The organism is bacterium (assembly GCA_018812485.1).
Classification (GTDB): Bacteria; JAHJDO01; JAHJDO01; order JAHJDO01; family JAHJDO01; genus JAHJDO01.
In genome coordinates, this window is record JAHJDO010000033.1 from 57,672 (window position 1) to 103,969 (window position 46,298).

Below are 46,298 nucleotides of genomic sequence, written 5' to 3' on the forward strand. Positions count from 1 at the left end.
GAAAGAAAAGAAGCTACCCCTATTCAGCATCTTGGATAAGATTGCTAACGTTTCTGATTTAACTTCAGGAACAAAGAACAAGATAAAATTTTTTGCGAATATTATTAAAAAATATCAGACTTTTAAAGGAAGTATCACTAAAATGGCAAAAGATCTAATAGCAGAGATAAATTATACAGGTTATCTTCATAGTACAGACCCAGGCACTGCACATGAAAGAGAGGAGAACGTCTTTGGAGTTGTTTCTGCAATTGCAGAATATGAGGAAAAAGCACAGAATCCACTGCTTAGAGATTTTTTAGATCAGGTTGCACTTTTCTCTAATGTTGATAACTGGGATTCTGAAAGTAATGCAATTACATTAATGACTGTTCATGGCGCTAAAGGATTGGAATTTCCAGTTTGTTTTATGGCAGGTATGGAAGAGGATATTTTCCCGCACATAAATTCCTCTATTGAGATAAGTGACCTTGAAGAAGAAAGACGTCTTTGCTATGTAGGTATGACAAGAGCAAAGGAAAAGCTGTATCTCTCGTCAGCTTTAAGAAGAAGGCTTCATGGCACATGGAGAAATACCATAACGTCAAGATTTATAGATGAAATTCCCGATAGTTTATTGTTTAAGACGTATAAAAGAACTGAGTTAAATAATTCCATAGACAATAGTCTAAGATATGAAAGCTTAGAGGATGATGCGTGTGCATACAAGGTTGGACAGAGAATTATACATCCAAAATGGGGACAGGGGACAGTTGTCAGTAAAACAGGGCATGGAGATAGGACAAAGCTTACAGTTCATTTCTGGAAGGAAAATATTAGAAAAACCTTATTAGTTAAATATGCGAATTTGAGGAATATGTAGTTTTATTCTTCAAACTCCAGGATGTTATAATCTTCGTAAAGATTGAACGCCTGTCTGGAAAGTTTTGCACTGCTCGATAATTCTTTATCTTCCAGATATACTGAATAGTCATATCTGCATAATGCAAAAAGCCACTTATCACCAGCTTTTGGATTTTTATCTATAGTTTCTCTAAATGCGTCGAAAGGAATTGCCACCTCAGCTGTCCAGCCTGCATCTTTATCCTTCCAGGTATTCAATGTCCCATAGACTCGAACCGCACTCTTTAGTCCTGACTCATAAGATTTTGTCCCATCACAAAAAGGTCTGCCCCTGCTCGGATAAAATATATCCAATAAGATATTCTTAGGACTCAGTTCAAACTCGTACAGATGACGCTTGTCTTTACTTGGCTTGAGAAATATTTCTAACACATCTTCACTCCATAGATTACCGTCATGTTCTTCTATCGTTGCCCAGATATCTTTATCCTTTGCTTCTAATGCAACATACAGGTTGTTTTTGTCCCATAATAGCATGCCGCTTGTTGGGAAAAACGGCTTATTATAAGTCTGCTTCTCATCTCCTTTGTTTAAATGATAAAATCTGATTTTTTTTGCTTTTTCCCAGCAGAGCTCATTAAAAACTCCATCCAGTTTTATTGTCTCATCGGTATAATGACATATATACTTTCGGACATATTTCTCGGCCTCAGGTTCCGAATCCTGCTTAAAGAAACTCCATCCTGTAAGAAAACAAGACAAGGTAAGGATTAATGACGTTATTAACATTTTTCTTTTCATCTGACAAACCTCCTTATATTTTCCCTTGCATTTTAGTAGTTACTTTCTATTTTTGCAATTTATTTTCTCATAAATCTCCAAGATACGCTTTGCATTGTGTTTCCAGGTATAGTAATTTACTATTTTTCGTCTTGCATTAGAACCTAATTTTCCCCTAAGAATAGTATTTTTAGCAAGTTTTATAATATTGGTCAGGAGTTCTTCTTTATCCTCAGGCTTGATTAATAATATTTCTTTTTCATTTTCAAAGAATCTATTCATTTGGCCTTGTGCCGGGGCAATAGTAGGTTTAGCCATTGCCATATATTCAAAAATTTTAACGGGAGAGCTGTAAATACTCATATTGGGAAGAACTGTTATATCCATTGCTGCAATATATGTGGGTATATCGTTATGTGAAACAGCGCCAGTAAAAGTAACAATATTCTCTAATTTGTTACTTTTAACAAATTTTTTTAATTTGTGTTCTTCGAATCCCTCTCCGACTATAAGGAAGTGAATATCTGGTATTTGCTGTTTGCATTTTGCTGCTACATCAAGAAGTAGAGAGAGACCCTGCCTTTTGCTGAGACTTCCAACAAATCCCACAATTTGTTTTTTCTCAAGTTTGTATTTTTTTCTAATGGGAATCCCGGATATCTTCGGATTGAATTTTTCGGAATCTACACCATCAGGGACTTCAAAAACCTTGTTTTTATCTACCCCTTTTCTGATAACATAGTCTCTAAGATTATCTGTCGTTATAATTATTGCCCCAGCGCTTCTGAATATATTATTTTCTACGTATCTGGCTAAAGGTCTGAAATTCAATCTCCGCTTAGGACCCCGCAAAAGCGCTGCATTAACCTCTAACATAAATGGTATGTTAAATTTTTGAGCTAACTTCATGCCTGCGCTTCCATAAAGCTCATATCGTTCATAGATTAAATCTGGCTTTGCATTGTTAAATAGGATCATGGCTTTTTTGTAGAGCTTGCCGCTCGTAATTGCCATTCTTAGATCAGAACCCAATTTCTTTGATGTAAATGGGGATACTTCGTGAATCGCATATTGCCCATTTTCATGGTTTTCTGCGCCCTTATTTGTTGCGATTACAGATACTTCGTGATTTAATTTAATTAGCGCATTAATAACTTCGCGTATATGAATAGAAGCCCCCTTTACTCCCATTATTGGAATTTGGCTGTCTTCACAGAGGTATGCTATTTTCATATAATCAGAACCTGTTTATTTGAAACCTGCCTTCATCTATCATTCGAGCAAGTTTTTTCTTCACTAAATACTTTATCCATTTTCTCGTAACAGGGATTATGGCTACTAATCCAATAAAGTCTGTAATTAAGCCGGGGGTGAGCAAGAGAAGTCCTCCTGCTAGTATCATTATTCCATCCAGAATTTCTTCCTTTGGCATAATACCAACAGAAAGCTGATTTTGAACCTCTCTAATTACTGCTAATCCCTGCCATCTTGCAAGTGAAGCGCCAAAAATACCCGTTGTAACAACAATTAAAATTGTATTTAAGAGGCCAATGTGACGGCCGATTTTTATTAGCAGAACCAGCTCTGTCATTGGAAGAAGCGTAAAGAGCAAAAGCAGGTAAAAGAACATAGCTAGTTAGAACAGCAATTCATTTTTTATAGCTTTTAAAGTATTCATCTCTGACATAGTTGCGGATTTTCAGGCGGTCTTCATACAGAACAGATATAAATTCTATTCCGCATACATCTCTTTTTAAGTCTATCCACACAACTCTGCCAACAGTGTTAATCTCTTCCTTATTTTCGCCATGAATTGAAATTATTAGTTTCAACTCCGTTCCTTCTTTTATGTTTGCCTTTAAAAGTTCTTTTAAATCCTCGTCTTCCAGGCATAGTCCTCCTTCACAGATATCTTTTGTATGCCCATTATATTCTAATTCAACAGAATCTAACAGGCCATATTGAACAGGAAGTTCTTTATCAAGCTTGACAATCCCGTATTTTACACTAAACGCTTTCTCAAGCCTGACATACCTTCTTTTGTCTTCATGTCTCCGTTTCCTGAAAAACATATCACTACTCCCTTTTATTTGGATTACCACTATTAAGTGTAAAAATCATACAAATTCTCTGTTTTTTCAACCATTCTGTCAATACTAAAGTTTAACACTCTTTTCTCTGCTTCTTCTCCCATCTTTTTTGCCAGTTCTTGATTATTAATCAGATTGAGACTATATAAAGCCAGGTCTTCAGGAGATTGAGGCGGGATGATAAATCCTGTTTCTCCATGTTTTACAACTTCACTATTACCTCCAACGTCTGTTACAACAACAGGTTTTCCAGCAGCCATGGATTCTAGAATTGTTATTGAGAATCCCTCTCTTAAAGAAGTCAGAACAGATATATCTGACATTGCAAGAATTTGTGGAATGTCCTCTCTCAAACCTGCAAATATTACATTTTTGCTAATCTCCAAATCCTCTGACATACTTCTTAACTGCTTCTTCAGTGGGCCATCACCTACAATTAAAAATTTTACATTTAGGTTTTTCTTTCCTATTATTTGGGCTGCTTTTAAAAAGCAAACGTGTCCTTTCTGTTGATGCAAGCGTCCTATTGTAGTTATAACTTTATCATCTGATTTTATCCCAAATTCTTCCCTTTTTTTGTTTATATTCACATAAGTTTGAAATTTTGGAATATCAACTCCATTATAAATTGTAATAATTTTATCTTCAGATATTCCTATTTTTTTAACATAAAAATCTTTGACTGCCTCAGACACAGCAATAATTTTATTTGTAATTCCTGCTAATACTCTGTCACTCAATCTCTGAGGAAATTTCTTCCATGAATCAATATTGTGTTCATTAGCTATTATTACTGGTACTACTGCTAATTTGGCAGCTATTCTTCCTGCAAGGTTTGCTCTATATAGATGAGTATGTACAATATCTATTTTCATCCTTCTGATAAGAGCAGCAAGTCTTACTATTCCTCCTATATATCTTCCATCAAAATCTAGTCGTGCTCTCATTCTAAATTTTATAATAGGGATACCTAAAGATTCTATATCATTTGCCAATTTATCTCGTCTAAAAAGACAACATACATAAACTTTATATTTTGTTTTATCTAATCTTGGAAGTACGGATGTCAGTGTTCTTTCAACGCCACCCATTTCAAGAGAAGGGACTATGCGGAGAATTCTAACTAGCTTTTTCATAGCAGCGTTATTGTATAGACAAGTACTAATTTGGTCAAGCTAAGTGACAAACTGAAGCGAAAATGGGTATCGATAAAAGAATGCAGTGCGAAATTTAAGAAGAGGTTTTTATTTCATCAATAAATCGAGAAAGAGCGGTTTCTGTTTCCTTATCGTTTGAGATAAATTGTATCCCAATATTGTAATCTTCTTTTTTCTGTAAGCGCCAGACTGTCTGTCCATTTATTTCTAAATATTTTTTGACATCCAACAAAGGAATTCTCACTTTAAGTTTTATATCTTCTTTTATTCTGGAGTCGTTTGTATCCTTATGCTTTGGTAGCGTTATACAGATCCCGCCAAGACTTATATCTTTTGTATAGCCATAGTATACAATCAGATGTTTTTCTGAATCTTTTTGCAATCTTAACTCAACGGCTTCACCAACAGCATATCGCGGATATTTCCTTCGCTCTTGTTCTATGTGTTTATTCATATCGCTTCTTTCCGCAGGAGGTTTTTCCTCCATAGCAATTAGTTTTATTATGTCTTCTGAAGACGTAGCATTCATCAAAGCATCCCTGAAAGCTTTATTTCTAAGAAGGCGGGATATTCTGGCTAGAGTTTTCAAGTGCGGACAAATTTCTCTGCTTGGAGAAATGATCATAAAGAAAAGATTTACAGGCTCATTATCGATTGCATCAAAACTTATGCCTTTTTTTGATCTTCCAAAAACGATAATTTTTTCTTTAATAGAAGATGTTTCTGCATGCGGAATAGCAACCCCATTTCCTATTGCAGTGCTGCCGCGCGCTTCTCTCTCTAAAACGGCTTTATGCAGTGCATTTTCTGAATTGGCAAGCCCCTTTTTTATGATTGGAGATATTAACTCTTTGATTACGTCTTCTTTTTTATCAGACAAGAGATCAAGAAGAACTAACTCTTTTCGCATGAAATCAGAAAGACTCATCCGTTCTCCAGCTTTCTTGTGTCACGTATGTATTCTAATTTTATAAGAAGATATAAACAATGGGGATTCTGCGGGTGGATAATGGGTATATAAAATACCCGCTAAATGGTTTGGAGGAAGGAAGTTAAGTTGATATCTTTTTTGTGTATTCCCATTTTGCGTCTGATATTTTTGCGGTGTTTTTCAACTGTCTGGTAAGAAATATTTAAAAGCCCGGAAATCTCTTTACTTGTGAGCTTGCCCTTTATCATATTGCAGATTTCAATTTCCCTGGGAGTTAGATTAAGTCTTTTCCCTCTTATTTTACGGCCAAACGAAGACACCAATTCCCCTAAATGGTTTTTTAATAAATCAACATATTTACCGGCAGTCTTCTCTAATTCAAGCTTTTCTAAAATTGGAAACAATAATTCACTTACATTAGCCGCTATATTATCTTTCATCTTTTTCTTTTCCACTTCAATCTGCGCTATGATTTCGCTGAGCGCAATGTTTTTTTGCTCCAAAGCCGATTTTTGTCTCTGCAATTTTGCTGCCGTCTCTTTCAACATCTTCTCTGTCCTCTTACGCTCGGTGATGTCCCAAGAAATACCCAATAGCCCAACGATGTTGTCCCGTTCATCCCTAGCAGGACACTTGACTGTGTATTCAATGAATTCTTTTTCATTTATGACACGTTTATCTTCTATTTCTTCTGTTTTTCCGGATTTGATAATCCTTTCATCATCTGCTCTATATTTCTCAGCCAGTTCCTTTGGAAAGAAATCATAATCTGTTTTTCCTGCGATTTCTTCACGCCTGATTTTTTTGTCTCGTACAAAGCTTTCGTTACAAGAGACAAAAACCAAATTGCTGTCCAATAAAAATACCTTCTGAGGAAGATTCTCAAGAAGTGTTTTGTACTTGTTTTTACTATTACGCAGCTCCTCCTCTGTGAGTTTGCGTTCAGTGATTTCCTTTTCAAGTTCTGCTGTACGACTATCGACCATGTCTTCCAGATGATCGCGGTACTTTTTTAATTCCTTCTCTATCCTCTTGCGCCCTGTAATATCTCTGACTGTCGCCTGCAGGAAAGTTTTTTCTCCGATACTTATTCTTGTCAGCAAAACGGTGGAAAAGAAGTCCTCGCCATTCAGCTTTTTGTGCGTCCACTCAAAAAAGTTTGATCCTTTTTCCATTGCTATGTTAATCATTTTTTTTGCTTTACTTATGGAGGATTGTCCGTCCGGCTGAAACTCTGGAGAGTACTTCCACGGAGGCGCAGAAACAAACGTTTCTTCATCTTTCACGCCGAACAGTTCAAGCGTGGCAGCATTTCCTGAAGTAAAATTCCAGGACGGCGGAGCAAGTGTCATTATTGCGTCACGTGAAGTTTCAAATAAGAGCCGATATCTTTCCTCACTTTCATCCAATTGCTTTCTCGTCTTCCTTTGCTTGCTAATATCCCAGAAGATACCCAATATTCCTACGATATTGCCTCCTTTATCATCCCTAACAGGTGTTTTGATTGTATGAACAAATACTTTTCGTCCATCCAGAAGATACTCTTCTTCAATATCTTCTGCTATTCCGGATTTTATAATTCTTTTATCGTCTATCCTGTATTTTTCGGCTAATTTCTTAGAGTAAAAATCGTGATCCGTCTTTCCGACGATTTCTGAAACTTTAATCTTTAAGTCCCTGGCATAATTCTCGTTGCAGTAGATATAAACTGAGTTTTTATCTTTAAGAAATATTTTTTGCGGAAGATTCTCAAGGAGCGTTCTATACATGTTTTCGCTTTCCTGCAGAGCTTTCTCCGCACTTTTTAATTTGGATATATTCGTCATCGATACACCTTCGCTGTCAGCTGTGCAAGTCTGGTTTCTGAAAATTCATTTATGATAACTTGTTTTCCTTTTCTTGCCATTTCTAAGAATTTGTGTCTATTATTTATCACATCAAGAATAGCATTGGCTAAAGCTTCTGGATTATGAGGCGAAACTAAAATGCCTGTAACTCCATCCTGGATTATCTCGGGAATTCCGCCTACATTAGTTGAAACAACAGGTTTTTCCATAATAAGTGCTTCCTTGATTACAGCAGGAGATCCTTCAACAGAAGAAGAAAGCACAAATATATCAATTTCTGAGAGGATTCGGGGGATATCTTCTCTTTTACCTGCGAATATAACGTAATTACTTAATTCCATTTTTTGAACCATGCTTTTAAGTTCCGATTCCAGAATTCCATCTCCAACAATCAGTAATTTAATATTCCTAACTCTTTTAATAATAATCTTTAGTGCCTCAAACATATTCGGATAGTCTTTATGTTCCCTCAATCTGCCTATCATGCCTAGAACTACTGTATCAGAAGCAATACTAAACTCCTTGCGTATAGCTTCTCCACTAAAGTTGTCATTGAATTTTTTTACATCTATAGAACTATGAATAGTAATGATTTTATTCTTGAAAATGTTATTTTCATCAATTAGCTGTCTTTTTATTACTTCAGCCACTGCTATTATTCTATCTGTCCATTCTTTATAAAGTTTATTGTTTATCCAGTTGTTTTTTATTCTTGTGAAATTATGGCGTGTGCGGATAATTTTGCATTGACCGGACAAACCAAATAATCTAACAGCCAAGACACCAATCCAGTGGTCTGATGAACGGTGTGTGTGCAAGATATCAACTTTATGAGTTTTTAGAAACCTTGACAGTTTCCATATAACTACCGGGTTAAATTTCCATTTGCCTATTTTAAGAGACAATAACGGGATATTATACGAACCTGCTTTTTTACATAATGGGCTTGACGGAGACACAGCTAGAATTATTTTAAACTGATCACTGTTAAGCAATCTGCTGATTGAGAATATTCTCTGCTCTATCCCGCTCCAAACCTCACCTGCGTTTATGTGTAAGATAGTTCGCACTATATCTCAAGTTCCTTCTTAAATGCCTTCTTAATGTATTCAAAATATAACTCTTTATTCTCACTATTCTCTGGCAGGGTCTCGTTTGTAATAGCTTCAAGTATCTTATGTTTCATTTTCCCTATTAAAGGAGATGGGGAAAGATTAAATTTATCCATTAACTCATCTCCGGTGATTGGAAATTTGGATTCTTTTGCTGAAATCAGCTCCTCACATCTCCCCTCAAGCTCAGATAATTCTTCCAGCTTTTTTCGAACCCTCTCCTTCTTGTATGATGTTATATCTGCCTTAGAAATACTGAGAATATCTGAGAGCTTATCCCCCATCTTGGTTGCAAACCGTCTCACTGCGGTGTCTGTCCATAGAGAAGTATAAAGATTTGCTCTCATATGTTTCCTGATTAAAAAGCATATGTGCTTGCGATCCTGATTGGAGAATCTGAGTCTTGTAAGGATTCCCCATGCCATCTTAGCGCCTAAATCTTCATGCCTATAAAAATGCACATTTTTCTCATCTATTGTTCTTACGTATGGTTTCGCTATGTCGTGAAGCAGTGCAGTCCATCTGATTTTCTCATCTAAAGGGCAATTTTTAACAACTTTTACTGTATGCATCCATACGTCCTTATGATGAAGCTGGCTATCTTCATGCAGGTTCTTCAGAGGAACAAGTTCTGGTATGAAGTAGTTAATCACTTCGTTTTTCATCAAATTTTCCAGCGCTAGTTCCAAATGATTTCCAAGTAATAGCTTAGTCATTTCATCTCTTATTCTTTCACTCGAGAGGTTCAGCAGTCTGTAAGCGTTCTTTTTTAAGGATGAGCGAGTCTTCTCTTCAATCTCAAATCCTAATTGAGATTGGAACCTTAATGCTCTTAGAATTCTCAGAGAATCATCTGCAAATGCAGTGTCTGGATTCTTAGGTGTTCTGATTAATTTTTGCTCTAAATCTTCCCTTCCTTTAAAAGGATCAATTATTTTTGAGTCAGCAGCGCCTATCGCTATCGTATTTATTGTAAAATCCCTGCGCTCTAAGTCCTCCATTATATTGCTTCCAAAATCCACATCCGGTTTTCTGCTAATACCTCTGTATATCTCTTTTTTCCTGAATGTTGTAATATGCAATTCAACTTTGTCTATGAATGCGCCGACTGTTCCAAAATTTATGCCGACAGGATATGTTTTTATCCTGCTATTTCGTAGAATTTTGATAATTTCAGAAGGTGTTGCAGAGGTAGCAAAATCGTAATCATTGAGAGGCTTTTCCATTAACAGATCGCGCACTGAGCCCCCAACAAGATATACGGATTTCCCTGCCTGGCTGAAGATTCTAAAAATACTCTGTATTATTCTATTTTCTATTTTTAGCATTACTTTGTCTTTATATATTCCATAATAGGAGTCATCATCTTTAACGGCAAATTTAACAACCGCTGAAACAATCCTAATGTCATGTCTTCCAGTAATTCATGCTGAACCACTGTTGCCTTTAAATGTCCGCCTTTACTCCTTTTTAATCTGACATAGAAAGCAAGTAAGTTCCCATCCTCTCCTGTTATAATATAACCCAAAATTGGTATTTTATTCAACACCTCATCAACAATCTGCATCAGCTCAATTCCAAAAATCATATCTGTTGACTCTTTAACCATATCAATATCGCCTTTGCCTGAAATTCTCATTCTCTCGCCGTCAATATATAGACTTTCTACATTAATTACTCCAGAATTTATTACTGCTTTAGCCGTGGCTGTACTATATTTTATTCCCTCCTCATCCATTTTAGGCAGTCTTAATTTTATTACATCATACATATTAATAAGAGTGAACATTCTAACGAATATATGTTGTTTAGTTAAATATCCATTATTTAATATTATATCTAAATTTCCGTTCAGGTTCTTTTTTATTTCATCAATAGACTTGCCACGGCTTCTTATATTTCCCTCGCAGTTCAGCACTCCACTAAATGTAAGATTTTTAATGCCAAACTTTGGAGCCAGTTTTTGGATATCAACATTTTTTATTTTGTATATTGAATCAAATTCAATGCCATATGGGGAAGAAAAATTAAGTTTACCTGAAAGCTCAGCTTCCCCCTCTGCTAGTTTTAATTTTATCCTATGGATATGCAGTATCCTGTCTTTTATATAGAGTGGCAGATGTGGCGTAACGATTTTTATGTCATCATATATGCCCTTTTCTATTTCAAAGCTTGTCATGTTATTCTCCAAGATAACTTTACCTGTAAAATCAATAGGAATGGCAGGGGTTGAATTTTTGATTGAGACATTTGCAGAGTGAAGATCAAATCCTATCTGTACTCTCTCAACATGAACTCTATTCTGCGAAATTTTATTAACAACTCTCTTAATATACAAGCTTCCGATCACTCCAATCAGTCTGTAACATATAAATAGGATAATGAAGATAAAAAATACAATATAAAGAGCTTTCTTAAATTTGGGCATTTCGATTCTTTCTTGCGGTTTATTTATTTATATACTTAAGGGTAATGGAGAAAACAAATTTCAACATGTTTGTATTATTCTTTACAGGTATTCTTCGCAGCTCAAATATGGTTTCAGTTGTATGATTCATACCTCTTTTTGTTGTGCATGCTCCTTTGTACCCGGCTTGAGCAAGAAAATTCTTTGTATTTTCATTGTAATCTCCGTATGGATAGCAAAAGTATTTTACCGGCTGGGACAGATTTTCTTCAATAATTTGTTTTGATTTTGTTATTTCGTCCCATGCATCCTCATCTGTTAATCCAGTCATACGTTTGTGTGTACATGAATGAGACCCGAAACTAAATCCAAATGCCATCATCTTCTTTGCATTTTCCCATGACATAAATTTCTCTGGAACCTTTTCTTTGCTTTCATCAAAAGCCATAGTTTTGCCAACTGCATCTGTTGTTAAGAAAACCGTACCTGTAAAGCCCAGATTTTTCATAATGGGAAATGCGTATGTATAATTGTCAAGATAGCCATCATCAAAGGTTATTACGACAGGTTTTTGAGGAAACTCTTTATTTCTTTTAGTGCTCGCAATGACCTCATCAAGTGAAACAGTCATATAGTTCCATTTTTTAAGAAGATTCATCTGTTTTTCAAAATCCTCCGGTCTTACGTACAGGCATTGTTCTGTGGCTTTAGGATTGGGATAATTAATTTTATGATAGAAAAGGATTGGTATCCTACTCATAGGTCATTCCTCCATGCTATTATTATTCCAGAATTTGTTTTTTAATATTTCTGCAAGTTTTTCTCCAGCAACACGTATGGAGTATTTTTCTTCAACAGTTTTTCTTCCGTTTATAGCTATTTGTTCCTTAAGTTGGTTGTTCTCAATTAAACTCCTGAGTTTAGTTTCCCATTCATCAGGGGTTCTTGCCAGAAGTCCATCTTTTCCGTCTTTTATAAAATACTTATTTTCACCTATATTACTGCATACAGCAGCAATACCTGTAGACATATACTCCAGGGCTTTAAGGCCGCATTTCCCCTTATTCCATTCATTATCCAGTAAAGGATACACCCCTACATCGAATGTTATCAATTCAGAGGGTATCTCATCAGGTTCCATCCAATCGATCATCTCAACTTTTAAATGTTCACATTCTCCATAAGCTTCCTTTAGTTTATGGCAGTCTTTAGTGCCTATTATCTCAAACATTATATTATGGGTTCTTGCAAGAGATATTAAAGGCTTCTTCAGCATTATGAGGTCATCCTGATATGTCTTTCCATCCCCAACCCAGCCTATTTTAAATTCAGCTTTTTTCTCCAGGTATGCAGGCTTAAATTTATCCGTATCAATAGCTGTTGACATAATGTAAACATTATCATTGCATTTTTGAGCATACTCAGCCAGAAAGTGGCTCCCAACAATAACAACATCTGCAATCTTTAACATGCGGTTTGTGCGCTTCTTACGCCTTAAGAATATTGCATCATCAAAATCAAAGACCACACTTATATTAAATAGTTTTTTATATACCCATAGAAATCTTATAAAGTCTGACTGATAGACAGTTCTTTGAGCGTAAATAATAGTATTTTTGCGACTTTGGTTTAATTCTCTTATCGACTTTATTGCTTCTCTGTATCGTTCAATGCATATATTCTTTTTGAGTATCAGGCGTGGAGACATTATAGAAGTAGAAAATCCGTACTTTTTCAATTCCCTAGCAAAAAGCATACATCTGTATCTTGTGCTTGGTATGCTATAATCGCCCTTTGGGAAAAATACAATTCTGCTAGGCGTGTTTTTCTTTTTCATTAGTTCCTATACCTATGGATATAGCCATGTATAACCAAAACATAAGTCCTATTCTATCTTCATAAAAATATCCGGAAATACTGCAAGCTAAAAAACCAATAATTGTCAGAAGAATTGTGAATAATATGTCCTTTTTAAAATAGTCTTCTGTATGCATGTATGACTTATAAGCACATTTTATATGTCTTGCTAAGAGATACATAAAAACTACAATGCCCACTATCCCTGTCTCTATAGGGATCTGCAAATAGAGATTGTGTGCATCTGACTGCTGGAAATTGCCATGAGGATCAGTAATATAGAATTTATATTCCGGATGTAGATACATTTTTCTAAAGATATTCGGCCCATATCCCACACCTAGCACGGGATGTTTTTTTATAATCTGAAGACTATTATGCCATAATGTTAAGCGTCCGGATAAAGCTCGGTTAATACCTTCTTTAACCTCAAATGTAAATTTTACTCTTTCAGTAACCGGGGCATAAAAAAGGCCCAAAAGTAGCAATACTGCTAAGAAGGCTATTAACATCTTCTTACTTTTTTTGAACAGTAATATTAAGAGAATAACAAATAGTATTACCCATGGCCCGCGAGTGAAAGTTAGCACTAATAATATACCTGTTAAGAGGGCAGATAAAACTAGACCAAGTTTTATATATTTGTTTTTGGTATGAAAAAACACTATTAGAATTAAAGGGATAACAAGTATACAATACATTGCTGAACGGCTATAGCTGTCAAAGGCGCCTATAGCTCTTCCATACTCTGTCAATGTGTTATTAAAATAGCCAGATATGCCATATATGGAAAAAGCACATGCCGAAATAGCTAATATGTATACTATTTTCAGTATCTGTTTTTTGGTCCTTATATTATTTATTACAATAAAAAATAGAATAATTTGTTTCAAAAACTGTGACCTGAATTCATAAAAGCTATACGTCTGAGCTATGGAACCAATGGAGGCTAACACAACAACAATTCCCCAATACATAATAGGGAAATTTAGAGGTGTTTTTATAAAATGCGCATCAGGAACATATTTCAGTTTTACTATCCATGCAATGAGAGGGATAAGAAGAGCCGCTGATTCAATAGATGCAGTATGCTTAAACGGCATAATAAAAACTAAAAGGAGCATGCTGTACTCAATAATTATGTTACATATAATGGATATTTTTGAGCTGTTCATTTTTATTTCGTCACGAGTAGTTTCATGCATGCTTCAAAAACCTCATCAACGGATATATTTTTCATGCAATCAATTTTACCACATTCTCTCTTCCAACACGAGGCACATGGTATATCTTTCTGAATAATAATATTCTTTGTTCCATACGGGCCATTTCTTTTAGGGTCTGACGGACCATACAGGCCAACAACAGGAACTTCTAATGCAGCTGCAAGATGTGTAGGACCTGTGTCAGAGCCAACAAAAAGATCACAGCTCTTAATTATTGCTGCAAGTTGTTTTATAGTAGATTGAGGCATTATTGCAATTCTGTCGTTCATGTTGCTTCTAATATTTTCTATTAACTCTTTTTCTTGGGGCCCCCATGACATAATTACCTTTGCATTAGCATTGCTATTAGCACTGCTACATTTTGTTAATTTATCTGCAAGACGCGGAAAGTTTTCAGCTGGCCAGCGCTTTGTCGGCCATCCAGCGCCGGGGTTTAGCATGATGATTTTATCTTTTTTTGGAACTAGTTTTCTTGATGCAAAAAAATCCTTTGCAAATCTTAAATCCTGTGCGGATATAGGAATTTTAAAATTATATATATATTCAGATATGCCCAGCGGTTCAAGCAGGCTCATGTTTTTATCCACTACATGGACAGCTTTTTGAGGCGGAGTTACTTTATGATTGTAGAATATATGACTCAATTCGCGACTGTTAATCTTACTGAAGCCGATCCTATGGCTTGCCTTGCTGAAATAAGCTAAAATTCCGCTTCTGAATAATCCCTGAAGGTCCAGCGCTACATCAAACTTCTTTTTGCGCAGTATTTTGATTAATTGCAAAAAACCACTATTATCAAATGGAATGACATCTGTTAGATCAGGATTCCCTGCTAATAAATCAGAAAATTTGTTTTTAACAATCCATGTGATTTCTGCTTCAGGATAGTGTTTTCTCAATGTTGCAAGTACTGGCAGAGCGTGAATAATATCGCCCATTGAGGAGGGTTTGATGATTAGAAATTTTCTCCTCAATTTTTACGGCCCCTGCAAATATATATTCCCAGTATTATCGTCATTTCCTGCAGAGTATTCGTTCTGAAGGACGCCAGCATCCACAAAATCGCTATAAACTGTACCATTAGGGACTTTATCTGGACCAACACTAAAAAGCACCCATGCTGTCGCTGTATCATCGGTGTCCTCCACTTCATCATTACAATAATATCTGTAGTAAGCATACCCATCATTCGCAGGGAAAGGATCTGTTGGAACGCTGCTCATATAGGCTTTTGTATCCTCTACTAATTTGTTTAATCCTTTAGTATCTGTAACTCTGTAGTTTGTCGGATAGGTGGAGTAATCTGCATAGTATTGTTCCAGAGACACCCTGATATTTATCATTTCTGCCTTAGCTTTTGCAACCCTTGCCCTTATCCGCGCTTTTGATAAAGCCGGAAGCAGCATGCCTGCAAGCAGAGCTATTATTGCAACTACAGCAAGCATCTCAACAAGCGTAAACCCCGTTCTTTTGCCAAAAAACTTTATCATATCAATTATCCTCCCTTAATTACATTTAATATACCAAATAGTTAGGTTGAATTTCAAGGCAAATCAATTTGAGAACATCCCCTAATTTCGTCTCAAGCGAGACCGTCCCCCTTTGAAGGGGGATTCAGGGGGATGTAAAAGCTATTTCGGAATGCGATAAATAGAAATGGTGGTATTTTTCCCTGATTCAACAACAATTCCTCCAAGCTGAGAGGCAAATGCTCTTTTTATATCCTGATTTGGCTTGCTTTTATCTATTGCTTCTCTTAAGACAAAATCTGCATTCTTGATCGGTTTCCAATCCTCATCAAAATTCTTGAACGTATAAATGTCAAATCTCCTGAACGCAAAATTCTTCCCCATGGAAGTTTTTCTATCCCTGTGTTTTTCTACAAGCACTTTTGCAGTATAGATATTTCCCTGAAACATTATCACTTTTTTTGAATCGAAAAAGTCTTTTTCCTCTTCTATTTTCTTACTGATTGCTCTTTTCTCAAGTAAGCTCAAAGGGACTCCATTTCCCTCCACCCTAAGATTTACTCCCTCAATGGCTAGATCATGTGTTATTACAGAAATATCATATGTTCCGGAAGGGATGTTTTCTATGGAGAATCCGCCTGTAGTTTTGTTGAAATCGGCTTTGTATCTATTTCCCTTGCCATCTTTGTTAAAAGGTCCCGTTGCTCTAACCAATGCGTGTATACTGACTACTTTTTCTTTTGGCTCTATTGTACCTGATATTGAGCCGGTAGTTTGTGCGAAACTAGTTCTAATTAACAATAAGGACAGCAAAATAGAAACTGGAATTATTTTAAATGGATTATTGCTTTTTGAAATGGTCATATCCAAACTTCGTAAGTTTTGTTAGTCTATTGTCTTTTTTCAGATAAATACCCTTACCCTTAGTAATTTCGCCGACACAGTAGCCGTATGCTTTTTTGCTTCTTTCTTTTGAAACAGTATAAACAAGCTCAAAATCCTCTCCTCCATAAAGAGCAAAATCCAAAGCATCTTCTCCACAAGCCTGAGCAGCCATATGAGTTTGGTCATTTATGGGAACCTTATCTGCATATATAATAACTCCACATTTGCTCTGCTCGGAGATATTTCTGAGCTCAGAGGCAAGCCCGTCACTTATATCCTCCATTGCATTGGCATAGCCTGCAATCTCCCATGATACATCCAGCCTTGATTGAGGGGTAGTGTGGCATCTTTTAGTCACTTCAAATCCTTTTATTTCTTTTCTGAAAAGATGCAAGCCTGCTGTTGATGCGCCGAGAAGCCCTGTTACAAATATAAGGTCTCCCGCCTTTGCATCTTTTCTCATACAAAGATGTTTTTTATCTGTTTCGCCTATCAAAGTTATAGTAATAACATTCGCATTTCCGTGTGTAGTGTCGCCTCCTATTATATCGACATTATGCTTTTTGCACCTATTTCTCATCCCTTTGTATATTTCCTCAACCATATGCATTGTTGAATCAGATTTTAATACAAGAGAAACCAATACATACAAAGGCACACCTCCCATTGCAGCAATATCGGAAAAATTACTTTCAATGGCTTTTATGCCAATCTGCTCAGGTGTAAAATAGGAAAAAGAAAAATGATCATGTTCAACAATAGTGTCCGTTGTTAATAAAAGAAACTTGTTACCATATTTTATTACAGCAGCATCATCTCCTATGCCGCAGATTACTTCCTTTCTTACTGCGCGAGCAGCAATATGTTTTATTAACTCAAACTCTCCGCTAAGCTTTGTCACGTTGCCAGTCCTTCATTACACAAAACTCTCCACACATTGTGCACTCTTCATCTTTACCTATTCTGCTGTGTTTTCTATATTCCCTTGCTTTTTCAGGATCTATTGAAAGAGCTATCATGCCTTCCCAATCCAGTTTCTTCCTGCTTACAGACATTCTCCTATCCCAGTCCAAAGCTTTTTTATGTCCCCTTGCCACATCCGCTGCATGCGCAGCTATCTTTGTGGCAATTACACCTTCTTTTACATCGGCTTCTGTCGGCAGGCTCAAGTGTTCTGCAGGAGTAACATAACATAGAAAAGATGCTCCATAATATGCAGCAAGGGTTCCTCCTATTGCGCATGTTATATGATCGTATCCCGGCGCAATATCTGTTACAAGCGGGCCAAGAACATAAAACGGCGCATTCTTGCAATATTTTTTCTGAAGCTTTATGTTCTTCTCAATCTGATTCAATGGAATATGTCCGGGCCCTTCTATCATTGCCTGAACCCCTCTATTCCGAGCTCTTTCAGCTAATATACCGAGATTCTTAAGTTCTTTTATCTGTGCTTTATCTGTTGCATCTGCAATGCATCCAGGCCTCAGGCCATCCCCAAGACTCAGAGTCATATCATATTCTTTTGCTATGTCCATGACCTCATCATAATACTCAAATAACGGATTTTCCCTGCCGTGATACTGCATCCATCTCATTATAAAAGTTCCTCCTCTGGACACAACACCGGTTATTCTGTTTTTCAACAGAGGAATGCAATCTCTTGTGAATCCGCAGTGAACAGTTATAAAATCAACCCCCTGCTCACCGTGTATTCGAATTGTATTTAATATATCTTCTTTGCTTATCCTAGCAATATGCTTTTTTTCTACCATTACCTGATAAACAGGGACAGTTCCCACTGGTACGCTTGATTCTTTAATAATTGTCCTGCGTATCTTATTCAGATCGCCTCCTGTGCTTAAATCCATGACTGCATCAGCGCCAGACTTAATTGCAACACGGAGTTTTTTCAACTCCTTTTTAATATCTGCATCCTTTGGAGACGTACCTATATTTGCGTTTATCTTTACCATTAAACCAGACCCAATACCTATTGGAGAGAATTTATGCTTTTTGCTTTTAGGAATAACTATTTCTCCTGCAGCGATTCTTTGAACTAACTTATTTGTGTCTATCCCTTCTTTTTTAGCTACTATTTTTATATCATTTGTAATGATATGCTTCTTTGCCGCCTCAAGTAATGTCATACGTTTCCCCTTAGTTTCTTTATTATCATCTCTGATGCTTTTTTACCAGATAGCAGCATTCCTCCAAAAATGGGCCCCATTCTGGGTCCTCCAAATGCCGCATTTGCTGCCATGCCAACCACAAATAATCCGGGATATATCTCCTTTGTATTCTTTATTGTATCCTTTTCTGCTTTATCTGCATTCATGGGCATTTCTCCCATTATTTTACCTGTCTTTGTTCCTAACTTTACACGGGCCTTTTTCTCAAGCACGGTCAATACTTCAAGAGGATGCCCTGTTGCCTCTATGGCGTATTTGCTTTTAACAGTTAAAGGATCAACATGCAGGTTGGCAATCCCTACTGAAGACCAGTTAATAACAAATCCTTTTACGGTATTGTCAATAATTACAGTATCCTCTACAGATATGCAGTTGAATATTTTTACACCTGCAGACATTGCTTTTGCCAGAAGCTTTGACATTGCCTCAACTGAATCAGCTACGTAATAATTTTTTTGATATTCTTTATATGAAATGTCAAACTCATCAAGGATACCTAAAGCGTTTGCCTGCACAACGATCTGGTTGAACATCATGCCTCCTCCCCACATACCTCCGCCAGGCGAGAGTTTTCTTTCGAATATTGCAACATGTAATCCTTTTCTTGCCATATAATAGGAAGCTACTATGCCTGCAGGCCCTGCGCCTGCAATTGCTACATCAAGGTTCAGACAATTTATAAGCTTCTTGTTATATGTTTCCAGTATAGCTTTTGAGATTATTGTTTCATCCAACATTTTTCACCTCCATAAAAAAATCTGCTCCATTCAGGAACAGATTAAAACCAATTCTAATTTATTTTCCGTTCCCTACGCGGGTATTATCCCAACAGGTTCAAGGGGTCTTCCGAATACTTTCGGAACTCTCAGCTCTACGCTCCCCCAGATTTTTATTATAATTCTTTTATGACTAAATTACAATATTAACTAATTTTCCAGGAACTACAAATATCTTCCGAATTGTTTTATTGGCTATAATTTCTTTTATACACTGATTATCCAGAGCAAGTTTTTTGATTTCTTCTTCGCTGAGATTCGTGCTTATTTGCATTCTGCTTTTTATCTTCCCATTAATCTGCACAACGATCTCAATTTCATCAACTTTTATCGCGTCCTCATTATACTCAGGCCACACCTGCTTGTGGATACTATGCTGATGCCCCGTAACATGCCACAGTTCCTCTGATAGAAAAGGAGTAACAGGGGACAATAATCTTATCAATGTTTCCAAAGCCTCTATCCACAGTTTAGAGGATGTAACTTCTTTATCCTTCTTAATCTCATATAAATAGTTGATATACTCCATTAAAGCAGCAACAGCAGTATTAAACTGAAGACGCTCAATATCAGCGGTAAACCTCTTAATCGTCTTGTGTATCCACATGTTTAATATTTTATCTTTCTTGTTATCCCTTCTTTGTGCCTCTGTCCCTTTGTGCCTCTGTGCCTCAAGCACGATATCCCATACTCTGTTAAGAAAACGAGATACTCCCTTTATTCCTTTTTGTTCCCATTTTACTTCCTGGTCGAATGGACCCATGAACAGAATATACGCTCTGAGAGCGTCTGTTCCAAATTCTTCTGCCACACTGTCCGGGGTTATAACATTGCCCTTTGACTTTGACATCTTCTGATTATCATGGGAAAGCATCATTCCCTGATTTTTCAAAACTTTAAATGGCTCATCGAATTCTATTAATCCCTCGTCATACATCACTTTTGTCCAGAAGCGCGCATATAGAAGGTGCATAACTGCATGCTCTGCGCCGCCAACATATAAATCTACAGGCAGCCAATACTTGACCTTTTCTTTATCAAAAGGAGCTCTTGAAGAATCCGGATTTGGAAATCGCAGAAAATACCATGAAGAACATGCAAAGCCGTCCATTGTATCAGTTTCTCTTTGTGCAGGCCCCCCGCATTTTGGGCATTTAGTATTTACAAAATCATCTACCTTTGCCAGAGGAGAACGGCCTGTCCCTGTTGGCTGAAAATCCTCAATGTCCGGCAGCAATACCGGGAGTTCATTCTCTGGCACAGGAACTATGCCGCATTTTTTACACTGAATTATGGGAATAGGCGCTCCCCAATATCTTTGACGGGATATGAGCCAGTCTCTGAATCTGTACGAAATTTTTTTACCGCCAAATCCGTGTTCTTTAGCAAATTCACTAAGCTTCTCAATCCCCTCTTCTGATGATAAACCATTAAACTGATCTGAATTTATCATTATTCCATATTCAACATATGCATCCCCTAACACATGTTCTTTCCCATCAGGGCTTATAACCTCTTTAATGGGAATATTATATTTTTTAGCAAAAGCAAAATCTCTTTTGTCATGCGCAGGTACTGCCATCACTGCGCCAGTCCCATAGGAAAGAAGAACATAATCCCCAATCCAGATTGGCACTTTATCACCATTAAATGGATTTTCTGCATAGGAGCCTGTAAAAACGCCTGTCTTTTCTTTCTCTGTAGATAGACGTTCTATTTCACTCTCTCTGCGCGATTCTTCAACATACGCTTCTACCTTGTTTTTTTGTTCGGATGTAGTTAGCTTTTCTACAAGAGGATGTTCCGGAGCAAGTGTCATAAACGTAATGCCGTATATAGTATCAACCCTTGTTGTAAAAACAGGAATATTATGTTTGTTTCCACCAGTATCAACAGTCTTGAATATTATTTCCGTCCCTTCACTGCGGCCAATCCAGTTGCGTTGCATCATTTTTATAGATTCAGGCCAGTCAACCTTATCCAGGTCATTGATAAGCCGGTCTGCATAATCTGTTATTTTAAAATACCACTGCTTTAGGGCCTTTCTTGTAACATCCGAGTTGCAGCGCCAGCATTTTCCTGCTTCTACCTGTTCATTTGCCAGAATTGTTTTGCATGAAGGGCACCACCACTGGGAACCCATAGCCTGATATGCAAGCCCTCTTTTGAAAAGCAGTAAGAAAAACCACTGTGTCCAGCGATAATAAGCAGGATCCGTAGAATTGATTTCCTTTGTCCAATCATAACTTGCTTCAATTAGATTAAACTGGCGTTTATAGTTTGCTGCATTTTGAGCAGTAGTTTTTGCCGGATGCATTTTCATCTTTAACGCATAGTTTTCTGCCGGAAGGCCAAAACCATCCCATCCCATTGGATGCAGCACATTATATCCCTGCATTCTTTTTAGTCTGGTTACAACATCTGACGGGATGTAATTACGGCAATGCCCGACACTCAGACCATCGCCAGAAGGGTAGGGGAAAAAGTCCAGACAGTAAAACTTTGGTTTGTTTTTGTCTTTACCTGTGGCATACAGATCCATCTTCTGCCATACTGGCCGCCACTTTTTTTCTATTTCTTTAAATGGATACATGTTAACAGCTAATTTTTAATTTTCAATTATTAATTGATATCAGAGCAGAATTAAGTATATTGCGAGAGGATGAAAAGTCAAGCGGATTTATATCAAGAGTCGCCCCAATTTTTTCAGAGATGGAAGAGCAGATTCTTATGATCTGCTCTGGGGAGAAATAACTTATGGGTTATAACGTGCTCTTCACCGGCCGAGTTTATGAGGTCCGGTGCAAGAGACGTGTTCTGTAATTATTCATGTGTACTTGGTTCATTTTTTTTGAGCCAATCTTTTGGTAAATCATCCACCGAAGTTATGAAATATGTGTCTTTCCATTTCTTCTGATTCAGAGTGGACATCTCGGAAACTTTCAGAATAGCCTTGTCATCTTTCACTGCAACGAACTTTGTACAACGCATGGATTCTGGATTTCTGGCTAGCATTTCCATGAATTCTTGACCAGTAATTTGCTTTGGTTCATTGCATCCAGTCAAAAAAAGCAGACTGCTGGCTATAAGCATTGTAAAAATTACGTTTTTCATTTCATACCTCCTTGTACATAACAATTAATATACAAACTTCTTTTTTGCATTATCTTTCTCTATTTTGTTTAGAATATCACACTTTTCTGAACAAAAAAAGCACAAAACTAAAGAATTACAGCGTTTTTGTCATTGCGGGCGTTAGCAAAGCGAATATTTGCCTCCATTAAGAGATAGGCATTGTTAGAAGTTTATAATATGTTGCCTTGCCTTTGCCCAATTTTTCGATAATTCTCAAATCTATCAATTTTCTAAAATCAAGATTTCTGGTTGGCTTGGCTCTATCGGTTAATTTAGCATAATCGCGACCAGTGATGTAACCATGCTCTTTAATGTAATAAATTATTTTTTTGTGGTAATCTTTCAGCTCTGTCTTTGGAGATATCGTCTCCCGAGTTAATTCTTTGATGACTCTAAGTAATTCATCAATAAGTCCGTCAGTAAAATATTCCAGCCAGAAAGTAAAATCAATTTGATCTTTGATGTCGTAATAATTGCCAAAAGCTCCGACTTCTTGAAAATATTTGCTGACATTTTGATTGTAATAATTTTCAAAGCTAAAAAGGTTAAAAGTATCCAATCCCATTTTGGCGAGTAGTATTTTAGTAGCTAAACGAGTCGTACGTCCATTACCGTCTGTAAAAGGATGAATGATAACAAATTGTTTATGGAAGATGCCTGCCAAGATTAGGGGATCGACTTTATTTTGATTCCTATTAATGTAATTGAGCAGATCATTGAGCAGCGCTAATACTTCTTCTTGGTCAGGCGGCCAGTAAACAGTCTGTCGGGTTTGTGGATTATTCACAAAAACTGGTTCTTGTCTTATCTTGCCTGAGTTATAGTTAGCGATTAAATCTTGAGTAATGATTTTTTGGATATGTAAAATTAAAGGCAAGTCAAAGACCGCCTTTTTTGTTGCAGTTAATTCATTCAATTCAACGAGGGCGCTATTATAATTCAAAACTTCTTTTTCACTATCACGGATATGTTCGGGCCTGTTTTTTAAAATCCTTTTGACATCAGTGAGCGGCAAGGGATTGCCTTCTATGCTGGTAGATGAAAATGCCGACATTTCTCTGGCTTTTCTTTCCATTCTGGCTAAAACAACCTTTGGAAAACTGCGGCTATTGAGATCAAAAATAATTTCGCTTATTCTTTTGATATTTGAAAGAAGTCTGTCTGTAATTGTATATTTAGGCTGAAACATAATAGACGTATTATAGACGATTCATAGACAATTATCAACTTCTATTTCTCGCCAAGAGATTGCTTCATCTGGAGATGTGATTTTGGTTTTTCTTGTATTTTAAATTTAATTTATATAAAGTATCGGCATGGATAATTGTACAGCGCTTATAATTTTGAATTTACTCCCCGGCTTGGGGCCAATTGGCATACAAAACTTGATAGATAAACTTGGAGAGCCAGGAGCAATATTAGAAACGTCAGAGAGTGAGTTAAAGAAAATCAGCGGTCTAAGAAAAAACCTTTTAGAGAGCATAATACATTGGGAAAGAATTGTTGATATAGAGCGGGAATTAGCTTTAATCAAAGAGAAAGGAATAAGAATTATTACAATTCTGGATGATGAGTATCCTTTTTATCTAAAGAATATTCATTCTCCGCCAGCAGTGCTCTATATTAAAACCAGTTCTCCTCTTGAGTTTATTCCGTCAATAGCTATAGTTGGGACAAGAAAAGCCTCTCCCTACGGCGAAAAGATCACAAAAGAACTGAGTGCAGAGCTTTCCGCGCGGGGTTTTATAATTGTGAGCGGAATGGCAAGAGGAATAGACTCCATTGCTCACAGGGCAGCTCTCAGCGCAGGAGGCAGGACCATTGCTGTTTTAGGCTGCGGGGTTGACATTGTATATCCAAAAGAGAATGAGGAACTTGCTGAGCAAATTCAGAAACAGGGAGCTCTGATTTCAGAGTTTGGCATGGGAACCTCTCCGTCAAGAGAGAACTTTCCAAGAAGAAACAGGATAATTAGCGGACTGTGTCTGGGAGTAATTGTTACTGAGGCCTCAGCCCGCAGTGGATCACTTATTACAACCAGATTTGCTTTAGAACAAGGCAGGGAGATTTTCTCTGTACCGGGAAAAATCAACGCGCAGAATTCAGAAGGCGTGAATGGATTAATAAAGCATGGAGCGAAACTTGTTCAGAGTGTTGAGGACATACTTTCGGAACTCCAGCCAGCAATGTACACGAACAAAATAACGCGTAAAAAAATCAGAGAGAATATACCTCTAAAGCCGGCAAATCTATCTCCGGAGGAAAAGAAGATATATGATACTCTGTCCGATGAACCTGTTCATATAGATGGGATTATGGATAAGACGCAATTCTCAATAGGTACTCTATCGCAGATTCTCTTGACCTTGGAGCTTAAAAAGATTATAAAGCAAGTTCCGGGTAAAATGTTCATAAGGATATAAGGCATGTCTAAATCACTTGTCATTGTTGAATCGCCTGCAAAGGCAAAAACGATCAACCGATATTTAGGTTCCAATTTTGTCGTAAAAGCATCCATGGGACATATTATAGACTTGCCTGCAAAAGAATTCGGAGTAGATATCGAGCATGATTTTAATCCTAAGTATGTTGTCATAAAGGGCAAACAAAAAATCCTTAAGGAACTAGCCGCGCAAGCGCAGAAATCTGATGTAGTCTATCTTGCAACTGACCCGGACAGAGAGGGCGAAGCAATATCATGGCATTTAAAAAACTCAATATGCAAGAATAAAAAGGGGTTGCGTGTCCTGCTCCATGAAATTACCTCATCTTCAGTAAAGGCTGCTTTTAATAATCCCTCAGATATTAAAATGGATAAAGTAAATGCTCAGCAGGCAAGAAGAATTCTGGACAGGGTTGTAGGATATAAAATCAGTCCTGTTTTATGGAAAAAAGTGGGAAGAAACTTAAGTGCCGGAAGAGTTCAGTCTGTTGCAGTAAGAATTATAATTGACAGGGAGAGAGAGATTCAGAAATTCAAGTCCGAAGAGTATTGGGCAATAATAGTAGATCTTAAAACTTCTGCCAGCGAAAATTTGAGAGCAAAGTTATCTAAGCTTAAGGTTACAAATAAAGCACAGGCAGACAAGATAGCTGAAAATGTTAAAAATGCGGAATTTGTTGTATCTAAGGTAGATACAAAAACTCAGAAAAAACCTGCTTCTCCTCCATTCATAACAAGCAGACTTCAGCAGGAGGCAAGTTCAAAATTGCACTTTTCATCTACAAGAACCATGAGAATCGCGCAGCAACTCTATGAAGGGCTGGAAACGGGTGAAGGTACAGCAGGACTGATTACTTATATGCGTACGGATTCTGTGCGTGTATCAGGGGAGGCTATTAATGAGGTAAGAAATTACATAAAAAATAAATATGGAGAGAAGTATCTGCCATCTAAACCTAATTTTTACAAAAGCAAAAAAACAGCGCAAGACGCACATGAAGCAATTCGTCCAACAAGCGCTTCAAGAGATCCTGAAAAAATCAAAAAATTCCTTACAGATGATCAGTTCAAGCTGTACAAGCTTATATGGAATAAATTTATTGCAAGCCAGATGGCGCCTGCAGTCGTTCAGTCCACAACAGCAGAAATTAAAGCAGGCGACTATATATTCACTGCTTCAGGATCAACTGTCTTATTTCATGGATATATGGCAATTCACGGAAATGACACTAAAGAAGACGAGACAAAACTCCCTTTGCTAAAAGAAGGTGATATATTGAAATTGATAAAGCTATTACCTGAACAACATTTCACAAAGCCGCCTTCCCGATATACAGAAGGCACCTTGATACGCGTATTGGATGAGAAAGGAATAGGAAGACCTTCCACTTATGCGCCGACAATTAATACTATACAGAACAGAAAATACGTAACAAAGATAAAAGGATTCTTTCATCCTACAAATACCGGAGTACTTACAAATAATTTTTTAATTGAAAAATTCTCTGACATCCTTGATATAAAGTTTACCGCAGATATGGAATCGCTTCTAGACCTGATTGAAAGCGGCAAAAAAGACTGGCTTGATGTGCTTAAGCAGTTTTATGTGCATTTTGAAAAGAACCTTACACAAGCTGAAACTCCGGAAAAGACCAATGTGAAATGTGAAAAGTGCGGGAGTCCCATGGTTATTAGATGGAGATTTGGCAGAAAATTCTACGCATGTAGCGCGTTTCCAAAGTGCAAAGAAACAAAATCTTTTGGAAATGATGATCCATTGATAAAAGACATGCCTACGCAGGAAACCGAATATAAGTGCGAGAAATGCGGGAGCTCTATGCTGATAAGAACATCCAGAGGCGGGCAATTTCTGGCATGCAGCAGCTATCCTAAATGCAGGAACACAAAGAGTCTTGATAAGGACGGAAAGATCGTAGAAAGAAAGCCTCCTGAAGAATCGGATCAGGTTTGCGAAAAGTGCGGAAGCAAAATGCTGATAAAAACAAACCGGCGAGGACAAAAATTCTTAGCGTGCAGTGGCTATCCTAAATGCAAAAACGCAAAACCTCTGCCAAAATCAAATAAGTAAGGTTTTATTTCTCCGTTTTTTCTTCCATATATTGCTTACAACGTTGGAAGTGAGGGGCTGACAGCGCGTCATCAGTGCTGGTATAGTCCCTCTCCACTGACTTGTTGGGAAAATCAGATACTATTCCTTGGTTTCTAATTTGTTTTCATAAGTGCGAAACTCTTGGGATTCCAATATGTCCCAAATATATGAAATAGGGACGACCAAAGAAAATTTACCGCCTGTTTTGTCGGAGAGTGCACTGCTCTGTAAACCCAGCAAGTGTAATTTTTCACCACCCTTCATCTGTTGATTACCAATCGATATTCCAGACATAATATCTTCTATATAAAATACGGGCGCTCCGCTGTATCCTTGAGAAAGTGCTTGGTCAAGGAGGATGAAATGAAGATCAGGTGAGATGCTAGGGTTGTCTATAGATGTTAATTTGCTAGCCACCTTAGCCTCCTTTGCAACAGGGCTTAGTTTTTCTAGAACGCCCAAACCCAATGGGAACCCCACAATATATGCCGAGTTAAGCAATATTATCTCTGTGGCTTGCTTCGGATAAAGATCTTCGCTTATGGCTAAAATGTCGAAACTATTATTATAAGCTACAGGGTGAACAGATATATCAGCTTTTGGGTGGTGAAACCAATGTGCTCCCTTTATTATGTTTTCTTGCAATAGCCACTGAAACGTGATGCTCGCACTTTTTCCTTCAGGCAGATTCATAACAATTTCACCTGTTGGTGAAAGTGATTCTGCAACGTGTTTAGCCGTTACGAGGTAATCTCTTTTTTTATATCTAAGAATAAAACCCGATCCTCCATTAGATTTTATCATCGGTTTAAAATCTTCAGTGCCAGGGTAACGGAACCACACCTCGGCAAGCTTCCCATCTACCTCCACTTTTTGCTGTGATTGTTGCCGAAGAAAAACAACAGTTTTGCTCAAATCATCTATCGATATAGCAAAAGAAACAGAGTGAAATAAAAAAACAAAAATACAAGCACTCAATAAACTTCTCATTTTATATTTCCTCTCTTTAATTTTATGCTTCCTAACATATATCATTGAATAGTTACCTTTATTGTATTCAAGGTAGTGAATAATTTTATATATGTCAAAGGATTTTTATGTGAAAATACTGGATTCCTCCGCCAAGTCGGAAAACGCCGAACTTTTCAAACCAGAACCCTTTCTTTAGATTCTATCGATTTCAGTTCAGCAGTTACTATTTTTATTGTATCTCGAGCACTTTTGGGAGTAACTATTTCAGGATTTCTGCCTTTTTCTATACAGTCTGCAAAATACGATAGCTCTTTTTCGTATGCGTCTTTTGTTCCAGGTTCAGGAATGAAAGGATCTTTGCCTTTTGGATATACTGTAACTTTGGGATTGTTCTTGGAAGAGAAAATAATAGTGCCTTCTTCAAAACATGCTCTGTAACTCATCTCGAATCCAAATCCTCCAGAGACAACCCAGTTGCAATCCACTGTTACAACAATATCTTTATCGTATAAGTACTGTGTTGACAATATATCAATTCCGCCGCCCTCTATTGCATTTGCTCCAACACTATAGACAGCTTCTGGCATACCTAATAGATAATTCACCATATCCACGTCATGAACGTGCAGATCCAGTATTGCTCCACCGCTTTTACTTCCCTGTGCCAGCCAATTATTCCATGACCATGAAGGGGTTTGGCATGCTCGAAGCAGATATAATGACAGAAGCCTGCCAAACTTATTCTTAGAAACATAATCCTTAAGTATTTCATATTCCGGCCAGAATCTGAGGCATTGTGCAATCATGAGAAATTTATTGCTTTTTTTCTGGGCTTCAATCATTGCGTCACATTCCTCAACATTCATAGCCATAGGTTTTTCACAAATTACATGCTTGCCTGCATCAAGTGCTTTAATTGTATATTCCTTGTGAAGAAATGTGGGCAAGCATATGTCAACAAAGTCTATGTCTTTATCATTCAGCAGATTCTCAAATTTTTCGTATGTTTTAATCCCTTCAAGATCAAACTTCTTTTTTAATTCATTAATCCGCACATCATTAACTGCCCCAACCTCCACATTATCTATATTCTTATAGCTATTAATGTGTCTCTCTCCCATATGTCCCATACCAACTATTCCGGCTTTAAGCATTTTTATCTCTCCTCAAATTTTTTAATTCCAAATCCTGATTCTACCATAACTTGACAGGGAATAGAACTATTTGCTATAAAAAACTATGCTTGCAACCCCTAAAATTAAAATTTGCGGTATTACAAATCTTAAGGATATAGAACTAGTTTCATCCTCGGGTGCTGACTATGCAGGGATTTTGCTCAATGTTGCTGCTTCTCCACGTAGCGTTGACGGGAAAAAAGCGGAAAGTTTATGTCTAAGAGCAAGAATCCCCGTTGTTGTCCTTTTATGGCAACCTACATTCAAAGAAATTAAAATTGCATATAATAGATTGAAGCCGTATGCGTTTCAACTGCTCAGTCAGGAAAAACAGGAGCTGGTGGCAGAGATAAAATCAAAAATCCCGGATGTAATGGTATGGAAATCCCTGCATCTGCCGTCTTCAGAACAGGGCATTGATACCAATATCAAGGATATGAGAATAAGAATAAATGCCTATATGAATAAAGGAGCTGATGCAATTCTCATTGATACGGTTTATAAATCTGGAAGCAGTGTTCAACATGGTGGAACAGGCAAGATTTCTAATTGGAACACAGTAGTTGAGCTCTTTAAAAATCTGGATGTACCTCTGTTCCTTGCAGGAGGAATAACGCCTTCTAATGTCAAGGATGCTATAAACCAAGTCAATCCCTATGGTATTGATGTTGCAAGCGGTGTGGAAAAAGAAAAAGGAATAAAAGATCCTGTAAAAGTCAGGGAGTTAGTAAAAATAGTGAGGAGGATTGAAGAACATGGCTAAACAATACGCAGTTGAACTCAGGATTGATGATAGGATTGACAGTGTATTTATTGTGCGAAATAAGCACATGAGGATAACAAAAAACAATAAATCCTATCTTGCATTTGAACTTGTAGATAAATCAGGAGAGATCGTGGGAAGAATTTGGGATAAGGCAGAAGAAATGTCCCAGTTATTTAAGGATAATGATTTTGTAAGGGTTATTGGCATAGCGGAAAGTTTTCAGAATATGTTACAGATAAATATTAAACAGATTCAGAAGGTTAATGAAAATGAAATAGATATTGATGATTTTCTGCCAAAGACTGATAAGGACATAGACATAATGTTTAACCAAATTGTCAGCATAATTGATAGTATCAAAAATAAGTGGCTTAAGAATTTGCTGCATGCAGTCTTTGCAGTGGAGGAATATAGCGAGTTATTCAAAAAGGCACCAGCATCGATAAAAATGCATAATTACTATATTGGCGGATTGCTGGAACATACTTTGTCAGTGGCCAGTATGTGCATGGAAATAGATAAGTATTATAAAAACATTAATAAAGACCTTCTCATGGCAGGTGCCATTTTACACGATATTGGCAAGATATATGAGTATGAATATTCACATGCCTTTGATTATACGGATAGGGGCAGATTGATAGGCCATATTGTAATAGGAACACAAATGGTAAAGTCGAAGATAGCTGAGATTTCCCAGTTTCCAGCGGAATTGGAAATGCTGCTTGAACATATGCTTCTCAGTCATCATGGGCAGTATGAATGGGGATCACCCAAGAAGCCGAAGGTACTAGAAGCAGTTATACTTCATTATCTGGATGATATGGATGCAAAGATATCGGGCTTTCAAGGAATGGTAGAAAAGTCTCAGGAGCCGGATAAAAAGTGGACAAGCCGCAGTTTTATGTTTGATAATAAAATGCTCTATAAGGACAGTAATATTGGCTGACAGAGAGCTCAATCTCAGGATTCTCCTTGACTTTAAAACCCTCCAAATATAGAATCAATCCAAGTGTAGTTTAATAAAAATATTTATTTAACTAACCGTAGGGAAAGCTATAAAGATTATCGGATTTTTCTAAGCATTTAATAGAAAAAGTAATATAGATTAAGGAGATTTAAGAGATTAAAAAGAGGAAAGCAGAGAGACATTAAAATGCAAGAAGGATCTGATGCATGTAGCTCCTATGTGTTTATTATAAGGGGGTAAGAGCATTATGATTAGCCTGTTAAGTAGTTATATTTTTTGGCTTGTAAGTGCAGGAGTTGGGCTTGGCTTTGGAGCAGCAGGATATGTATATAGAAAATATGCAGCTGAATCAAAGATAAGGAGAGCAGAAGAGTGTGTTGAGAGAATACTTAAAGATGCAGAAAAAGAGATTGAGACAAAGCGGAAGGAGTTGGATCTAGAAGCAAAAGGTGAGCTGTATAAGTTAAGATCTTCATTTGAGCAAGAGACAAGTGCAAAAACAAAGGAACTTCATGCTCTTGAGAGTAAGATAGGCCAAAAGGAATCAAATTTAGATAGAAAGGTTGACCTGTGGGAGAGAAGAGAACGGGAGATTGCAGAGAAAGAAAACGGCATAAGACGAAAAACAGAAGACCTAAGTAGAAGACAAATAGAACTTACTCGAACCTTAGAAGAAGAAAAAAGCAGCCTTCAAAGAATTTCCGGACTCACCCCAGAAAAAGCTAGAGAAGTATTTCTTGCCAAAATAGCTGAAGAAGCTAAATATGACGCAGCGCTTTTAGCAAAGAAAATAGAAGACGAGTCTCTGGAGAATGCCCAAAAAAAGGCCAAGGAAATCATAGCTACAGCAATTCAGAGATGCGCCGCAGAATACACCACTGAATCTACAGTATCTGTTGTATCTTTGCCAAACGAGGAGATGAAAGGACGTATCATTGGTCGTGAAGGGAGAAATATCCGGGCGTTTGAGACTGCAACAGGTATAAATATTATTGTTGATGACACTCCAGAAGCGGTTATACTTTCGGGTTTTGATCCTATAAGAAGAGAGATTGCAAAAGTTGCTTTAGAAAAACTTATTGCGGACGGAAGGATTCACCCTGGTAGAATAGAAGAAGTTGTAGAAAAAGCCGATAAAGAAGTTCAATTTTCTATTAAGGAAGCCGGAGAACAGGCTGCCTTGGAAGTTGGAGTTCAAGGACTTAACTCAGAAGAAATAAAACTGATTGGGCGTCTGAAGTATAGGACAAGTTATGGACAGAATGTATTGCAGCATTCAAAGGAAGCAGCTTATCTGGCAGGGGCAATGGCTGCAGAATTAGGTCAGGATATAAAGACAGCAAAACGTGCAGGTCTCTTGCATGATATAGGTAAGTCTGTGGACCATGAAGTGGAAGGTACGCACGCACAGATAGGTGCAGATTTGGCAAGGAAATGTGGTGAGTCAGATAAGATAGTTTATGCAATTGCTTCACATCATGAGGAAAAGCCAACAAATACCATTCTTTCTGTGCTTATTCAGGCAGCTGATGCAATCTCTGCATCACGGCCTGGTGTGAGACGCGAAACATTCGAAAAATATGTAAAGCGGTTGGAAGAATTAGAAAGTATTGCAACATCATTTCCAGGTGTTAATAAAACATATGCGATCAACGCTGGTAGAGAGATTAGAGTCATGGTTGAACCTGATAAGATAAGTGATAAAGAAAGTGTTAAACTTTTGCAGGATATAAGTAAGAAAATAGAAAAAAACTTGAATTATCCAGGGCAGATCAAGATTACTTTAATTCGCGAGACTAGAGTAGTTGATTATGCAAAATAGGTAGAAAATTGGCTAAGATTAGAATTCTTTTCATCGGGGATGTGGTTGGCAAGGCTGGACGTTGTGCGATAGAGAAACTTGTTCCAGCCTTATTGAATACAAATAGCATAGATGTATGTATCGCAAATGGAGAGAACGCTGCAGGAGGCACTGGCATTACACAGAAAATCTCCAATCAACTTTTTTCCTCTGGAATAGATATTATAACATCAGGTAATCACATATGGAGCAATAAGGATATACTAAGTGCTTTGGACACTGATAAGAGAATACTGCGGCCAGCGAACTATCCTGATGGAGTCAAAGGGATTGGTTCTACAACATTTAAAAGTAAAAAAGGGTATATAATTGGAATCACAAATCTTATGGGACGTGTTTTTATGAAGCCTTTGGACTGCCCTTTTAAGGTAGCGGAGAGAGAAATAAGAGAATTAAAAAAGAAAACAACGGTAAATATTATAGATTTTCATGCTGAAGCAACATCTGAAAAGATGGCTTTAGGTAGATACTTAGATGGTAAAGTTACTGCAGTAATAGGAACCCATACACATGTTCAAACCGCTGATGAAAAGATTTTTCCTAAGGGCACAGCCTATATTACAGATGCTGGAATGACTGGTCCTCACGATTCAATAATAGGAGCAAAAAAAGATTCTGTTTTTCAGCGTTTTCTAACACAAGTTCCGGTAAAAATTGAAGCCGCTTCAGAGGATATCTGGCTGAATGGGGTAATTATTGAAGCGGATTATGATTCTGGGAAAGCGCTATCTATTAAGAGAATAAGCAAGAAGCTGTAAACAATTATTAATTCAAAATTCAAAATTCAAAATTCAAAATTTCCCCTCATTCTTTTGTTCTCTGTCTTCTTAGTTACAGACTGTTCTCCCCGAGTCATCCGTTATGAAGAAACAAAATTCTTAATGGGCACAGAAGTAAATATAATTGTTGTTGGCAATAGCAGAACAATGATACGCTCAGCAGCACAGGCTGGATTTAGAGAAATATCGAGAATAGAAGATATTATGAGTGCCTATAAACCAGATAGTGAACTGTCCTTGCTGAACAAGGCAGGGGAACAAGAAGCCAGCAGAGAACTTCTGTATGTGATAAACAAAGCTCGTTATACTTCAGAGTTATCAAACGGCGCGTTTGACATTACATGTAAGCCATTAATTGATCTATGGCTTAATGCCAGAGAAACAAAGGAATTTCCGAATACACAGAATATTCTAAATACTTTATCTCTTGTTGGATATAGAAATATTTTAATAAAAAACAATAATGTGAAGTTCGATAAAGCAGGCATGAAAATTGACTTGGGTGGATTAGCTAAGGGATATGCAGTAGATATGGCTATGGATCTTATTAAAAACTATGATATTAAAGGGGCTCTTGTTGATGCAGGAGGCGATATCAGAGCTATTGGCAAGCGGGAAGATGGGAAGCTGTGGAAAATAGGGATAAAGCATCCCAGGGTAAAGGATAAAATTATAGGACTTATAGACTTAGAAAATAGCGCAGTTGCAACCTCCGGGGATTATGAAAGATTTTTTATGCTGAATGGCAAGAGATATTCCCACATAATTGACCCAAGGACCGGCTATCCAGTAGATAATCAAATAGTGAGTGTTTCTGTGTTATCCTCGGATTGTCTGACTTGCGATAGCTTGGCAACAGCCCTAACAGTGCTTGGAGAGGAAAGGGGCATTGAACTAATAGAAAAATTAAAAGGAATAGAAGCATTAATCATTACTATAAAAGACGGGAATTTAAATCTAATAAAATCGTCTGGGATGAAGGAGTTTGTCCTTAATTATTAGAAGGATTCTTAATTTCCAACTCCAAACCAGTTTTTGGCTTGTAAACAGTATTCGTTTTCGTTATACTAGCGCAGCTTTTCCAAGGGCGGTTAGCTCAGTTGGTTAGAGTACCTGCTTGACGTGCAGGGGGTCACTGGTTCGAGCCCAGTACCGCCCACCATTAGGCAGTTTTTGACTGCAATTATTAATTTTTAATTAAGATTTGGTTATGAATTCAAAATTCAAAATTCAAAATTGGCGATTTATCGCCATAGTACTGCACATATAATGGCTTTAGCTGTCCAGCAATTGTATCCGAACACAAAGATAGGCATAGGGCCAGCTATTGAAGACGGGTTTTATTACGATTTTGATAAAAAAACTCCATTTGTCCCAGAAGATTTTGAAAAGATTGAGAACAAGATGCAGGAGATAATAGATAAGCAAACATGTTTTGAACGGATTGAGGTGTCTAAGGATGAGGCTAAGGAGATATTTGAAAAAAGAGATGAATTATATAAATTAGAACTGCTTGATGAGATTACTGATGAGAAAGTGAGTTTGTATAAGACAGGTGATTTTATTGACCTCTGTCGTGGACCACATGTTAAGAGTGCTGCTGACATAAAGGCATTTAAATTGCTTAGTGTTGCTGGCGCGTATTGGCGTGGAGATGAAAAAAATAAAATGCTTCAGAGGATATATGGGACAGCCTGGTATACAAAAGAGGAACTTGATAAGTATGTAAATAAACTCATAGAGGCTAAAAAGCGTGATCATAGGAAACTTGGAAAAGAGCTTGATTTATACAGCATACATGAAGAAGCAGGCGCAGGGCTTATCTTCTGGCATCCAAAGGGAGCTATGATTCGCAGAGTAATCGAAGACTTCTGGTATGAGGAGCATATGCAGCGCGGGTATCAGTTTGTTAATATACCTCATATCTCAAATATCAATTTGTGGAAGACCAGCGGACATCTGGATTTTTACAAGGACAATATGTATTCTCCAATGGAAATAGATTCTCAGGATTATATAATCAAGCCTATGAACTGTCCCGGACATATATTGATTTACAAAACAAAACTGCATAGTTATAAAGAACTGCCAATACGCTATGCAGAGCTCGGCACAGTCTATAGATACGAGAAATCAGGCGTGCTTCACGGTATGCTGAGGGTTCGTGGTTTTACTCAGGATGATGCCCATATATTTTGCACTCCCAACCAGCTTAAAAATGAGATAAAAGAAGTAATAGAACTTATGGACTATATGATGAAAATATTTGGATTTGAATATGAAGTATTTTTGAGCACAAGAGATAAAAGCAATAAATTTGCAGGAAGCATTGAAGACTGGGAGAAAGCTACAGGTACTCTTGAAGATGTATTAAAAGGAAAGAATATAACATACATGGTTGAAGAAGGAGAGGCAGTTTTTTATGGTCCAAAGATTGATGTAAAAATGAAAGACTCTCTTGGCAGATTGTGGCAGGGGCCAACTGTGCAGTTTGACTTTAATCTGCCGCATCGTTTTAATGTTACCTACATTGGAGAAGATGGAAAAGAACATTATGCAATGATGGTTCACCGTACTGTTCTTGGTTCCATGGAAAGGTTTGTGGGAACTCTTATTGAGCATTATGGGGGAGCTTTTCCAGTATGGCTTTCACCTGTTCAGGTTAAAATATTGACGATAGGAGAGGATAATGTCCCTTATGCAAAAGAAATGCAGAGCCTGTTGAAAGCGGAACAAATAAGAGCAGAACTTGATCCTAGAGATGAAAAAATAGGATTAAAAATAAGGGAATCAGAACTGGATAAAATTCCTTACATGCTTATAATAGGAGACAGGGAAGTTAAAGAGAAGACAGTGTCTATTCGAAAACACGGAAATAGGGATTGTACGGGAATGGATATTAAGCAATTTATAAACCAAATTAGGAAACAAATAGAGATTAGAAAATGACAATAAAAAAAGAAAGAGGAAGATATGAATGAGAAAGTAGAAATAAAAGTAGGCGAAAGAGACTTAATTATAGAGACAGGCAAGCTTGCAAAACAGGCGGATGGAGCTGTTACAGTTAGATGTGGTGATACCGTTATTCTTGCAACAGTTGTTTGCTCTAAAACAACTAGAGAAGGCATGGATTATTTTCCGTTATCTGTTGATTATCGGGAAAAGACATATGCTGCAGGAAAGATTCCCGGAGGATTTTTTAAACGGGAAGGAAGACCGACGGAAAAAGAAATCTTGACTTCAAGACTGATAGATAGACCGATAAGGCCTCTTTTTCCGGATATGTTCAGGAACGAGCTGCAGATTATGGTAGCCGTCTTGTCTGCTGATGAATTTACAGATCCTGATATTCTTGCAATAGTTGGCGCTTCAGCAGCGCTTGGAATATCTGATATACCTTTTTTTAAACCGGTTGGCGCAGTAAGAGTAAGCAGAATCAACGATGAATTTATTATTAATCCGTCATATGAACAGATTGAACAGAGCGAGTTATCTTTCGTTGTTGCAGGCACGAAGGATGCAATAACAATGGTAGAAGGGGACGGGAAAGGAGTATCGGAGGAGGTCTCTTTAGATGCTTTAAAAGTAGCGCATACCCATATCGTAAAGATTGCCGAAGTAATTGAAGAACTAATAGCTAAGTGCGGCAAAACTAAGCGTACAATTGAGATCATGAATATACCACAGGAATTGGAGAATGCTATAAAAGAATTAGCTGTGGACAAGATATTACAGGCAAACAAGACGACTGATAGATCCAAGCGTAGGGATTTTTTAGATAATTTGTTGACTGAGATTAAGGACGAGCTTTCAGAGAAATACCTTGAACAGGAGAACGCAATATCTTATGTTTTCGATAAGATAGAGAAAGAGGAAGTAAGAAGAAAAATTTTGGATGATGGGAAAAGAGTGGATGGCAGGTCGCTTGAAGAGATTAGACCTATTACTTGTGAGATTGGTGTTTTGCCAAGAACGCACGGCTCAGCGGTTTTTACAAGAGGGGAGACACAGAGTCTGTCAGTAACAACACTGGGCACATCTGAGGATGGACAGATTATGGATGGGTTAAAAGAAGAATCTGAAAAAACATTTATGCTGCATTATAACTTCCCGCCATTTAGTGTTGGAGAAGCAAAGCCTAATAGGGGGCCAGGCAGGCGGGAAATAGGCCATGGCGCGCTTGCTGAACGTGCCATAAAGCCAATAATGCCTTCTTCTGAGAAATTTCCCTACACAGTAAGAATAGTATCGGATATTCTGGAATCAAATGGTTCTTCTTCAATGGCAACAGTATGCGGAGGAGTGCTTTCCCTTATGGATGCTGGGGTACCAATAAAAGAATCTGTAGCAGGAGTTGCAATGGGCTTAATAAAGGAAGAAGACAGGTTTGTTGTACTCACGGATATCAGCGGGCTGGAGGATCATATTGGAGATATGGATTTTAAAGTTACTGGTACCAGAGATGGAATAACAGCTTTTCAGATGGATATAAAAATGGAAGGTATTACTCATGAGATTATGAAAAAAGCTCTGAGTCAAGCAAAAGAAGCTCGTTTAAAAATTCTTGATAAAATGGAATCTGTGATTCCTGAACCGCGTAAAGAAATATCTCTATATGCACCAAGGATTTTTACAATGCAGGTTAATACTGAGAAAATCGGGAAAGTCATTGGACCTGGTGGAAAAACAATAAAAAAGATTGTTCAGGATACAGGTGTTAAGATTGATATTGACGATCAAGGCAAGGTATCTATTGCCTCCACTGATAAGGAGCAGCTTGACAAAGCTATTGATATTGTTAAGAAACTTGTAGAAGACGTGGAAGTGGGAAAAACATACGATAGCGTAGTAAAGAAAGTTACAAATTTTGGCGCATTTGCAGAAGTACTTCCAGGGCAGGAAGGACTTATTCATGTATCTCAATTATCTAATGCATATATAAAAAACGTCGATGATGTGGTTAAGGTTGGAGACAAGCTAACTGTCAAAGTAATGGAAATAGATTCCCAGGGCAGAATCAACCTAAGCCGCAAGGCAGTAATGGATGAAGAAAAACAAGATAATTAGGGGCTAGTTTTGGAAGAAATAAAAGTAGAGATAACACGTATTCCTGGGGCAGAGGATATGCCGCTTCCTAAATATATGACTGAGCGTGCAAGCGGCATGGATCTCTCAGCCGCTGTTAAGGAAGATATGGTTTTAAAACCGGGAGAAATTAAATTAGTTCCTACAGGTGTTCAAATAGGCATTCCACCCGGATATGAGGGACAGGTCAGGCCAAGAAGCGGTCTTGCTCTTAAACATGGGATAAGTATTGTTAACAGCCCTGGTACGATTGATGCAGACTACAGGGGCGAAGTAGGTGTTATACTGGTGAATCTTGGGGAAAAGGATTTTTTAATTCGCAGGGGAGATCGGATAGCACAGCTCGTAATTAATAAGGTCGATAGAGCTGATTTAGTGTATGTTGATAAATTAACCAAAACCTCTAGGAATACTGGAGGTTTTGGACATACAGGATTATAAACTTGTTTGGCTTTTTAAAAGAAAAACAGAGAAACGACTTAATCGGAGTCCTGCTTCTTGCATTTAGCGTCCTTGTATTTCTTAGCTTAAAATCCTATGATTCAGCTGATATCGCATTTAATATATCAGCCCCTAATAGTCCAGCGCATAATTATATTGGTATAACTGGGGCATATATTGGGTTTGGGCTTTTTCTCGCTCTGGGATTTGCAGCCTATTTTATCCCTCTTATAAGTTTTATTTCAAGTATCAATAAATTCAGACAGAAACCGTCACAGAATCTATATGTAAAAATACTGGGAATAGTTTTGCTTCTATGTGGAGGAGCATCTTTATTTGCACTGATCAATGTGCCGTCATTAAAAATTTTCCTTTTGACAAACAGGTTTAAGGCAGGCGGCATATTAGGGGTTTTTTTGGCAGAACAGCTGAAAATGTATCTGCAGCAAACAGGAGCTTATATTGTAACAGTAACAGTGTTTATTTCAGGTTTTCTTTTATGTACAGAGTTTTCTCTCTCTGTTTTTAGTTCATTTATTGTTCGCAAATTCTCAAAAAAGGACTTAATTATTAATAGAAATGTTATAAGAAAAATTAGAACTACAGGACTAAAACAAGTTCAAACAGAAAATGTTTCAGAAAAGCAGCCTGCATCTAAAGAAACTGTTACTTCATTTCATCCTGATGTATTTCAGTTACCGCCATTAACACTATTAGAATTACCTTCAGAGTCTGAGATGGCGAGCGATGATGCAGGCATGTTAGATTCAAACTCTGAAATACTGGAACATACACTTCATGATTTTGGCATAGAGGCAAAGGTTACTCAGATCAATCAAGGTCCTGTTATTACGAGTTATGAACTGCAGCCTGCGCCCGGCGTAAAGGTGCATAATATTGTTTCCCTTGCAAATGACATAGCCTTGAATCTCAAAGCACAAAGCGTGCGTATTGTTGCACCAATTCCTGGAAAGGACGTTGTAGGGATTGAAATTCCGAATAAGAAAAGACAGCCTGTGTATCTGAGAGAAGTACTGGAATCAAAAGCTTTTAGGGATATTAAGTCAAAACTTGCACTAGCTTTTGGAAAGGATATTCAGGGAGAATGCCTGGTTGCAGACATTGAGGATATGCCTCATATTTTAATTGCAGGAACTACTGGGTCAGGCAAATCCGTATGTATTAATAGTCTTATAATGAGCATGTTATATAATGCATATCCAACTGAAGTTCAATTTCTGATGATAGATCCCAAAATGGTGGAATTAGCTGTTTTTTCAGATATCCCTCATCTTATAACTCCAATAGTAACTGATGCAAAGAAAGCAGCTAATGCTTTGAAATGGATCGTGGGAGAGATGGAGGATAGATATCAGAAGCTTGCAAAAGCAGGTGTACGCAATATTACAGGATATAACAAGATAGTTTCTGAATCAAACGGATCCCAGGAACATATGGAAAACATCCCGTATATTGTTGTAATTATTGACGAATTAGCAGATTTAATGAGTGTGGCGCGTAGAGATGTTGAAGAGTCAATTACAAGACTGGCGCAACTCTCAAGAGCTGCTGGAATTCATATTATTCTGGCTACTCAAAGACCTTCTGTTGATGTAATAACAGGTGTTATTAAAGCTAATTTTCCATGTAGACTCTCGTTTCAGGTTTCTTCTAAGGTGGATTCCAGAACTGTTCTTGATATGAATGGAGCAGAGGTTCTCCTTGGCAAAGGAGATATGTTATTTCTGCCTGCCGGCTTACCAAAGCCTGTGAGGGCGCAGGCGTGCTTTGTATCTGATAAGGAAATATCAAGGACGGTTAACTTCTTAAAGAAGCAGGCGAGTCCTTCATACAGGAAGGAGATTCTGGAAGAACCTCGGGTTGAAAATGGACAAGAGGAATTATTTGAAAAAGACGAACTGTTTGAAGACGCAGTCAAAGTAGTTTTAGATACACGTCAGGCTTCCTCGTCTGTCTTGCAGCGCCGTCTCAGGATCGGATACGCAAGAGCGGCGAGACTTATTGATATGATGGAAGCTGAAGACATTGTAGGTCCCCTCAAAGGCAGTAAAGGCAGAGAAATCCTCATAGACTCATTTTAATCTCGTTGTTCTCTCAACCAACAAACACTCTTAAGATATTCTTTTAGATAGGGCAGGTTAAAAACTTTCTTTTCTTGTAATTCTTTGCGTATTGTTTTCTCTGTAGATTGATAGATTTTCTTCTTTTCTTTTTTTGTTTTTCCTTTTAATGATCCTTCAATATTTGCTCTTACTTCGATTTTAAGAGGAGGGATTATTGCTCCCAGCACTTCAAACAGATTATCTAACTCATCTTGTAATTGTGGACCAAATATATGCTTAGGTAAAGCTGTTCGGAATTGTTCAACATATTCTACTTTTTCTCTATTCCATACCCTGTCTCCAAAAAGAGCCAATGTGGAAGGGATAACCCTTTCATAGAACTCATAACCTCTGTCATCTCCCCATGCACACATCTCTCCTCCAAGTACAGAGTTCCTGAACTTTACAGGCACAGGAGGCCGTTTTCCGGGATGCCAGCTCAGGAGTCTTTCTTCCTTAACATATTTTCTTATGTAGGTCTCAGGATAAAACGAGTTAACAACTTTAAATCCATCCTTCAGAAATTTTGATAAACTGCAGCCTTTTCTTGGTCCGCGATTTTTTTTTGCAATACGCCAGAAATGTATCAGGGTATCTTTTGGTATATTATGTGGCTTTCCAATGTCAATTGTATCATTCCACATCATAGTTTGCTTACCATATTTTTTTAGAATTTTTTTGGTTCTGTTGACAAAATAATAAAATAATTCTCTGAAGCGGGTAAGCTTTTCTTTTTTCATTCTGTCTTTACATACGTAGCATTTTTGCCATGAAGTAGTTTCCCCTGGTATATCTTTCATCTCAATTTCATCCGTTCCAATATGGAAATATTTTGACGGAAACAAATGGGCTATTTCGCCAAACAGTTTATCTATAAATTCATATGTTTTTTCAGCTCCGGCACATACTACCCATTCGCTTACCTTTCCTTCCTTTACATTACATCGCAGCTCAGGAATCTGCTCCAGTATATGTGTTGCATGTCCGGGAAGATCTATCTCCGGAATAATTTCTATCTTATGTTTCCCAGCATACAAGGTAAGTTCCTTAATGTCTTTCCTGGAATAAGCGCCTCGTTCTCTATCTTTATGTGTATCTTTATTCAAGGATGGATATTTTTTGCTCTCTATTGTGAAAGACTGCGAATCAGAAAAATGTATGTGAAGAATGTTTAATTTATTATGAGCCATAATATCTATATATCGTTTTATTATCTCAACAGGTATGAATTGCCGTGCTGAATCTATCATGAATCCGCGCCACGGGAAATCCGGCCAATCCCGAATTTCGCATTCTGGAATAATCCACTTATTGTTTTCTTTTTCTATAAGGTCTATCAACGATTGACAGGCATAGAAAAGCCCCTTATCTGTTCCTGCTATAAGAGAAACTAAATTCTGGGTCGCTTTTATAATATAACCCTCTTCTTTTTTGAGAACTTGCGGAAGGGGTTTTTGGATTTTAAGAAAGATGATGTTTTTTTTGGAATTATCTTGAACTTTCGATATTATTTTTAGATTAAATCCTGTTATCTTCTTCAGCTTTTCCTGAAGAAAAAATGTCTCTTGAATATACTTTTTCTCAACAAAGATTTCAGTATCTTTTTGCAGACAAAACTTACCCGGTAAAATTTTTATATGCTTAGGTCTGGGGATAATTGTCATAATTTCCTCTTTAATAGATAACAGAGCGATCTGTTTTCTGTAAATCGGATCGTTCCACTACCTTTTTTATGTGTTCCTGAATTTCGCAAAGCGTAATTAGTGGTTTACAAGGATCATGAATAGGGTTTAGTGTATTTGTGCGCTGATTCCAGTCTACGGACCCATAACGAGCAGACCTGCCAGTTTTATTTAAATAGTGATCATAAGCATCTCCTTTACTATAATGCCAGAATTCAAACGGGTAGGCCGTAAAACCGTTACGGCTCATTATATTTGTGATTTTAATGCGGTTTTCCCGGGCTTTCCTAGAGACAAACGGAGAATTCATAGGCGTTAATTCTGAAAGCTCTATATATGGACCACCTCTATCAATCTCTTGCCTCGTATTCATATCCAGAACAGAAATGTCAATTGCGCTTCCAGAAATGTGTGTTCCTATTTTAGCCGTAGTGGCAACGAGAGCAGTGAGACGACGCATAAGAAAATCAGACGATGGGATAGTCCCCTTGGATTCCCATATAACACGATTTAGAATAACATCAAAGGTGTACTCTGCGCGTGCAAGATGTCTTTGCATCTGAAGGGTCCGAAATGCATCCTCCACTTTCAATACCCAGCCATTATCATTCATGTCCTGTGCTATTTTGAGAAAATCATCAATCAATCCTTCACGAAGATAAAATAGGCGGTTGTATTTATTTGAAATTTTCGTCGTTGAAAATACAACATCTAACTCTGTCCCTAAAACAGCCTCTTGCAATGAGACTAATGGTTCCATGCATTCCTCGACTGGATAATTACACACATCCATCATCATTGTATACGCTTTCTCCATCTGATCCTTCCAATACATGCGTTTTGCATCATTCCCAGTTTTTTTATGTTTTCCCATAGTTAGTCCCTTATACAATATCTATTTCAACTTTTAAATTCCCTTCTACGTCTACGAAAAAGAAGAAAGTCCTATTGTTTTCTTTAGCTTTTCCTAACTTATATTTTCCCCCTTTAGAATTGGTTATTTTTTTTATTCTCCCCGTTTTAAGGAATCCTGTAATTTCTGCTTTTCCTAATCCCCTTAACTCTGCCGTGTAACTACCGTTCTGTGATATAGTCAAAGAGGAGATATGAACTCCCTTGCATTCCAGACTTAGCGCAATATTATCTGCCCACACCACATCCCGAATAAGACCTTCTGTAACCATGCAAGGATATTCCCTTCCCCAGAGTCGAACAAGAAAAAACTCCTTGTTCTGTGGAAGCTTCCAATCTACATTTACAAGATACATTCTGCCGCTTTCATCTATTACAGATTCAGAAGAATCCTCTTTCCATATAACAAAGTTTATAAGTTTACTACCTTCAATTCCAAAATCTTCCTTAACTTTTTCTCCTAAAAAAGAAAGCAAATCCCGATTAAATTCTATAAGTCCATCTTGGGGAAAATCATAAAAAGCACCAAAATAAACAACACCACTTCCAAGTTTATTCTCCAGAAGAACAGGATTCTTATTCTGATCTGAAGCCAGGATTTGGGCATTTAAATTAACAAGCTCACAAATCCTGGTCTCTTCCTGTGCTTGATAAATCTTTTTTTCTAAAACTAGATTTCTTTCTGTTCTGATAAACTTAATTTTCTTTCCTGCTCTTTTTATATCTGCTCCAATAAACTCTCTTATTTTCCCTTTTCTAAAAATTCTAGGCTGTGCTTCTGGGTTAATACGTGTATCAAAATGGCAGCCGCTTATATAAAGAATTCCACCTCTTTCAACATATTCCTTTAACCGTATATAAAGCTCTTCAGTCATTGTATTCCATCCAAGAAGAACAACACATTTATAATTACAAAGAGATTTTAACGGTATATCTGACGGAGGAATATCAACCTGTCCATATGGTGTTCCACAGAATAATTTGCGGATGGAAGGATTATCCTTGTATTCCTCTATTGGCAAAGGTGACAGCCATCCATTAATTGCTTTCCACGAAAACATATGTTTGTTCTCTTTCCATTTACCCCAGAACGTTGTATTCCATCCTCTCCATTTTTGGGGACCGCTGATTTCCGGCATTTTGTCCCCAGGAAGCCACAACATGTATTCTAGATTCCCATAAATTACCGCAAGATCAACACGAGGTTGTCCAAAACGTGGATGAAGTCGGGAAATTCTGTAGAAATTTCTTAATATATTCCGATTATTTGTTGTAAAATCGTCTTCTTCATCAAAACGTTCATAAGCGTTAGTTTTAAAGAGTGAATTTTCCGTATAAGTGTAATTACCGCCATGAGTATAGACAAGATTGAGTAAAAGATTGAAACGTCTTGAAGCCGATTCATTATGAGGAAAACCCAGATACCAGTCAATAGCAATATGAGAGCCCCAAAAGATATTTCCTCTTAACTGACACGTTGCCCTTACCATCCCAAATAAAAGGGAAACATTAGTTACTGGTTCTGCCTGTATAACATCTCCTTTTTTTAATGGAATATATCCTGCAAGTAAACTTGGTTCACCCCATGACGTGGCAAATCCAAGCCTATTGCAATCCTTTATTCCACTTTTTAAATGAGCAACATAGATATCGCGTATTTCTTTAGGTGTTTTGGCCCGTGTGAACTTTTGCATTTCAATTACTTCTTCATCATTTATTTTATGCGGAATTATAGTATTTGTGAATTTTTCTTGATTTTGAAATCGCTGAAAGAAACAATACCCTTCATGGGCATGACTCCCCTTAAAACATTTATTATCTTTTAAAAACTTTACTGGAACAGAATTACCCTGAATAGGCCAGTTTGCAATACGAAAAACAATATTTCTATCATTACAAAAGTTTATCCATCTTTTCCATCTTTCAGACGAAGCTGGTTTTGCATATGTTCTTCCAAATGTAGGACGAAAAATAATATAGTTTCCCATTTCCGTATCTTTGAAAGCATCTAAAATATGTTCCATCTGCCCACTTTCGTCATGCCTGTGGTCATCGGAATCTGTTCCTACCCATAGAGACACTTTTTCTTTATATTTGGGATAAATTAGTTTTATCTCTATTTGTTGAAAAGAACTGGCTGAGTGAATAGAGATTTTTTTATTTATCCCTTCCTCTTTAGCTAGAAACAAAAATTTGTATTTCCCCGGGTTTTCAAGCTTTGTAACTGATGAAGCAGTAGGTCTTTTATCATGCCAACCCTGATCATGCGCTGATA

Annotated in this window: 39 protein-coding genes, 1 tRNA gene and 1 riboswitch (1 of these 41 only partly in view); of the genes, 13 read left to right on the forward strand and 27 right to left on the reverse strand. The window is 37.3% G+C overall.

Annotation, left to right across the window (positions count from 1 at the left end; genetic code table 11):
• Positions 1-862: the final stretch of a UvrD-helicase domain-containing protein gene (locus tag KKC91_02540; protein ID MBU0477429.1), read on the forward strand. It extends 1,274 nt beyond the left edge of the window; only the last 862 of its 2,136 coding nucleotides appear in the window; the start codon falls outside the window, past its left edge; its stop codon occupies positions 860-862.
• 2 nt (positions 863-864) lie between these two features.
• Here the strand turns inward: KKC91_02540 and KKC91_02545 are convergent, their stop codons facing one another.
• The 22 genes from KKC91_02545 to KKC91_02650 all read right to left on the reverse strand — a co-directional run bounded on the left by KKC91_02545 (position 865) and on the right by KKC91_02650 (position 23,893).
• On the reverse strand, positions 865-1,644 hold the full coding sequence (locus KKC91_02545; GenBank protein ID MBU0477430.1) for a carbohydrate-binding family 9-like protein: 780 nt from the start codon (positions 1,642-1,644) through the stop codon (positions 865-867).
• Positions 1,645-1,683: 39 nt separating this feature from the next.
• Entirely contained in the window at positions 1,684-2,856 is a 1,173-nt protein-coding gene (locus tag KKC91_02550) for a glycosyltransferase family 4 protein (protein ID MBU0477431.1), read from the reverse strand.
• Between the two features lie 4 nt (positions 2,857-2,860).
• Positions 2,861-3,253 carry an FxsA family protein gene (locus tag KKC91_02555; GenBank protein MBU0477432.1) on the reverse strand — a complete coding sequence of 131 codons (393 nt, stop codon included), beginning with the start codon at positions 3,251-3,253 and terminating at the stop codon, positions 2,861-2,863.
• Between the two features lie 19 nt (positions 3,254-3,272).
• On the reverse strand, positions 3,273-3,695 hold the full coding sequence (locus tag KKC91_02560) for a PilZ domain-containing protein (protein MBU0477433.1): 423 nt from the start codon (positions 3,693-3,695) through the stop codon (positions 3,273-3,275).
• A gap of 32 nt (positions 3,696-3,727) precedes the next feature.
• Complete coding sequence (locus tag KKC91_02565) at positions 3,728-4,849, reverse strand: glycosyltransferase (protein ID MBU0477434.1); 1,122 nt, start codon at positions 4,847-4,849, stop codon at positions 3,728-3,730.
• 94 nt (positions 4,850-4,943) lie between these two features.
• On the reverse strand, positions 4,944-5,798 hold the full coding sequence (locus KKC91_02570) for a fructose PTS transporter subunit IIA (protein ID MBU0477435.1): 855 nt from the start codon (positions 5,796-5,798) through the stop codon (positions 4,944-4,946).
• Between the two features lie 101 nt (positions 5,799-5,899).
• On the reverse strand, positions 5,900-7,570 hold the full coding sequence (locus KKC91_02575) for a PAS domain-containing protein (GenBank protein ID MBU0477436.1): 1,671 nt from the start codon (positions 7,568-7,570) through the stop codon (positions 5,900-5,902).
• Positions 7,571-7,623: 53 nt separating this feature from the next.
• Positions 7,624-8,718, reverse strand: coding sequence for a glycosyltransferase family 4 protein (locus tag KKC91_02580; protein MBU0477437.1), 1,095 nt, complete (start codon positions 8,716-8,718; stop codon positions 7,624-7,626).
• Positions 8,718-10,088, reverse strand: coding sequence for a CCA tRNA nucleotidyltransferase (locus tag KKC91_02585; GenBank protein MBU0477438.1), 1,371 nt, complete (start codon positions 10,086-10,088; stop codon positions 8,718-8,720). The genes KKC91_02580 and KKC91_02585 overlap by 1 nt, the downstream gene beginning before the upstream one ends.
• Positions 10,088-11,098, reverse strand: coding sequence for an AsmA-like C-terminal region-containing protein (locus KKC91_02590; protein MBU0477439.1), 1,011 nt, complete (start codon positions 11,096-11,098; stop codon positions 10,088-10,090). The genes KKC91_02585 and KKC91_02590 overlap by 1 nt, the downstream gene beginning before the upstream one ends.
• A gap of 109 nt (positions 11,099-11,207) precedes the next feature.
• Positions 11,208-11,927 carry a polysaccharide deacetylase family protein gene (locus tag KKC91_02595; GenBank protein MBU0477440.1) on the reverse strand — a complete coding sequence of 240 codons (720 nt, stop codon included), beginning with the start codon at positions 11,925-11,927 and terminating at the stop codon, positions 11,208-11,210.
• 3 nt (positions 11,928-11,930) lie between these two features.
• Complete coding sequence (locus tag KKC91_02600; protein MBU0477441.1) at positions 11,931-13,004, reverse strand: glycosyltransferase family 4 protein; 1,074 nt, start codon at positions 13,002-13,004, stop codon at positions 11,931-11,933.
• Positions 12,982-14,229, reverse strand: a complete 1,248-nt coding sequence (locus KKC91_02605) for an O-antigen ligase family protein (protein ID MBU0477442.1) — start codon at positions 14,227-14,229, stop codon at positions 12,982-12,984. The genes KKC91_02600 and KKC91_02605 overlap by 23 nt, the downstream gene beginning before the upstream one ends.
• Entirely contained in the window at positions 14,202-15,224 is a 1,023-nt protein-coding gene (waaF, locus tag KKC91_02610; GenBank protein ID MBU0477443.1) for a lipopolysaccharide heptosyltransferase II, read from the reverse strand. The genes KKC91_02605 and waaF overlap by 28 nt, the downstream gene beginning before the upstream one ends.
• Positions 15,225-15,227: 3 nt before the next feature.
• A complete protein-coding gene (locus tag KKC91_02615; GenBank protein ID MBU0477444.1) occupies positions 15,228-15,740 on the reverse strand; it encodes a prepilin-type N-terminal cleavage/methylation domain-containing protein in 513 nt (170 codons plus the stop codon).
• Positions 15,741-15,881: 141 nt separating this feature from the next.
• On the reverse strand, positions 15,882-16,583 hold the full coding sequence (locus KKC91_02620; protein ID MBU0477445.1) for a hypothetical protein: 702 nt from the start codon (positions 16,581-16,583) through the stop codon (positions 15,882-15,884).
• A complete protein-coding gene (gene thiL, locus KKC91_02625; GenBank protein MBU0477446.1) occupies positions 16,561-17,505 on the reverse strand; it encodes a thiamine-phosphate kinase in 945 nt (314 codons plus the stop codon). The genes KKC91_02620 and thiL overlap by 23 nt, the downstream gene beginning before the upstream one ends.
• The gene (gene thiC, locus KKC91_02630; GenBank protein MBU0477447.1) at positions 17,492-18,751 is read right to left on the reverse strand and encodes a phosphomethylpyrimidine synthase ThiC; all 1,260 of its coding nucleotides are present in this window, start codon (positions 18,749-18,751) and stop codon (positions 17,492-17,494) included. The genes thiL and thiC overlap by 14 nt, the downstream gene beginning before the upstream one ends.
• Positions 18,748-19,530: a sulfide-dependent adenosine diphosphate thiazole synthase gene (locus tag KKC91_02635; GenBank protein MBU0477448.1), complete on the reverse strand. Its 783-nt coding sequence runs from the start codon at positions 19,528-19,530 to the stop codon at positions 18,748-18,750. The genes thiC and KKC91_02635 overlap by 4 nt, the downstream gene beginning before the upstream one ends.
• A 50-nt stretch (positions 19,531-19,580) precedes the next feature.
• A riboswitch (TPP riboswitch) is annotated at positions 19,581-19,686 on the reverse strand.
• Positions 19,687-19,702: 16 nt separating this feature from the next.
• On the reverse strand, positions 19,703-22,162 hold the full coding sequence (gene leuS / locus KKC91_02640; protein ID MBU0477449.1) for a leucine--tRNA ligase: 2,460 nt from the start codon (positions 22,160-22,162) through the stop codon (positions 19,703-19,705).
• 230 nt (positions 22,163-22,392) lie between these two features.
• Positions 22,393-22,683 (reverse strand): hypothetical protein, encoded by a 291-nt coding sequence (locus tag KKC91_02645; GenBank protein ID MBU0477450.1) that lies wholly within the window; start codon positions 22,681-22,683, stop codon positions 22,393-22,395.
• 166 nt (positions 22,684-22,849) lie between these two features.
• On the reverse strand, positions 22,850-23,893 hold the full coding sequence (locus KKC91_02650; GenBank protein MBU0477451.1) for a Fic family protein: 1,044 nt from the start codon (positions 23,891-23,893) through the stop codon (positions 22,850-22,852).
• Positions 23,894-24,020: 127 nt separating this feature from the next.
• Here KKC91_02650 and dprA point away from each other — a divergent pair, with 127 nt between their 5' ends.
• Together dprA and topA are read left to right on the forward strand one after the other, a co-directional pair.
• Entirely contained in the window at positions 24,021-25,127 is a 1,107-nt protein-coding gene (dprA, locus tag KKC91_02655; GenBank protein ID MBU0477452.1) for a DNA-processing protein DprA, read from the forward strand.
• Positions 25,128-25,130: 3 nt separating this feature from the next.
• On the forward strand, positions 25,131-27,236 hold the full coding sequence (gene topA, locus KKC91_02660; GenBank protein ID MBU0477453.1) for a type I DNA topoisomerase: 2,106 nt from the start codon (positions 25,131-25,133) through the stop codon (positions 27,234-27,236).
• A 120-nt stretch (positions 27,237-27,356) separates the two neighbouring features.
• Here the strand turns inward: topA and KKC91_02665 are convergent, their stop codons facing one another.
• Complete coding sequence (locus KKC91_02665; protein MBU0477454.1) at positions 27,357-28,247, reverse strand: serine protease; 891 nt, start codon at positions 28,245-28,247, stop codon at positions 27,357-27,359.
• 155 nt (positions 28,248-28,402) lie between these two features.
• Positions 28,403-29,383 (reverse strand): Gfo/Idh/MocA family oxidoreductase, encoded by a 981-nt coding sequence (locus KKC91_02670; protein ID MBU0477455.1) that lies wholly within the window; start codon positions 29,381-29,383, stop codon positions 28,403-28,405.
• A gap of 85 nt (positions 29,384-29,468) precedes the next feature.
• Between KKC91_02670 and KKC91_02675 the strand changes: the two genes are divergently transcribed.
• From KKC91_02675 to KKC91_02720, 10 genes are all read left to right on the forward strand, one after another.
• Positions 29,469-30,167: a phosphoribosylanthranilate isomerase gene (locus KKC91_02675; protein MBU0477456.1), complete on the forward strand. Its 699-nt coding sequence runs from the start codon at positions 29,469-29,471 to the stop codon at positions 30,165-30,167.
• A complete protein-coding gene (locus KKC91_02680) occupies positions 30,160-31,119 on the forward strand; it encodes an HD domain-containing protein (protein MBU0477457.1) in 960 nt (319 codons plus the stop codon). The genes KKC91_02675 and KKC91_02680 overlap by 8 nt, the downstream gene beginning before the upstream one ends.
• A 268-nt stretch (positions 31,120-31,387) precedes the next feature.
• Positions 31,388-32,962, forward strand: coding sequence for a ribonuclease Y (rny, locus tag KKC91_02685; protein MBU0477458.1), 1,575 nt, complete (start codon positions 31,388-31,390; stop codon positions 32,960-32,962).
• A gap of 17 nt (positions 32,963-32,979) precedes the next feature.
• Complete coding sequence (locus KKC91_02690) at positions 32,980-33,759, forward strand: TIGR00282 family metallophosphoesterase (protein ID MBU0477459.1); 780 nt, start codon at positions 32,980-32,982, stop codon at positions 33,757-33,759.
• A 123-nt stretch (positions 33,760-33,882) separates the two neighbouring features.
• The gene (locus tag KKC91_02695) at positions 33,883-34,782 is read left to right on the forward strand and encodes an FAD:protein FMN transferase (GenBank protein MBU0477460.1); all 900 of its coding nucleotides are present in this window, start codon (positions 33,883-33,885) and stop codon (positions 34,780-34,782) included.
• Between the two features lie 83 nt (positions 34,783-34,865).
• Positions 34,866-34,942, forward strand: a tRNA-Val gene (locus KKC91_02700).
• 107 nt (positions 34,943-35,049) lie between these two features.
• A complete protein-coding gene (gene thrS / locus KKC91_02705) occupies positions 35,050-36,729 on the forward strand; it encodes a threonine--tRNA ligase (GenBank protein ID MBU0477461.1) in 1,680 nt (559 codons plus the stop codon).
• A 24-nt stretch (positions 36,730-36,753) separates the two neighbouring features.
• Positions 36,754-38,847, forward strand: coding sequence for a polyribonucleotide nucleotidyltransferase (pnp, locus tag KKC91_02710; protein ID MBU0477462.1), 2,094 nt, complete (start codon positions 36,754-36,756; stop codon positions 38,845-38,847).
• Between the two features lie 9 nt (positions 38,848-38,856).
• Positions 38,857-39,306 (forward strand): dUTP diphosphatase, encoded by a 450-nt coding sequence (dut, locus tag KKC91_02715; GenBank protein MBU0477463.1) that lies wholly within the window; start codon positions 38,857-38,859, stop codon positions 39,304-39,306.
• Between the two features lie 434 nt (positions 39,307-39,740).
• A complete protein-coding gene (locus KKC91_02720; GenBank protein ID MBU0477464.1) occupies positions 39,741-41,408 on the forward strand; it encodes a hypothetical protein in 1,668 nt (555 codons plus the stop codon).
• On the opposite strand, the gene KKC91_02725 is transcribed toward KKC91_02720, so the two are convergent.
• From KKC91_02725 to KKC91_02735, 3 genes are all read right to left on the reverse strand, one after another.
• Positions 41,405-43,093 (reverse strand): family 20 glycosylhydrolase, encoded by a 1,689-nt coding sequence (locus KKC91_02725; protein ID MBU0477465.1) that lies wholly within the window; start codon positions 43,091-43,093, stop codon positions 41,405-41,407. The genes KKC91_02720 and KKC91_02725 overlap by 4 nt on opposite strands.
• 10 nt (positions 43,094-43,103) lie before the next feature.
• On the reverse strand, positions 43,104-43,985 hold the full coding sequence (locus tag KKC91_02730; GenBank protein MBU0477466.1) for a hypothetical protein: 882 nt from the start codon (positions 43,983-43,985) through the stop codon (positions 43,104-43,106).
• A gap of 10 nt (positions 43,986-43,995) precedes the next feature.
• A partial coding sequence (locus KKC91_02735; protein ID MBU0477467.1) for a hypothetical protein occupies positions 43,996-46,298 on the reverse strand: 2,303 nt, incomplete at its 5' end.

Bases quoted from the DNA above. Each gene is read 5' to 3' on its own strand.
- KKC91_02675 (MBU0477456.1), top strand. From the start codon at position 29,469: ATGCTTGCAACCCCTAAAATTAAAATTTGCGGTATTACAAATCTTAAG.
- KKC91_02670 (MBU0477455.1), bottom strand. From the start codon at position 29,383: ATGCTTAAAGCCGGAATAGTTGGTATGGGACATATGGGAGAGAGACAC.
- KKC91_02565 (MBU0477434.1), bottom strand. From the start codon at position 4,849: ATGAAAAAGCTAGTTAGAATTCTCCGCATAGTCCCTTCTCTTGAAATG.
- KKC91_02575 (MBU0477436.1), bottom strand. From the start codon at position 7,570: ATGTATAGAACGCTCCTTGAGAATCTTCCGCAAAAAATATTTCTTAAA.
- thrS (MBU0477461.1), top strand. From the start codon at position 35,050: ATGGCTTTAGCTGTCCAGCAATTGTATCCGAACACAAAGATAGGCATA.
- KKC91_02665 (MBU0477454.1), bottom strand. From the start codon at position 28,247: ATGAGAAGTTTATTGAGTGCTTGTATTTTTGTTTTTTTATTTCACTCT.
- leuS (MBU0477449.1), bottom strand. From the start codon at position 22,162: ATGTATCCATTTAAAGAAATAGAAAAAAAGTGGCGGCCAGTATGGCAG.
- KKC91_02615 (MBU0477444.1), bottom strand. From the start codon at position 15,740: ATGATAAAGTTTTTTGGCAAAAGAACGGGGTTTACGCTTGTTGAGATG.
- KKC91_02600 (MBU0477441.1), bottom strand. From the start codon at position 13,004: ATGAAAAAGAAAAACACGCCTAGCAGAATTGTATTTTTCCCAAAGGGC.
- KKC91_02555 (MBU0477432.1), bottom strand. From the start codon at position 3,253: ATGTTCTTTTACCTGCTTTTGCTCTTTACGCTTCTTCCAATGACAGAG.
- KKC91_02550 (MBU0477431.1), bottom strand. From the start codon at position 2,856: ATGAAAATAGCATACCTCTGTGAAGACAGCCAAATTCCAATAATGGGA.
- KKC91_02650 (MBU0477451.1), bottom strand. From the start codon at position 23,893: ATGTTTCAGCCTAAATATACAATTACAGACAGACTTCTTTCAAATATC.
- dprA (MBU0477452.1), top strand. From the start codon at position 24,021: ATGGATAATTGTACAGCGCTTATAATTTTGAATTTACTCCCCGGCTTG.
- KKC91_02695 (MBU0477460.1), top strand. From the start codon at position 33,883: ATGGGCACAGAAGTAAATATAATTGTTGTTGGCAATAGCAGAACAATG.
- KKC91_02595 (MBU0477440.1), bottom strand. From the start codon at position 11,927: ATGAGTAGGATACCAATCCTTTTCTATCATAAAATTAATTATCCCAAT.
- pnp (MBU0477462.1), top strand. From the start codon at position 36,754: ATGAATGAGAAAGTAGAAATAAAAGTAGGCGAAAGAGACTTAATTATA.
- KKC91_02560 (MBU0477433.1), bottom strand. From the start codon at position 3,695: ATGTTTTTCAGGAAACGGAGACATGAAGACAAAAGAAGGTATGTCAGG.
- rny (MBU0477458.1), top strand. From the start codon at position 31,388: ATGATTAGCCTGTTAAGTAGTTATATTTTTTGGCTTGTAAGTGCAGGA.
- KKC91_02725 (MBU0477465.1), bottom strand. From the start codon at position 43,093: ATGACAATTATCCCCAGACCTAAGCATATAAAAATTTTACCGGGTAAG.
- KKC91_02680 (MBU0477457.1), top strand. From the start codon at position 30,160: ATGGCTAAACAATACGCAGTTGAACTCAGGATTGATGATAGGATTGAC.
- KKC91_02570 (MBU0477435.1), bottom strand. From the start codon at position 5,798: ATGAGTCTTTCTGATTTCATGCGAAAAGAGTTAGTTCTTCTTGATCTC.
- KKC91_02720 (MBU0477464.1), top strand. From the start codon at position 39,741: ATGTATCTGCAGCAAACAGGAGCTTATATTGTAACAGTAACAGTGTTT.
- KKC91_02730 (MBU0477466.1), bottom strand. From the start codon at position 43,985: ATGGGAAAACATAAAAAAACTGGGAATGATGCAAAACGCATGTATTGG.
- KKC91_02545 (MBU0477430.1), bottom strand. From the start codon at position 1,644: ATGAAAAGAAAAATGTTAATAACGTCATTAATCCTTACCTTGTCTTGT.
- KKC91_02620 (MBU0477445.1), bottom strand. From the start codon at position 16,583: ATGACCATTTCAAAAAGCAATAATCCATTTAAAATAATTCCAGTTTCT.
- KKC91_02605 (MBU0477442.1), bottom strand. From the start codon at position 14,229: ATGCATGAAACTACTCGTGACGAAATAAAAATGAACAGCTCAAAAATA.
- thiC (MBU0477447.1), bottom strand. From the start codon at position 18,751: ATGACATTACTTGAGGCGGCAAAGAAGCATATCATTACAAATGATATA.
- KKC91_02645 (MBU0477450.1), bottom strand. From the start codon at position 22,683: ATGAAAAACGTAATTTTTACAATGCTTATAGCCAGCAGTCTGCTTTTT.
- KKC91_02585 (MBU0477438.1), bottom strand. From the start codon at position 10,088: ATGCTAAAAATAGAAAATAGAATAATACAGAGTATTTTTAGAATCTTC.
- KKC91_02635 (MBU0477448.1), bottom strand. From the start codon at position 19,530: ATGTTGGATGAAACAATAATCTCAAAAGCTATACTGGAAACATATAAC.
- topA (MBU0477453.1), top strand. From the start codon at position 25,131: ATGTCTAAATCACTTGTCATTGTTGAATCGCCTGCAAAGGCAAAAACG.